This window comes from Massilia sp. UYP32 (assembly GCF_050434365.1).
GTDB lineage: Bacteria > Pseudomonadota > Gammaproteobacteria > Burkholderiales > Burkholderiaceae_D > Telluria > Telluria timonae.
Genome location: NZ_JBNDIK010000029.1, coordinates 1 through 56,825 on the forward strand (window position 1 = coordinate 1; position 56,825 = coordinate 56,825).

Sequence of the window (56,825 nt, forward strand, 5' to 3'; positions counted from 1 at the left end):
TTCTGCTGGGTACTGATTCACTGCGCGTCTTTGCTCCGCCCCCGGATGGATTAAAGTGATTCAAGTGACGCGACATCTATCCTGACAGAGGGGGCATACATCAGCCCAAGAGCGCCACCAGTTCGACTGGCGGTGGACACACTGCGGAGCGTGCGGAGTTGGAGGAACTTTTATTCAGTAAAACGGCCGACCTGGCCAGCCCGATACTTATGCAGCACTGCGCGATGGGTAAGACGATTCCGAAGGCCAAGCTCGAATTCATGCGTGCAGACGGCCAGGGCAACCCGATCAAATATTTCGAGATCGAATTGGAGAATGTTCTGATCGGAAGTATCAGTCCTGGCATCGCCGCTGGTACTTTGCTGAACGAACAGGTGAGCTTGAAATTCTCCAAAGTAAAGTGGCGCTACACCCAACAAAAAGTCGGCGGCGGGAGCGGAGGGAGCACCGTAGGCGGGTGGGATCTGGCTGCGAATCGTATAACGGTGTAACGCGTCGAAGCGTTACCAGCACCGGAACGTTGCGCGTTGAACGAACGCCGACGGCTTCCGTCATTTTTCATTATTGAATCAAACATTATTGTCATAAAGTTGCTCTAAATAATTCGTTTGTACTGCGTCGATGGCTTGTTAGAGTTCGTTTCCCAATAAAAACAAGCCAATCATGAAACATACCTACCTCCTGGCCGCCGCCATCGGCGCGCCGCTGCTGGCCCACGCCCAGGCGGCGGCGACCTCGGCCGATGCGCCGGCCGCTACCACCACCAACACCGCGCCCGCGTCGGTCCTCGTCACCGGTTCGCGCATCGCCCGCGCGCAACTGGACGGTCCGTCGGCGGTCACCGTCATCACCGGCGACGAGATCACGCGCCAGGGTTACAAGAATGTGTTCGATGCCCTGAACAACCAGGTGCAGAACAGCGGTTTCGTGCAGGGCGCCGACTTCGGCAATACCTTCACGCCGTCGGCGAACACCATCAGCCTGCGCGGCCTGGGGCCGAACCACACGCTGATCCTGCTCAATGGCCGGCGCCTGGCCGACTTCCCGATCGCCTATGAAGGCACGGTCAACTTCACCAACCTGGCCAATATCCCGTCGGCCATCGTCGAGCGCATCGAGATCCTGTCGGGCGGCGCCTCCGCCATCTACGGCTCGGACGCGATCGCCGGCGTGGTCAACATCATCCTCAAAAGGAAGGCCGAGGGCGTCGACCTCAACGTCAAGCTGGGCGGCACCAGCCGCGGCGGCGGCGCCGAGCGGCGCGTGCAGCTCACCGGCGGCAAGCAGTTCGACCGCCTGAGCACCGTGTTCGCGCTGGAATTCTCCGAGCGCAATCCGATCGGCGCCTACCAGCGCGATTTCATGGCCGAGCGCTCGGGAACGCCGACCAATGTGCTGTCGCGCCGTGACGCCACCGTGGGCCGCTACATCGATCCGGGCGCGACCTGCGCGCAATTGGGCGACCTGTTCGGCGGCAGCGTCGTCGACTACGCATCGCGCACCGGCAACTACTGCGCCAGCAACAAGGTCAGCCCCACCTACTGGTCGGTGCAGACCCGGAACCAGAGCAAGAATGCCTTCGGCAGCGCCACCTATGAGCTCGACCAGAACACGACGCTGTTCACCGACATCCTTCTGGGCCGCAACGACACCGTCAACAATACGCGCGGTCCCTCGTGGACGTCGAACTCGCTCAACAATGGTTATTTCCTGAACCGGAACACAGGGCATTACGAAGCCTGGACCCGTTACATTTCCCCGGAAGAGATGGGCGGCCTGTCGCGCTACGACCGCTTCTGGGAAGACGGCGCGGTCGCCGCTTCGCTCGGCGCGCGCGGCATCGTGCCGGGCACCAGCTGGAAGTGGGAAGCCGGCTACAGCGCCTCGTGGTATGAGAGCAAGGGCAAGACCCCGCGCGCGCTGTCGAACATCGACAGCTTCTTCCTCGGGCCGCGCCTGGGAACCGACGCGAGCGGCGTCGCCATCTACGCGCCGGACCCGACGCGGCTGGCGACCCGCGTGAACCCGGACGAATTCGGCACGATCACCGGCTACGCCGAAAGCGACGACGAGTCGTGGACCCACACGGTGTCGGCCAGCGCCAATGGAGAAGTAGCGCAACTGCCGGCCGGCCCGCTGCAACTGGCGGTGGTGGCCGAGGCCGGCCGCCAGGGCTTTACCAATGCGCCCGACCAGCGCATCAATGCGGGCTATTTCAACCTGGCGCCGAACACCGCCGTCACCGCCGGCACCCGCAACCGCTACGCGCTCGGCGCCGAAGCGAGTGTTCCCTTGCACAAGGTCCTGACCGCGACCCTGGCCGGCCGCTACGACCGTTATGAATTCGCCGAGCGCGACAGCGGCAAGTTCACCTATGCCGGCGGCCTGGAACTGCGGCCGACGCGCGAGGTGCTGGTGCGCGCCAACTACGCCACCAGCTTCCGGGCGCCGGACATGAATTACATCTACAAGGCGCGCGGCACCGGCTATTACTCGTCGACCACCGACCACTACCGCTGCGGCGCCACCGGCCAGCCGCTGGCGAGCTGCGAATTCGCCAACTACTCGCCGGGCGCCGACTACGTCCAGTATGGCAGCGCCGACCTCAAGCCGGAGCAGGGCAAGTCGTATGGCGCTGGCATCGTCTGGTCGCCGAGCACGAGTTTCGATGCCTCGGTCGATTACTGGAATATCGAGATCGACGACCTGGTGACCAATCTGTCGGCCGACCAGCTGCTGCGCGACGAAGCGGCCTGCCGCCTGGGCTCGCTGGACATCGGCTCGTCGCTGTGCGCGGACACGATCTCGCGCATCACGCGCTACGCGGCCAGTTCGCCGGTGCGTCCGGGCGAGATCCGCGAGATCCGTGTGAACCCGATCAATGCGGCCGAGGAGTCGAGCAGCGGCATCGACGTCAGCGCCCGTTATGCGCTGCGCACCACGGCCTGGGGCACGTTCACCTTGCGCGGCAATTATTCGAAAACGCTGACCCGCCGCTCGAAACAGTTCGCCGGCGACACGGTACGCGACGAACTCAATTCGCTCACCAGTTCGGACTGGCCGGACAAGCTGGCAGCCAGCCTGAACTGGAACGTGGGCGCCTGGTCGTCGACCCTGTTCGCCACCCGCTACGGCAAGATTCCGAACTCGGCCCAGACCGACTACCTGACGCCGACCACGCTGGTCAACGCGAGCGTCGTGTATCGCGTGAATGACCGCCTGACGTTGTCGGCGATCGTCAACAATGTGTTCGACCGCATCAAGCACGACACCACCGGCGGCTGGCCCAATTATGCGGTGGGCAGCTACAGCCCGGCGGGACGGACCGGGTGGGTCGAGCTGAACTATCACTTCGGCGGTTGAGCGACTGGTGGAATGCGCCGGATGCGTGGCACGAACGGCTCCGTGCCACGCATCCGGCCATCGCCAGCTCAGAAGGCGTATCTCGCTCCCAGCGTGAAGAAGCGGCCGATCGCGCCGTAGTAGTCGAGCGGATTGTACGACACCGCGCCATAGGTCAGCGGATCGAGCGGCGCCTGCTTGTCGAACAGGTTCTGGATCGAGCCGTAGATTTCCCAGCGCGCTTGCGGCTTCCAGCGGAATACCAGGTCGACCGTGGTGAACGAGGCCAGTTCGCAATCGCTCGGCGCGTCAATGCCGTTGGCGAACTGGCTGGCGCAGCCTTCCGGATCGTCCTTGAAGAAGGTGTTGTCGATCGGACCCCGGTAGTTGACGTTGGCCGACACGCGCCAGTTGGCGCGCTCCCAGGTCGCGCGCAGGTTGGCCTTGTGGTCCGGCGTGCCCATGCAGTTGCTGACGTCGCAATTGCCGTGGGTGCCGGCGTAGTCGCGCGTGGTGCCGTCCTGTTCGGTGCGCTCCCATTTGTCGAGGTAGGTGTACTTGACGTCGAAGGTCAGGGTGCCCCAGTTGTTCGGGAGTCCGAAGCCCTGGCGCGCATCGAGGTCGATGCCGCGCACCTCGGTTTCGGCCGAGTTCACGTATTCGGCCAGCACCGCCGTGATCGCGCCCGGGTCGCCCGGGATCGTCGGCACCGCCGTGCTCGGATCGCGCGCCACGTCGCCGGCGGCGATCGCGGCGTCGATCTGCTGCTGGTTGATCTCGTTCTTGCGCTTGATGTTCCAGAAGTCGAGCGAGAAACTGGTGCGTGGCAGCGGATCCCAGATCGCGCCGATATTCCAGCTCTTCGAGCGTTCCGGGCTCAGGTCCTGGTTGGGCGAGGTGATGACCGACACCGAGGCCGGGCTGCAGGCGGTCTGCACGCCCAGCGCGCAGCGGGCCGGATCGGTGGCGTTGGCGAAGGCGGCCAGGCCGCCGACGCCGTTCTCGGCCGGACTCGGCGCGCGGAAGCCCTTGGCCCAGGTGGCGCGCAGCGCCAGCTCGCGGCGCGGGTTCCACTTGACGCCGACCTTCGGGGTCCAGGCGTCGCCCACGTCGGTGAAGTGGTCGTAGCGCATGGCGCCGGTCAGTTCGAGTCCGGGCAGCACCGGCGCCAGCACTTCGCCATAAATGCCGGTCACGTTGCGCTGGCCGTCATAGGCCGAGTAGCCGAGGCCGATGATGTTGCCGCGCTCGGTGCCGGCGGTCGGCTCCAGCCGCGCCGACTCGTGGCGGAATTCGGCGCCCAGCGCCACGCCCACCGCGCCGCCGGCCAGCTTGCCGATCTCGCGCGTGGCCTTGAAGTCGACCTGGGCGATCTCGGTCTCGGCGTCGTTCGAGATGGTCGGCGACAGGGCGGCGTACAGGTCCGGTGAATTCAGGCCCGCGTTCTCGGCGATGCGCCAATAGGCGCCGGCCGGCAGCGCGCGGTAGCCGGGATTGGCCTGGGCCGCCGCCACGTTCGCGGCCGACGGGTCGAGCAGGGCGAAGGTGGCGTCGCGCTGCAGGTAGCCGCGGCGGTCGTTGTCGACCCGGCTGGTCGAATACAGCAGCGAGGTATCCCAGTCCCAGGCGCCGTGGGTGCCGCGCGCGCCGAACAGCGCGCGGATGAAGGTCGAGGAAATGTCGGACTCGCGCGGGCCGACGTCGAACGGCAGGTAGCGCAGCCGCGCCGCACGGCCGAAGTATGGGTTGTCGGGGTGCTCGGCGCCGAGCTGGACGCCGGCGTTGCTGACCGGGCCGCCGGGATAGCCGACGCTGGCCGCGATCGGATTCGGCGTTGAGCTGGACTGGGCCAGGCTGTTGTACAGATTGAGTTCGGCATAGGCCTCGGTATCGCCCTGCAGCTTGAGCGTGCCGCGGCTGTACAGCGACAGGTATTCGCTGTCGGGCTGGATCTGGTTGTACAGGAAGGCCGAATCGACCAGGCAGCCGCCGAGCGGATCGCCCTGCGGGTGATTGGTGAAATTGCTGCAGGCGGCGCCCGGGAAGGTGCGCGTGAAGCCGGGCCCGGCCAGGTTGCCGCGGTTGTAGTACTCCAGCGTGTCGGGGTTGCGCACATTGCCGTTGATGGCGTTGCCGGACTGGTTGTTGCCGGTGATGGCGCCGGTGCCGCCGAAGCCTTCCTGGGCCGAATAGCCATAGGGCCGCAGGTCGATCTTGCCGATGTAGTCGCGGTTGCCGCGGTCGCGGTACCAGATTTCTTGCGTGTGCTTGTACTCGACGTTGACCAGCACGTTGTAGCGGTCGGTCTCGAGGTCGCCGAAGCCCCAGGCCAGGGCCAGGTTGTGCTGCTGGCCGTCGCCGGCCTCGCCGCTGCCGTACAGCGCGCGCGCGCTGGTGCCCTGGAAGTTGCGGCGCAGGATGATGTTGACCACGCCGGCGATCGCGTCCGAACCATAGATGGCCGAGGCGCCGTCCTTGAGGATCTCGATGCGCTCGACCGCGTCGGTCGGGATCACGTTGAGGTCGGCGAACACCTTCTGGCCGTCGTCGGCCAGGCCGTAGGGCGCCATGCGGCGGCCGTTGAGCAGCACCAGGGTCGAGGCCGTGCCCAGGCCGCGCAGCGAGATGCCCGAGGCGCCGGCCGCGAAGCCGCTGCCAAAGCTCATCGGCACCGAGCCCTGGTTGTCGACCGCCAGGGTCTGCAGCAGCTCGGCCACCGTGGTCTTGCCCGAGCGCTCGATATCGTTGCGGTTGACGGTGAGCACGCTCGACGCGGTCTCGGCCTGGGCGCGGCGGATGTTCGAGCCGGTGATCTCGACGCGGGCCACGGGAGCGGCTTCTTGCGCGACGGCAGGGTGGGGAAGGGCCAGCAGCACGGGGCCGGCGAGCGCCAGGCCGGCGGCGCCGCCTCCCGCGAACAGGCGGCGCACGGAACGGGAAAGCAGGGTTTCAGTCATGGTCCGACACTCCAGTGGATGGAAGGATCCGGATGGCGCGGGTGGAGGGCTTGATCCTTATTGCAGATCAATTTCCCTGGCACCTCTTAGCACCTATTTGTGTCTACAATCAACACGCGCGCCCGCCGGGCTTGAATTGACTGTTGCATCGGCAGCCATGGCGGGACTGAGCTAACGCAAGATGCGCGCAAGATAAGGGGCGTAGGTGCCCGAGTTCAGATGGGCATGTCAGTTTGCTGCAACCGATTGTTGTCTGTACAAGCGTGGAACGGGCGACAAAAGGCTTGCCAACTTTCATGCCTTGTTGTTATAGTCAATTCGACCAAACCCGGACGACACCATGCGCCACGCTTTCTTTACCCGCTTTTTTTACTTTAGCCATTCCAGCCCCTGGCGGTGGAGTAGCGGCGGGTACGCGCAGTAAAACGTCCCGGCAACATCCAGACAAACCGCCAGCGATGGCGGTTTTTTTATTTCCAGTCCTGAACCAATACAGCAAAGAACAGCACGAAAGGGAGTCCCAGCATGCCCCGCACCGACGATTTACGCATCCGTGAAATGAAGGAACTGACGCCGCCCTCGCACCTGATCCGCGAGTTCCCGGTGACCCCGCAGGCCGAGCAGACAGCAAGCGGCGCGCGCATCGACCTGCACCGCATCCTGCACGGCCAGGACGACCGCCTGATGGTGGTGATCGGACCGTGCTCGATCCACGACCCGAAGGCGGCGCTCGAGTATGCGCGCAGGCTGGTCGAGCAGCGCCGCCGCTTCGCCGGCGAGCTGGAAGTCGTGATGCGCGTCTATTTCGAGAAGCCGCGCACCACGGTCGGCTGGAAGGGCCTGATCAACGACCCGTACATGGACAACAGCTTCCGCATCAACGACGGCCTGCGCATGGCGCGCGAGCTGCTGCGCGACATCAACGAGATGGGCCTGCCGGCCGGCACCGAGTTCCTCGACGTGATCAGCCCGCAGTACATTGCCGACCTGGTCAGCTGGGGCGCGATCGGCGCCCGCACCACCGAGTCGCAGGTGCACCGCGAGCTGGCGTCAGGGCTGTCGTGCCCGGTCGGCTTCAAGAACGGCACCGACGGCAATATCAAGATCGCGACCGAGGCGATCAAGGCCGCGTCGCAGCCACACCATTTCTTGTCGGTGACCAAGGGCGGCCACTCGGCCATCGTGTCGACCTCGGGCAACGAGGATTGCCACATCATCCTGCGCGGCGGCAAGACGCCGAACTACGATGCCGCCAGCGTCGAGGAGGCGTGCCGCCAGATCGCCGCGCTCGGCCTGGCCAGCCGCCTGATGATCGACGCTTCGCATGCGAACAGTTCCAAGAAGCCGGAGAACCAGGTGCCGGTGTGCGCCGACATCGCGGCCCAGATCGCGGGCGGCGACGACCGCATCGTCGGCGTGATGATCGAGTCGCACCTGGTGGCCGGACGCCAGGACCTGGTGCCGGGCAAGGAGCTGACCTATGGCCAGTCGGTGACCGATGGCTGCATCGACTGGGATACCAGCGTGGGAGTGCTGGAAGGATTGGCACAAGCGGTGCGCCAGCGCAGGTTGCGCCAGGACTGATCCGCTCCGGCCACCAAATGAAAAACGGCGCACCGAAGTGCGCCGTTTTTTTCGCCTGTCGGCGGCTTAGAACTTGGCGGTCACGTTCAGGAAGATGTGACGGCCCAGGGTGTCATACACCTGCGGATAGGTATTGCCGTTGCCGAACACGGCCGCGACGACGCCCGACACCGGTGGATCCTTGTCCAGCGCATTGTTCATGCCGGCGCGGAAGGTGAAGTTGTCGTTGATGCGGTAGTTGCCCACCAGGTCCAGGTAGCTGCGTGCGCCCATGCGTTCGTCGGCCGGCTCGAAGTCGCCCGCCAGGATCGGATTGTCGCTGGACTGGTCGAGCTTGGTGCCACGGACGTAGCGCCAGGTCGCGCCCAGTTCCAGGCCGCGCCATGGGGTTGCCCACACCGCGCGCAGCTTGTGGCGCCATTTCGGCATCGGGGTGCCGCACGAGGTGCCGTGGAAGCCGGCGCAGTCGTACTCGCCCGAACCCGGGAAGTCTTCCTGGATGAATTCCTTCAGGTAGGTGCCCATCAGCGACAGGTCGAGGCCGCCCCATGCGCCCATCTTCATGCGGTAGTTGGCGCCCAGGTCGACGCCCTTGGTCGACATCTGGCCCAGGTTCTGGTTGGTCGCGACGACCTGCGCGGCCGGCAGCGCCCACAGGGTGCCCAGGCGGTCACGCGTGATCAGCGAGCAGAAGGTCGGATCGCCCGTGTTCAGGCACTGGGTCAGCGTGGTCGAGGCCGGCAAGCCGCCGATCGTGCCCTCGACCTTCATGTCGAAGGCGTCGATGGTGATCGAGCTGTTGCGGGACGGGGTCAGCACCAGGCCCAGGGTATACGAGTCGGAGGTTTCCGGCTCCAGGTTCGGGTTGCCGCCGCTGATCTGGTTGTACTGCAGGGCAGGGCTGTCCTGGATGTTGCCGTACTGGGCCGCGGTGACGCCGGTCAGCTGGCACTGCGCCAGGGTGGCGCTCGGGTTGGCGCCGGCGCAAGGGTCGTTCGACATGCCGAACAGGCTCAGGCCGAACGGGCTGAACAGCTCGACGACGTTGGCCGCGCGCGCCGCGCGCTGGTAGCTGAAGCGGAACTTCGCTTCTTCCACCGGCGCCCACTCGATGCCGGCGCCGTAGGAATTGGTCTTGTGGCCGGTCGAATAGTCAGACTTGCGGTAGCTGGCGGTCACGGTCAGCTGGTCGGCGAGCGGCACGTTCTGCAGGATCGGGATGCGGGTCTCGGCGAAGTAGTCGCGCACGCTGAACTGGCCGGCCACGCTCTGGGTCGGGCCGCCCTGGCCGGCCAGGTCGCCGGTCGAGAAGGCCGCGTCGGCGTTCAGGTCCAGTTTTTCGGTGCGGTGCTCCCAGCCGAAGGCGACGCCGATGCCTTCATTGCTGCCCGGGATGGTCAGGCCGTATTCGCCCAGGTCGGACGACAGGTTGATGCCCTGCACGGTCTGCGAGGTGCTGCCGCGCTGGAAGCCCGGCGTCTGCAGGTAGCTCAGCGCGTCCTGGCTCACGCCGCCAAGGCGCCAGATGTTGTATGGGACGCAGTTCGGGTCGGTGCCGTTGGCGAAGCTGCGGCACACCGGGTTGCCGTTGGCGTCGGCGATGACGTCCAGCGCGCGTGCGCTGCGGGCGACCGAGAAGTCGTTGTAGTAGGTTTCCGAGTACAGCACCTTGCCGACCTGGGCGAAGGCGTCATAGCGCCAGTTGCCGATGTCGCCCTTGATGCCGATCACGCCGCGGTACGACGTGTGGCGCTGGTCGTCCTGGCGGCCGCCGCCTTCGACGTTGCGGCGGAAGATCAGGACGTCGGCGGTGTCGCCCGGGCCGGTCATGCCGAGCGCGCTGCGCCATGCATCGGTGAGCAGCGGGTTTTCCCAGCGGATCGCGTTGGCGCCCGAGGCATCCAGGCCGAACAGGCCGGATGGAGCGATCTGCGCCACCGTGCTGTCGTCGTGGAAGCTGGCTTCGGTGTACAGGCGCGCCTTCTCGTTGATGTCGTAGTGGCTGAAGGCGCTGAAGGTGTAGCGTTCGGTCGGACGGCGGTAGTAGTTCAGCGGGCCGAAGTTGTACTGGTCGGTGGCGGCCACGTAAGGACGCACGTTGCCGTTGGCGTCGGCGACGGTGCGGTCGCCGTTGGCGGTGATGAAGCGGCCCGGGTAGCTGGTGCCGGAGCCGCCGCAGTTGAACTGGTTGCCCGAGCTGAAGCCGTCCAGCGAGCAGGACGAGAAGTCGCGCTGCGACTGCAGCACCGGATCTTCCTTCTTGTAGCCGAAGTACAGCGTGGCATTGCCCTTGCCGTCGGCGAAGTTGCCGCCCAGCAGCAGGCTGATGTCCTTGATCTTGGCGTCGGCGCCGACGTCGTCCGGCAGCGGGTAGTTGCGGCGCTGGGCCGCCTGGGCCGCCAGGCCGCCGTTCTGGTCGTGGTTGTAGAACTGGTAGTTGGCGTCGATCTGCACACCCTGGAAGGTGTCGTTCATGATGAAGTTGACGACACCGGCCACGGCGTCCGAACCGTAGATGGCGCCGGCGCCGCCGGTCAGCACCTCGACGCGCTTGATCAGCGCGGCGGGAATCTGGTTCAGGTCGGCCGCGGTATTGCGCGGGCTGCCGGCCGGCAGGCGGCGGCCGTTGACCAGCACCAGGGTGCGGTCGGCGCCGAAGTTACGCAGGTTGACGGTGGCCGTGCCGGACGAGCCGTTCGAGATCGAGCCGCCCTGGTCGGCGAACACCTGGGGCAGGTTGTTCAGCAGGCTCTCGACCGATTTCACGCCCTCCAGCGCGATATCCTTGGCGCCGACCACGGTGACCGGGCTGACGCTTTCCAGGTTGGCGGTCGCGATGCGCGAACCGGTCACTTCCACGCGCTGGGCCGATTCGACGGCAGGCGGCGCTTCCTGCGCGTGGGCGCCGGTCACGGCGACGACAAGGCCGCCGGCGCACATCAGGCGTATCGATCGAGATAACACAGTTTCAACCATCATAGTCAGTCTTCCCCTAAGACCTGGCGGCGGGTCGCGTCGCCAGTAAAGTCAAGTGAATCGCCGTGGCGAATGGGCCCGGCATGTTTTTACTACTTAACAATAAAAACATTGACGAATAGATAGTGTCAATTGGTAACGTCTGTATGCAGCAAAATACAACTGTCTGATGACTTGTCTTTACAATCTGCAATTTTGATGCTAGTCACACAAAAGTCACAAAACTCGAAATACGATATATCATGCGAAAAATATAGTTAGATATAGCATTTGATTCGTTCAAACTATATTTTTGGGACATGATATTGCGAATCCGGCGATGTACATATATCAGGTCGTCGGCAAGCTTCTTATATGAATTCTTGATACCAGTGTCATTACATTGTAATAACCTGTGACTATCGGGGCATAAGATTGCGCGGCTGTCGGTGCGTGCGGATATGCGCTATCGTGTCGTTTTTTGCCATCGTGAATTTGGCTTGGTGGCAAACCTGGGGGCGGCACGTTCGCCCAATCCGCAAATTCGGGAGTGCGATGTTTGCTTATGTCCTGCGCCGGCTGTGGCAGATGCTGCCGACGATGGGCGGCGTGGTGCTGCTGGTGTTTTTCTTGTTCAACTGGGTCGGCGGCGACCCGGCCTACCTGCTGGCCGGCAAGATGGCCGACGCCGGCGCGATCGAGAACATCCGGCGCCAGCTCGGCACCGACCAGCCGTATGCTGTGCAGCTATGGATCTTCGTCAAGCAGATCCTGACCTTCGACTTCGGCAACGCCTGGAGCACGGGCGAGCCGGTGTCGCACATCATCGCGAGCCGCCTGGGGCCGTCGCTCACGGTCCTGATTCCGCTGACCGTGCTCGAGACCGTGCTGGGCATCGCGCTGGCGCTGGCGATCGCCTTCGTGCGCGGCTCGCTGACCGACCGCGCCGTGATGGTCGCCTGCACGGTCGGGATGTCGATCTCGATCCTGGTCTACATCATCGTGTTCCAGTACGTGTTCGCCTACCAGCTGGGCCTGTTTCCGGTCCAGGGTTGGGGCAATAGTCTGGGAGAGAATTTGCTCAGGTATGCGCTGCTGCCGATCATCATCGGCCTGGCGGTGTCGATCGCGCCGACCCTGCGCCTGTACCGCAGCTTCGTGCTCGACGAAGCGGGGCAGGACTATGTGCGCACCGCGCGCGCCAAGGGCCTGAAGGAGGGCCGCATTGTCTGGGTCCACGTGCTGCGCAATGCCGCGATCCCGATCATCACCCACGTCATGGCCAACCTGCCGGCGCTGCTGATCGGCGCCTTCCTGCTCGAGCGCTTCTTCGGCATTCCCGGCATCGGCCGCGAAGTGATCCTGGCGGTCGAGCGCAGCGATTTCCCGGTGATCAAGGCGATCACGGTCTATGTGGCCGCCGCGACCATGGTGTTCAACCTGCTGGCCGACCTGCTGTACCAGGCGGTCGATCCGCGCGTGCAGCTCAAATGACGATGACCACCACCGTGCACATGCGCTCTCCCGGACTGTGGGCGCTCGCCTGGCGGCGCCTGCGCGCCGACCGCGTCGGGATGGCGGCGCTGGCCGTCGTCGCCGCTTTCCTGCTGCTGGTGCTGTTGTCCGCCACGGGCATGCTGGCCAGCGACTGGGAACAAGAGGTGGCGGTCAACTACGCGCCGCCCAGCTTCGTCGGCGCCGACGCCACGGCGCGCGCCCTGGCCCGCGCCCAGTTGCCGCGCGCCACGCCGCCGAACGCCTTCGACCCGCTGGCGATCGATCTGGCCGAGCTCGAGGCGCAGGTGGCGCAGACCCATCCGCCGGTCGAAAAGCGCACGACCCTGCCGTTCGGCGCCGACAAATGGGGGCACGACATCGTCAAGAAGACCATCAAGGGCGGCGAGACCTCGATCGTGGTGGGCCTGGTGGCGGCCCTGCTGGCGGTGGCGCTCGGCACCCTGTTCGGCGCCGTCTCGGGCTTTTATGGCGGCTGGGTCGACGACCTGTTCAACTGGTTCTACAGCATCTTCACGGCGATTCCGGCGATCCTCATGATCCTGACCGTGGCCGCCGTGCTCCAGCAAAAAGGCGTGGCCACCATCGTGCTGATCCTCGGCCTGACCGGCTGGACCGGCCCCTACCGCCTGATGCGCGCCGAATACATCAAGCACGGCGCGCGCGAATACGTGATGGCGGCGGATGCCATCGGCGCGTCGAGCTGGTCCCGCATGTTCGGCCACATCCTGCCCAATGTCTCGCACGTGGCGCTGGTGCAGATGTCGATCCTGGTGGTGGGCTTCATCAAGGCCGAGGTGATCCTGTCGTTCCTGGGCTTCGGCGTGCCGGTCGGCACCGTGTCCTGGGGCAGCATGCTCAACGAGGCGCAGAATGAACTGATCCTCGGCAAGTGGTGGCAGTTGGCGGCGGCGGCGGGCGCGATGGTGCTGCTGGTGACGAGCTTCTCGCTGTTCGCGGATGCGCTGCGCGATGCGCTCGATCCCAAGATCAAATGACGGCCGATATGACCCAGGAACCATTGTTGGAAGTGCGCGACCTGCGCATCGCCTTTCGCACCGACAAGCGGCAGACCTTCGACGCCTTGAAGGGCATCTCGTTCGACGTCCCCGACAACAGCACGGTGGCGCTGGTGGGCGAGTCCGGCAGCGGCAAGTCGGTCAGCTCGCTGGCCGTTATGGGCCTGCTGCCGGCGCAGACCACCGTCATCGATCCCGCTTCCAGCATCCGCTTCGCCGGCCGCGAGCTGCTCGGCCTGCCTGCGCGCGAGCGGCGCGCGCTGTGCGGCAAGGACATCGCGATGATCTTCCAGGAGCCGATGTCCTCGCTCAATCCGGTGTTCACGGTCGGCTACCAGATCGGCGAAGTCCTGCGCCTGCACCTGGGCATGAGCAGGCGCGCGGCGCGGGCGCGCACCCTGGCGCTGCTGCACGAGGTCGGCATTCCCGAACCCGAGCGCAAGATCGACGCCTACCCGAGCCAGATGTCGGGCGGCCAGCAGCAGCGGGTGATGATTGCGATGGCGATCGCCTGCGAGCCGCGCCTCCTGATCGCCGACGAGCCGACCACCGCGCTGGACGTGACGATCCAGAAGCAGATCATGGAGCTGATCGCGCGCCTGCAGCGCGAGCGCCGCATGGCGGTGCTGTTCATCACCCACGACCTGGGGCTGGTGGGCGAGATCGCCGACCGCGTGATCGTGATGCGCCACGGCGAGGTGCGCGAGGAGGGCGCGGCCGGCCAGGTATTCGGCGCTCCGGTCGACGCGTATACCCGGGCCCTGCTGCATTGCCGGCCGCCGCTCGATGCGCGGCCGCTGCGCCTGCCGGTGATCGACGACTATCTGAGCGGCCGCATCCTGCCCGATCAAGTGCCCGATTGGGCGTCCGACCAGGCGCCGGCGCAGCGCGTGCGCGGCACGGCGCCGGACGACCAGCCGGTGCTGGTGGTCAACAACCTGGCGAAAAGCTTCTGGCTGCGCGAAGGCCTGTTCGGCAAGCGCGAATTCAAGGCGGTCAAGGACGTCTCGTTCACCCTGGGCCGCGGCAAGACCCTGGGCGTGGTGGGCGAGTCGGGGTCCGGAAAAACCACGGTTGGGTTGACCCTGCTGCGCCTGCACCGCGCGAGCGGCGGCTCGGCGCTGTTCGAGGGGCGTGACCTGCTGGCCATGTCCGACCGCGAATTCCAGGCGTATAAACGGCGGATCCAGATCATCTTCCAGAATCCCTATGCCTCGCTCAATCCGCGTTTCACGGTCGGCCAGATCTTGCTGGAACCGATGCGCATCCACGGCATCGGCGCCAATGAAATGGAGCGTGCGCAACTGGCGCGCGGCTTGCTGGGGCGGGTGGGCTTGCCGGACGCCGCCTATGGCCGCTATCCGCACGAGTTTTCTGGCGGCCAGCGCCAGCGCATCGCGATCGCGCGCTGCCTGACCATGCGGCCCGAGATCCTGGTGTGCGACGAATCGGTGTCGGCGCTCGACGTCTCGGTGCAGGCCCAGGTGCTCAACCTGCTGCAAGACCTGCAGGATGAATACGGCATGAGCTATATCTTCATCTCGCACGACCTGTCGGTGGTCAAGTACATCTCGGACCAGGTGATGGTGATGCACCATGGCAGCGTGGTCGAGATGGCGGACGCCGACGCGCTGTACCGCGACCCGCAGCATCCATACACGCGCTCGCTGCTGGCGGCGATTCCGCGTGGCGTCTTGTAAAAACAGCTCATCCGTCACTGGCGTTGCGCTTACGCCAAAAGGAATAGGGGGCGTTCCTGTGCCTCCAGCCCAATTGCGCTAATATACAGAAATGCCCCAGCTAGCCGAACTCCTCCAAGTCTATGGCGTGCTGATCGTGTTCGGCATCGTCCTCGTCGAACAGTTCGGCCTGCCCATACCCGCCTACCCGGTCCTGATCGTGGCCGGCGCGCTCTCGGTCACCGCCGACGTGAGCTGGCACCTGGTATGGATGGCCGCCATCCTGGCCTGCCTGATCTGCGACGCCTTCTGGTTCCGCGCCGGCCGCTTCTACGGCAAGCGCATCCTGCGGCTGCTGTGCAAGATTTCGCTGTCCCCCGATTCCTGCGTCAACCAGACCGAGGACCGCTTCCGCAAGTTCGGCGTCAAGTCGCTGCTGGTGTCCAAGTTCGTTCCCGGCTTTAACACCATCGCGGCGCCGCTGTCGGGCGCCATGGGCGTCAACCCGCGCCTGTTCCTGCTGTATGCGGTCACCGGCGCGGCGCTCTGGAGCGGCACCGGCATCCTGCTCGGCGTCTGGTTCCATAACAGCGTCGACGGCGTCCTCGACACGCTCTCGACCATGGGCAGCACGGCGCTGACGATCGTGGCCGGCCTGCTGGCCCTGTTCATCGCCTTCAAGTATGCCGAGCGGCGTCGCCACCGTTCGCGCAGCGCGATCGAGCGCATCGGGATCGACGAGGTGCTGGCCCTGATCGAGGCCGGCCACGATCCGGTGATCATCGATGCGCGCAGCCTGAGCGCGCAGCAGATGGAAGCCGCGATTCCCGGCGCCGTGATCTTCAAGGCCTGCCAGCCCGAACACCTGATGGCTTCGCTCGACCGCGACCGCCACATCGTCGTCTATTGCAGCTGCCCGGACGACGTCACCGCCGCCGAAGTGGCGCGCCAGTTCATGGCCAACGGCTTCCACCGTGCGCGTCCGCTCAAGGGCGGGCTCGACGCCTGGAACGCCCAGCGCGGCAACGATCCCGAGCTCGATCCGGCAACCTGCTGACCGGCGCGCCGTCCGGCGGGCGGCGCGATGCTCTCTGCTTCATCAAAAAAGTAGTTCTACTACGTCGATGCGAGTAGGCGGCGGGTTGTCATGATCCGCCTCGTTGCGGAGTATGTACCTAAACTACAGAAAACACTTGTCGTCAGGGCAAAAAATTTAGTAAGCTTGGGCGTCTTTTACATGCGTACCACCATGACTGCCTCCCCGTTCAGCCCATCGACCGACCGCCCCCATCGCGGCGGCGCCCGCCTGCTTGCCGATATCGGCGGCACCAATTGCCGCTTCGTGCTGGAGCTGGGGCCGGGCCGGCTCGAGGCGGTCGAGGTGCTGCCTTGCGCCGACCATGCCACCCTGGGGGATGCCATGCGCGCCTACCTGGGCAGCGCGGCGGTCAAGGCGATCAGCGCCGCGCCGATCCGCCACGCCGCGATCGCCATCGCCAACCCGGTGAACGGCGACTATGTGCGTATGACCAATCACCACTGGGAATTTTCCACTGAAGCCTTGCGGCAAGAGTGCGGCTTCGAAATCCTGCTGGTGGTTAATGATTTCTCGGCCCTGGCGCGTTCGCTGCCGCACCTGGGCGAGCAAAAACGCCAGGTGGGCGGTGGCGCGCCGCAGCCGGACGCGGCGCTGGGCCTGCTGGGCGCCGGCACCGGCCTCGGCGTCTCCGGCCTGGTGCCGTGCGGCGACAGCTGGACCGCGCTGCGCAGCGAAGGCGGCCACGTCAGCTTCGCTCCCGTCAACGAGCAGGAAGTCGCGATCCTGCAATATGCCTGGCGCGAATTCGAGCACGTCTCGTTCGAGCGCTTCCTGTCCGGCGCCGGCGTCGAGCTCATCTACCGTGCGCTGGCCGACCGCGCCGGCCGCCCCGGCGAGCGCCTCGGCGCGGCCGAGATCTCGCGCCGCGCACTCAGCGGCGAATGCGCGCTGTGCGACGAGGTGCTGGAAGCGTTCTGCGGCATGCTCGGCACCGTGGCCGGCAACCTGGCGGTCACCCTCGGCGCCCAGGGCGGCGTGTACATCGGCGGCGGCATCGTGCCGCGCCTCGGGGAGCGCTTCGACCGTTCCTCGTTCCGCCGCCGCTTCGAGCAGAAGGGACGCTTCGTTGGCTACCTGGCCGACGTGCCGACCTATGTGATCACGGCCGAGTACCCCGCATTCCTTGGCGTATCGGCGATTTTGTCGGAAAAACTGTCCGACTGACGCAAATAGGCGCACATCGCAGCGCCGCCCCCTTGTCCGCTGCGGGGTTTTATCGGTTACAATGGCCGCCAGTTGGAAGAAACGACGTCGTCCACTCGCGTGCCGCACAGGCCGCTCCCCGGCAGCGCCCCGATCGCGGGCGTGCCTAAGAGATAGAGTTCCGCCGAGTTCCACGTTTCGCAATGAAGATCAACACCAGCGGCCCGTCGCGCAGGCGGGTTGCCCCTGGCGGGTTCCTTGCCTGCCATGTAACAGCTCCGGCGCTCAGCGCGCCGGGCCCACGGATTCCGGTTTCAGGCAGCAGATCGCAGGGCGACAGGCGCATGGCGCGCAGGCATGCGCGCCACGCGCATTGATCCTGTCCCGACCCCGATTGGCCGAATTGTTTGATTGACGACATCGCGATATGAATACTGACGAGGCCAAGAGAGTCCTCGAAACCGCCTTGCTATGCGCCCGCGAGCCGATGTCGATCCATGGCATGAAGAAACTCTTCGCCGAGGTCGACGCGCAAGGACGGCAGGTCGGCGCCGGCGTCGGCGCCGATACGATCAAAATCTTGCTGGAAGAACTGCGCCAGGATTGGGATGGACGCGGCATCGAGATCGTCAGCCTGGCGTCGGGCTGGCGCTTCCAGAGCCGTCCCGAGATGAAGCCCTATCTCGACCGCCTGTCGCCCGAAAAGCCGCCCAGGTACTCGCGGGCGACCCTGGAAACGCTGGCGATCATCGCCTACCGCCAGCCGGTCACGCGCGGCGACATCGAAGAGATCCGCGGCGTCGCGGTCAATTCGCAGACCATCAAGATGCTGGAAGACCGCGGCTGGATCGACGTCGTCGGCCACCGCGAAGTGGTGGGGCGGCCGGCGCTGCTGGGCACCACGCGCCAGTTCCTGGACGACCTGGGCCTGGCGTCGCTCTCGCAGCTGCCGCCGCTGCAGCCGCTGGCCGAAGGCCCCGACAGCCGCAGCCTGGAAGCCCTCGAGGCGGCATTGAACGATAATTTTGACAGGGCGGACGCCAGCGCGGCCGCCGACGATTTAGCTACTTCACCCGTTGAAGTTCCGATCCGCGACACGCTTGATGACGGGATTGCCGAGGCGGGTCAGCACAATAAAGACACGAACGATGAACCCAACTGAACAAAACGAGACCAAGCCTGTGGATGCAGGCGAGCCAGCTGCAGCCAAGCCGAAGCGTACGCGCAAGGCGGCTGCCGTGGCCGACACTGCGCCGGGCGAGGCCGTAGCGGCCGACGCGCCGGCCAAGCCGAAGCGCACCCGCAAGGCGGCCGTCGCCGCCGAGCCGGTCGCCGCCGAACCTGCGCCAACCGCCGAAGCGCCGGCGCCGAAGGCCCGCAAGCCGCGCGCCACCAAGGCCGCGAAAGAAGAGTCCGCCGCCGCACCGGCAGACGCGGTCGCCGAAGCGCCGGCCGCGGTCGACGCCGCTCCGGCCCAGGAAGCGCGCAAGCCGCGCGGCCCGCGCCAGATGCGCGAAAAGCGCGCCGAACGCGAAGCCTTGCAGCAGGCCGCCGCGCCGGCTGTCGCCGAGCAGGCCGCTGCGGCGCCCGAGGCTGGCTTTGATGCCGTGCCGGAAGGCGGGCAGGAAGGTAAGCAAGAGGGTAAACAAGAAGCGCGCGGCCGTGGCCAGCACAAGCAGGGCAAGCGCGGCCAGCAAAGCGGCCGTCCGGGCCAGCAGAGCGCTCGTCCGACCGAAGGCGGACGTCCGGCCAAGCAGATCGGCCGCGGCGGCAAGCAGCAGCCGCAGGGCAAGGGCGGCAAGCAGCAGCCGGGCAACGAGGCCGACAATGTGTTCTCCTTCGTCACGTCGAGCGACTTCGACGCCAACGACGGCGCGCGCGGCAACGCTTCGTCCAAGCCGGCGCGGCGCGACCTGACCGCCGACGACGATGCGCCGAAGCTGCACAAGGTGCTGGCCGAGGCCGGCCTGGGTTCGCGCCGCGACATGGAAGAGCTGATCGTCGCCGGCCGCGTCTCGGTCAACGGCGAGCCGGCCCATATCGGCCAGCGCATCCTGCCGACCGACGCGGTCCGCATCAACGGCAAGCTGATCCAGCGCCGCGTGAGCAGCAAGCCGCCGCGCGTGCTGGTCTACCACAAGCCGGCCGGAGAGATCGTCAGCCATGACGATCCGGAAGGCCGTCCATCGGTGTTCGACCGCCTGCCGACCATGAAGGCCGGCAAATGGCTGGCCGTGGGCCGCCTCGACTTCAATACCGAGGGCCTGCTGCTGTTTACGACCTCGGGCGACCTGGCCAACCGCTTGATGCACCCGCGCTACAACATCGACCGCGAATACGCGGTGCGCACCCTGGGCGAGCTCGAGGAAGGCATGCGCCAGAAGCTGCTGTCCGGCGTCGAGCTCGACGACGGCAAGGCCGCGTTCTCGAAGATCCAGAACGGCGGCGGCGAAGGCATCAACCGCTGGTACCGCGTGGTGATCGGCGAAGGCCGCAACCGCGAGGTGCGCCGCATGTTCGAGGCGGTCGGCCTGACCGTCTCGCGCCTGATCCGCACCCGCTACGGCGCCATGACCCTGCCGACCGGCCTCAAGCGCGGTCGCTGGGAAGAACTGGAAGAAAACGACGTGCGCGCCCTGATGGCGGCCTTCGGCGTCGAGAAGAAGGGCGCTGCTCCCGAGAAGCATGTCAAGGGCGGCCACAAGGGCAAGGGCCCGCGTCCGGAAGGCATGCGCGCCGACGGCAACCGTGGCGCCGAGCGCAACAACGATCGCAGCGACGGCAATCGCATCGACCGTGCCGACGCCAATCGCAACGTCGATCCCTTCGGCCCGCCGGTGGCGCGGGTCGGCGCCACCCGTGGGCAGGGCATCCTGAACGGCCCAGTGCCGAGTGGCAAGCCAGTCGGCGGTCGCCAGGGCGGTTTCGGCGGCCAGGGCGGCGGCAAGGGCCGTGGCGCCAACGCGGGTGGCGGCAAGGGTGGCGCCGGCAGCGGCCGTCCGCGCCAGCCGGATCCGCTGCAGACCACCTTCGGCTTCGCCGGCACCGGCGGCGGCCGTCGCGGCGGCCAGGGGCCGCGTGGCTCGGAACACGGCTTGCCGCGCCGTGGACGCCGCGGCTGAGCACCGTTCATGACCGGCCTGCGCAACCGTGCGCAGGTCGCGCATGCGTCGCCGGATCGGCGTAAAATGTTTCGCAGCCCATAGCACACTGCCAACTGTTGTTTAAAATCTCATTTATGGTATGGCGATTGCGAGAGAAGCGGAAAAGCAGTATAATTTGCAGCCTAATCGAAGTCCTTCCCGAACGTTGTATCCGCGAGTCGTGATGCGCGTGAAATTGGTGCAAGTGCTTTCATCTGGTTGGGTTGTAAGTACAAAAAGATGGGCAGATGCCCATTTTTTTTTTGGTAAATCGTTTTAAAGCCCTGGAGAAGTGCCGTGCAGCAGTTTGACTTAATCGCCACGACAGTCAGTGGACTCGGCTATGACCTCGTCGATGTGGAGCGGGGCGAGCGCGGGATCCTGCGTGTATACATCGATTTCCCGGCTGCCGACGCGGACGAAAAGGGCCCGATCACGGTCGAGGACTGCGCCAAGGTGAGCCACCAGCTGTCGCACGTGCTGACCGTGGAAAACGTCGATTACGAACGATTGGAAATTTCGTCGCCGGGCCTCGATCGCCCGGTACGAACCCTCGCCGATTTCGCCCGCTTCGCTGGCCATGAGTGCACGGTCAAGCTGCGCGTCGCGGTGCCGGGCAGCGCGAACCGGAAAACCTATACCGGTATCCTGCGCGGCGTCGAGAACGACAAGGTCGGTTTGGAATTTGACAGTAAAGATGGCCCGGCGTTGATGGAATTTACGCTGGCCGAATTGGACAAGGCACGTTTGGTGCCACAGGTGGATTTTAGGAGTCGCAAAGCATGAGTCGCGAAATTTTATTGCTGGTGGATGCGCTTGCGCGCGAAAAGAACGTCGACAAGGAAGTCGTTTTCGGTGCGCTCGAGTTCGCGCTGGCACAGGCCACGAAGAAGCGCTATGAAGGCGAAGTCGACATTCGCGTGTCAATCGATCGCGACACCGGCGAGTTCGAGACTTTCCGCCGCTGGCACGTGGTGCCTGATGAAGCGGGCCTGCAGCTGCCTGACCAGGAAATCCTGCACTTCGAAGCCAAGGAACAAATTCCTGATATCGAAGTCGACGAATACATCGAAGAGCCGATCGAGTCGGTCGAGTTCGGCCGTCGTTTTGCCCAGGACACCAAGCAAGTCGTGCTGCAGCGCGTGCGCGATGCCGAGCGCGAGCAGATCCTGCAAGACTTCCTGGAGCGCGGCGATTCGCTGGTGACCGGCACCATCAAGCGCATGGAACGCGGCGATGCGATCGTCGAGTCGGGCAAGATCGAGGCGCGCCTGCCGCGCGACCAGATGATCCCGAAAGAAAACCTGCGCATCGGCGACCGCGTGCGCGCTTTCATCCTGCGTGTGGACCGCAATATGCGTGGCCCGCAGGTGATCCTGTCGCGCACCGCGCCAGAGTTCATCATGAAGCTGTTCGAACTGGAAGTGCCAGAGATCGAACAGGGCCTGCTGCAGATCAAATCGGCGGCCCGTGACGCCGGCGTGCGCGCCAAGATCGCCGTGTTCACGGCCGACAAGCGCATCGATCCGATCGGCACCTGCGTCGGCATGCGCGGTTCGCGCGTGCAGGCCGTGACCGGCGAGCTGGGCGGCGAGCGCGTGGACATCGTGCTGTGGTCGGACGATCCGGCCCAGTTCGTGATCGGCGCCCTGGCCCCGGCGAATGTTTCGTCGATCATGGTCGATGAAGAAAAGCACGCCATGGACGTGGTCGTGGACGAAGAAAACCTGGCCATCGCGATCGGCCGTTCGGGCCAGAACGTGCGCCTGGCGTCCGAGCTGACCGGCTGGAAGATCAACATCATGACCGCCGAGGAATCGGCGAACAAGGTGGCGCAAGAAACGGCCGCGATCCGCGCGCTGTTCATGGAAAAACTGGACGTCGACCAGGAAGTGGCCGATATCCTGGTTGAAGAAGGCTTCTCGAGCCTGGAAGAAATCGCATACGTGCCAATTTCCGAGATGCTGGAAATTGAATCGTTCGACGAAGACACCGTCAACGAACTGCGCACCCGCGCCCGTGACGCGCTGGTGACTGAGGCGATCGCTTCCGAGGAAGGTCTCGAAGGCATGGAAGAAGCTCTGGTCAATCTGGAAGGCATGGACCGCACCGTTGCCGGCAAGCTTGGCCTGGCTGGCATCAAGACGGTCGAAGCATTCGCGGCGCTGGCCTATGACGAATTCGGCGCCATCCTGGCGTTGTCGTCGGACCGCGCCCGCGACCTGATCAAGAGTGAATTTAATGATGTGACCGACGACGAGATGAAACTGGTCGACAGCAAGTACGACGACCGGGCGAAAGCACTGCAGGCGAAAGCCTGGAGCCTGGCTGAAACGGCCAAGGCTTGAGCATTTCTTTATCATCTGTCGCGACACGTAGAAAAGAGGACTGAATGGCGAGTAACAACGTAGCCCAATTTGCCACCGAGCTGAAGATGCCTGCAGACCTGCTGCTGACCCAGCTGCGTTCGGCCGGCGTCGAGAAAAGCTCGACGTCAGATCCCTTGTCGAAAGATGATAAGGACAAGCTGCTGAACCATCTGCGCCGTACCCACGGCGCCGCCGATACCGGCGAGAAGAAGAAGATCACGGTGACGCGCAAGGAAACCAGCGAAATCAAGCAAGCTGATTCGTCGGGCAAATCGCGCACCATCCAGGTCGAAGTCCGCAAGAAGCGCACCTTCGTGCAGCGCGACGACCTGGTCACGACCAAGGCCCCCGAGGAGCCGGTGATCGACGCCGCCGAACAGGCGCGCCGCGAGGAAGAATCGCGCCGCCAGGCCGAGCTGATCGCCCGTCAAGAGGCCGACCTGCGCGAGAAGCAGGAACGCCTGGCCAAGCTGGAAGCCGAAGAAAAGGCGCAAGCCAAGGCGGCTGAAGAGCAGGCCAAGCGCGAAGCCGAAGAACAGGCCAAGCGCGACGCCGCCGACAAGGCTGCCGCCGACAAGGCCGCCAAGGAAGCCGCGGCGGGCAAGCAAGCCGCCGGCGCCGACGAAGCGGCCAAGAAAGCCGCCGAGGAGGCCCAGGCTGCCAAGGAAACCGCCGCCAAGGAAGCCGCCGAACGCGCTGCCGCCACCGAGCGCGCACGCAAGGCCGTGGCCGACGAAGTGGCGCAGATCAAGCTCATGATGAGCCAGCCACGCCGCGTGATCAAGGCGCCGGAACCGGCGCCGAAGCCAGCCGCTCCTGCGGCTGCCGCCGGCACGCTGCACAAGCCTGCCGATAAAAAGCCGGGCGAAGTCAAGAAGGACGACGCCAAGAAGCCGGGCGACAAGAAGTCGATCAAGTCGGCCAATGTGTCGTCGACCTGGTCGGACGACGCCAAGAAGCGTGGCGGCCCGAGCGTGAAGACGCGCGGCGGCGCCGGCGCCGGTGCCGGCGGCCGTGACGGCTGGCGCAGCGGTGGCCGTGGCGGCCGTCGCGGTCATTCGGACGATCGTGAATCGAACTTCCAGGCGCCGCTTGAAGCGATCGTGAAGGACGTGTTTGTACCGGAAACCATCACCGTGGCCGAACTGGCGCACAAGATGTCGGTCAAGGCATCCGAGGTCATCAAGCAGCTGATGAAGCTGGGCCAGATGTGCACCATTAACCAGGTGCTGGATCAGGAAACCGCGATGATCCTGGTGGAAGAGATGGGCCACAAGGCCTTCGCCGCCGCCGAGGACGATCCCGAGGCACTGCTGGCCGACCAGGGCGAGCACTCCGAGTTCGAATCGACTTCGCGCGCACCGGTGGTCACCGTCATGGGTCACGTCGACCACGGCAAGACCTCGCTGCTGGACTACATCCGCCGCGCCAAGGTCGCGTCGGGCGAAGCCGGCGGCATTACCCAGCACATCGGTGCATACCACGTGGACACCCCGCGCGGCATGATCACCTTCCTGGACACCCCGGGCCACGAAGCGTTCACCGCGATGCGTGCCCGCGGCGCGAAAGCGACCGACATCGTCATCCTGGTGGTGGCGGCGGACGACGGCGTGATGCCGCAGACGAAAGAGGCGATCGCTCACGCGAAAGCCGCCGGCGTGCCGCTGGTCGTCGCGATCAACAAGATCGACAAGCAGGGCGCCAACCCGGATCGCGTGACCCAGGAACTGGTCGCCGAAGGCGTGGTGCCTGAAGAGTACGGTGGCGAGTCGCCATTCGTGCCAGTGTCGGCGAAAGTCGGCACCGGCATCGACGACCTGCTCGAGAACGTGCTGCTGCAGGCCGAAGTGCTGGAACTGAAGGCGCCGACCGAGTCGCTGGCCCGTGGCCTGGTGGTCGAAGCCCGTCTGGACAAGGGCCGCGGCCCGGTCGCGACGATCCTGGTGCAGTCGGGCACCCTGAAGCGCGGCGACGTCGTGCTGGCGGGTTCCTCGTTCGGCCGCGTCCGCGCCATGCTGGACGAGAACGGCAAGACGATCGCCTCGGCCGGCCCGTCGATTCCGGTGGAGATCCAGGGCCTGACCGAAGTGCCGAGCGCCGGCGAAGAAGTCATGGTCATGGCCGACGAGCGCAAGGCGCGTGAAATCGCCCTGTTCCGTCAAGGCAAGTTCCGTGACGTGAAGCTGGCCAAGCAGCAAGCCGCGAAGCTGGAAAACATGTTCGAGCAGATGGCCGAAGGCGAGGTGAAGAACCTGCCGCTGATCGTCAAGACCGACGTGCAGGGTTCGCAGGAAGCGCTGGTGGGCTCGCTGCAGAAGCTGTCGACCTCGGAAGTGCGCGTGCAGATCGTCCATGCGGCGGTCGGCGGCATCACCGAGTCGGACGTCAACCTGGCGACCGCATCGAAGGCAGTCATCATCGGCTTCAACGCCCGTGCCGACGCCCAGGCGCGCAAGCTGGCCGAGGCGAACGGCGTCGACATCCGTTACTACAGCATCATTTACGATGCGATCGACGAGATCAAGACCGCACTGTCGGGCATGCTGGCGCCGGAGAAGCGCGAGACCGTCACCGGCCAGGTCGAGATTCGCCAGGTCATCCTGGTGTCGAAGGTCGGCGCGATCGCGGGCTGCCTGGTCACCGATGGCGTGGTCAAGCGTACCTCGTCGGTCCGCCTGCTGCGCAACAACATCGTGATCTGGACCGGCGAGATCGATTCGCTGAAACGCTTCAAGGACGACGCGAAGGAAGTGCGCGCCGGTCTCGAGTGCGGTCTGTCGCTGAAGGGCAACAACGAAATCCAGGTCGGCGACGTCCTGGAAGTGTTCGAAGTCACCGAAGTGGCGCGTACGCTGTAAGCCACGCCGTTGGCGTACCATGGGGGCCAGGACGCTTCGCGGCAATGTCGCGGAGGGCCTGGCCCTTTTTTATCACGTCATCCCCGCGCAGGCGGGGACCCAAGTTCGCTCGCTGGACGACTGCCCCCAGCAGAGCCACTGAACTTAGAAACTTGGGTCCCCGCCTACGCGGGGACGACGGTGAATTGAAGCTCACAAAAGAACAAGCAGCACATCATGGCTAAACACAGCAAAAGCATTCCACAGCGCGGCCTGCGCGTGGCCGACCAGATCCAGAAGGACCTGTCGGAACTCATCGCCTTCGAACTGAAGGACCCGCGCGTCGGCATGGTCACCATCAGCGAAGTCCAGCTGACCCCCGACTACGCCCACGCCAAGATTTATTTCACCCTGCTGAAGGACAGCGCGGAAGAAGTGCGCCAGACGCTGGAAGGCCTGTCCAAGGCGTCCGGCTACCTGCGCAACATGCTGGGCAAGCGCCTGCACATCCACACCTTGCCGTCGCTGCACTTCGTGCACGACACCTCGACCGTGCGCGGCATGGCGATGTCGGCCCTGATCGACCAGGCCAACGCCACCCGCGCCAAGGACGATCCGGAGTCGAATCCCGACGCGCAGGAAGCCGACCCGGCGGAGAAAGAGTGAACGGTCGTCCCGCGAAAAAACCGCGCGACCTCGTCGACGGCGTGCTGTTGCTCGACAAGCCGGTCGGCCTGTCCTCGAACGACGCCTTGATCCGCGCCAAGCGCGTGCTGAACGCGAAGAAGGCCGGTCACACCGGCACGCTCGACCCGTTCGCCACCGGCTTGCTGCCGCTGTGCTTCGGCGAAGCGACCAAGTTCTCGCAAGACCTGCTCGAGGCAGACAAGACCTATGAAGCCACGGTCCACCTCGGCATCATGACGAATACCGGCGACACCGAGGGCGAGGCCATCGAGACCCTGCCGGTCGACGTCACCGTGGAGCAGATCGAGGCGGCGCTGGCGCGGTTCCGCGGTCCGATCCAGCAGGTGCCGCCGATGTATTCGGCGCTCAAGCGCGACGGCAAGGCGCTGTATGAATACGCGCGCGAGGGCATCACGCTCGAGCGCGAGGCGCGGCCGGTGACGATCCACGCGCTGTCGCTGATCGACTACCAGGCGCCGTTCCTGAAGATCCGCGTCACCTGCAGCAAGGGCACCTATGTGCGCGTGCTGGGCGAGGACATCGGGGCCGCGCTCGGCTGTGGGGCGCACCTGAACGCGCTGCGCCGGATCGAGGTCGGTGCGCTGGACGTCACGGGCATGATCACGCTGGATGAGCTGCTGGCGCACCCGGACCCGCGCTCGCTGCTGCGGCCGGTCGATGCGCTGTTGTCGACCTTCCCGTCGATCGAACTGGATGCCGAGCTGGCAAGGCGTTTCCTGCAAGGCCAGCGCCTGGCGCTGGGCAAGGAAGATGTCGCCGTGCCGGAACAACAGGGCAGGGTGCGCATCTACCACGACGGCCGCCTGCTCGGCACCGGCCAGCTGGGCGAGTACGCCATCCTGGCGCCGGAGCGCCTGATCTCGACCGCGCCGGCAGCCTGATCGCTTTTCCATCGGGCATGTCACGCGGCTGTCACGGACGGCGGCTAATCTTCCACCACGCTGCCACCGTGACAAGCTGTTGAAATTCCGTTGAAAATTCGTGCCTTTCGGCGCCGAGATTCAGACTGGCCGGCTTACCATGCTATACTAGTCGGTTTCCGAAATCAGCAGTATCGGACTTGCAGTTCCAGTACACGCAGTTCCAGTACACGCAGTTCCAGTACATTTCGTACACCACGTTACTTCTCAAAAATCATGTCAAACACCAAACGCGCGATTCGTAATATCGCAATCATTGCCCACGTTGACCACGGCAAGACCACGCTCGTCGACCAGCTGCTGCGCCAGTCCGGCACCTTCCGTGAAAACCAGGCCGTGGACACCCGCGTCATGGACTCGAATGATCTCGAGAAAGAGCGCGGCATTACCATTCTGTCGAAGAACTGCGCCGTCGAATACGAAGGCACGCACATCAACATCGTCGACACCCCGGGCCACGCCGACTTCGGCGGCGAAGTGGAACGCGTGCTGTCGATGGTCGACTCGGTGCTGCTGCTGGTCGATGCGCAGGAAGGCCCGATGCCCCAGACCCGCTTCGTGACCCGCAAGGCGCTGGCGCTGGGCCTGAAGCCGATCGTCGTCGTCAACAAGATCGACCGTCCGGGCGCGCGCGCCGACTGGGCGATCAACCAGACCTTCGAACTGTTCGACAAGCTGGGCGCGACCGACGAGCAGCTGGACTTCCCGATCGTCTACGCCTCGGGCCTGAACGGCTACGCCGGCATGGACGAAAGCGTGCGCGGCGGCGACATGAAGCCGCTGTTCGACGCCATCCTGAAATACGTGCCGGTGCGTGACGACAACCCGGACGGCCCGCTGCAGATGCAGATCACCTCGCTGGACTACTCGTCCTACGTCGGCAAGATCGGCATCGGCCGCGTCAATCGCGGCACCGTCAAGACCGGCCAGGATGTGCTCATCCTGAATGGTCCTGATTCGACCCCGATCAAGGGCCGCATCAACCAGGTGCTGAACTTCAAGGGCCTGGAGCGCGTGCTGGTCGACTCGGCTGTTGCTGGCGACATCTGCCTGATCAACGGTATCGAAGAAATCGGCATCGGCTCGACCGTCTGCGCCGTGGACACCCCGGAAGCCCTGCCGATGCTGACCGTCGACGAGCCGACCCTGACCATGAACTTCATGGTCAACAACTCGCCGCTGGCCGGCCGCGAAGGCAAGTTCGTCACCAGCCGCCAGCTGCGCGAGCGCCTCGAGCGCGAACTGAAGGCCAACGTCGCGCTGCGCGTGGCGCCGACCGACGACGACACCACCTTCGAAGTGTCGGGCCGCGGCGAGCTGCACCTGACCATCCTGCTGGAAAACATGCGTCGCGAAGGCTTCGAGCTGGCGGTGTCGCGTCCACGCGTCGTCTACAAGATGGTCGACGGCGTGCGCCAGGAGCCATACGAAAACCTGACCGTCGACGTCGAGGAAGCCAACCAGGGCGGCGTGATGGAAGAACTGGGCCGCCGCCGTGGCGACCTGCAGAACATGGAATCCGACGGTAAAGGCCGTGTGCGTCTGGAATACCTGATCCCGGCGCGTGGCCTGATCGGCTTCCAGGGCGAATTCATGACCCTGACCCGCGGCACCGGCCTGATGAGCCACGTGTTCCACGAGTACGCAGCGGTCGACAACAGCAAGGGTGACCTGGCCGGCCGTCGCAACGGCGTGCTGATCTCGCAGGACGACGGCGCCGCCGTCGCCTACGCGATCTGGAAACTGCAGGACCGCGGCCGCATGTTCGTCGAGCACAATACCCCGGTGTACGAAGGCATGATCATCGGCATCCACTCGCGCGACAACGACCTGGTCGTCAACCCGATCAAGGGCAAGCAGCTGACCAACGTGCGTTCGTCGGGCACCGACGAAGCGGTGCGCCTGGTGCCGCCGATCCAGATGTCGCTGGAATACGCCGTCGAGTTCATCGAGGACGACGAACTGGTCGAGATCACCCCGAAATCGATCCGCCTGCGCAAGCGCTTCCTGAAAGAGCACGAGCGCAAGAAGGCCAGCCGCGAGGCGTAAGCGAAATAGTCCAGGGTGCTCCGTCGCCCCAGGGCGAAAAAAATCCCGCTGCTTGCAGCGGGTTTTTTTTTGCCGGCGGCGGTAGGGTGGACGGCTACGCCGTCCACGTGGTGATGGTTGGCAGATAATTCATCCGGCACAAGATCGGCATCGATAACTATCACCGCGTGGGCCGTCCACGCGGCGATGGTTGGCTTCCGAACGACCACGCCTGAAAGCGGAGCCGTGGTTGACTTCAAAGCGGGTTCGCTTACCGAGGAGTCAACCAGGAAGGGTTGGCTTTATCTATTTTTCTCGAAGGTCACGAAGCGATGCTTTAATCTCTTCTGGAAGTGCGTCGAGATCGATACGCTGATTGGTTATCTCGACACGAAGCTTATATGCTCCACCGAACGCATTCTTCATCCGCGTTGCAAAATTATTCGCAAGCTTTTGGACAATATGCTGCGGAAGCTCTTCATCGAATAGACGATCTGCGAAAGACTGCCGGGCGTCCGCGTCGATGAGCTGACACTCATGCCCGTTGACTACCAGAAGAAGCCCATAGCCCCCAGCGCTGTACCTTGGAAAGTCTGGGGGCTCTGGCTTGCTCCTGATCTCGTATCCGTTGACGAGATAGAAGGTTCGTCCGGTCGCGTCGCCAGCCAGGCCGAAAACAAACCAAACCCCGCGCATGTGCTGATTTCCCGAGAGGGCCTCGCACTTTGAGACGACTTGCTGCGGCACAGGTTCAAAATGGATCTTGGTGGGTTCGTAGCGCAAGCCGATGAGCGGATCTTGAAGAAAGCGAGGCTGAGCCTGAGCCTGAGCGAAGAACGGTCCGCCCGCGATGAGGAACATGGCGAGCGCGACAAAATGCTTAAGGGCGATAGAAGACATGGGCGGGCCTCTTTCTTCGGTAGCCGGGGCCGGACCAAAAGTCGATCTGGCGAAAATCGGAGATCCAAATGCGTCCATCAAAAGCGGCGATGTGCCCTGAGGGGTTTCCGCCCTCGTAAGGCTGAAGCACAACAACGTCGCCTTTCATGGGAATAAACTTGTCTGAGTCTTCGACCGTCAGTTGATGAAAGCCGAGGCGCAGCAGCATAGGCCCCCAATCCTTGGCGTCAACGGGATGCGCTCCTTTCGTGTGTGCGCCGCCGGCAGCCAGAGCCTGGCGAACGAATCTAGCGCATTTGCGTTGGCTCCGCGCCTCCGATTTCTCGCGAAGATGCGCTGTAAACCTTTCTACATCGATGTACATGGCCTAGCACGCGATCCGATTCTGATTCAGATCCCAGCCGCCTAGCGTGGAGCCGCCGCTGCCGCCACCGATCTTTTGCTGGCTGTAGCGCCACTTTACCCTTGAGAATTTGAGGCACACATTCTCGGACAACAATGAGCCGGCCTCGATGCTCGGGGTGATCTGCCCGACAAGAACGTTTTCAAGCTCGATCTCGAAATACTTGATGGGCTTGCCGTCCCCGTCGGCGCGCATGAATTCAAACTTGGCTTTCGGGATGGTTTTGCCGGTAGCGCAGGTCTGCATCAAGATGGGCGAAGCCAAATCCGCGATCTTGTGAAACATGATGTCGTCAAGCTCGCAGCGCTCGGCAGTGTGTCCGCCCGCCGATGATACGCACGCCGAACGCGGTTGCATGATCCCCCAATGGACTGAGCTGCATTCGATCCAGTCCTTATGCCCGCTGTCCTGGGACTCGCCCTTAATCCCATCAATTTGCAGATAGACGTCGCTTGCCATGGAACCTCCGAGAATGTTGATTTCGAGGCCACATTCTTGCCCGGCTCTGCAGTAGTAGAGTTGGCGGGCCTCAAGGTATATCCCGTTGGGTCACTCGCCGTCGGCCGGTATTGGAGTGATATCAGTGGAAAGGCAACCATGGACGCTCCAGAAGTTCCTTGCAAGTTAAAACTGACGCCCGACAAGCTGCTGATCCCGGCGGCTGGCATGGCCACCCAGAGATTTCCAGGCAACGCTGGAAAGCCCCTCGGCCAAGAAGACCAAGAATGAACATATGAGGACAAGCGATGAATGGGCTACGACTCCTTGGTTTCGCAGGAATGCTGGCGGCCATGTTTGCTAGCGGTATGGCATTTCAAAAACTTGGAGCACCAATGATGCAGAACGCGACTCACTTGGAACTACAGGAGCCGCTCCTGCTGGAAGTGCTCACACCTGAAGCACAGCAGAGGGCCTACCACATGCTGCCTGCAGGAACCGCTCTTTACAAAGATTACGCGTTTCCCGAAGGGCATACCCGGTACATCGTCTATGTGAACATCAAGGCGCCGGTCGCAACCAGGACAGTCGTCTCCGACAAGCCGAACTTTACAGCGCCGCTCTGGGGCGAGCCAGTGAGACCCGAAGACCTTCCTATGCTGCTGGCGAACACGCCGGTGTCCAAGGCCGATCTTGTCCGAATACTGAAGGCCCGAAAGATGACGCGTGAAGAACTGGCGCAGATTGTCAGGGAGTGGCAAGACTAAGAACCACTCCCGATACCCCTATACGATATCAGGCCATGTAATCGAACGACGACATCGGTCGCCCGAGCCCGCCGCCGAACAGCAGTCCGCCACCGCTGCCGGCCAGCTGGTATTGCTGGGCCATGAGCGTGGCCTGGCGGGTCACGGTGTCGATCACCTTGTCGCGCTGCTCGAGCAGGCGGTCGCGCTCGCGCATCACGCTGGCCGCCTCCACCCCGAGGCTGCCGCTGGCGCCGATCTGCTTGTTGACCTGATCGACCAGGCGGTCGGCCAGGCCGCCCTGGTCGCTGAACACCTTGTTGGCGCGCGCCGGATCGGCGGCGATGGCCGCCTTGAGCTTGTCCTCGTCCAGCACCAGCGCGCCATCCTTCTGGGTGATGCCGAAGCCGGCCAGGTCGCGCACGCTGCTGCCGTTGACGATATTGCCGATCTGGGCCCGCATCCGCAGCAGCGTGGCGTCGGAGCGGTCGTCGCCCATTTCCAGCTTGCCCAGCTGGGTGTTCAGGTCATTGAAGGCCTTGACGAAATCCTTGACGTTGCCCGCGATCGCGGCCGGATCGCTGCGCACCTCGACCTCGCTCTTGCCGGTCTCTTTCAGGGTCAGGTCCAGGCCGGGGATGGCCTCGGTGACCGCGTTGGTGGCGGACGTGACGGTCTTGCCGTCGACCACCAGGCGCGCATCCTGGGCCGCGGCCACCTGCTGCATGCCGCCTTCCGTGCCCGGCTGGTAAGCGAGCAGGCCCCCCAATACCGGATCGCCGGCGACGCTGACGCGCATGCCGTTGGCTGCGCCCGTTGCGCCGGTCAGGCTCAGCGCATAGCCGTCGCCATCCTTGGCGACCCCGGCATCCAGGCCGGCTTCGCGCATGGCCTTGGCAATGCCTTCGAGGCTGCTGTTGCCCGGATCGATGCGCACCGTGGTCTTTTTGGCATTCGCGCCGGTTCCGGTCTCGACCGTGATCACGCTGGCGCCGCCGGTTCCCAATGCCGCGTCCTTGTCCGCCACCGCCCTGGTCTCCAGCGTCTGGCCCTGGGCCAGTTGCTGCACGTCGATCGTATACTTGCCGGGGTTGGCGGAAGCGGCGCTCAGCTTCGCCGACAGGGCACTGCCGCTGGCGCTCGCCAGCATGTCGAGCTTGCCGCCGGTGAGGCCGGCCGCGACCGAGCGGAAGCCGTCCAGCGCCAGCGCCATCTTGCCGATGGACGACAGGCGCGCGTCGTCGCGCTTGACCTGGGCATCGATGATCTTCAGCCCGGGATTCTGGGCCAGCAGCGATTGCGTCAGGTTGGTGCGGATGTCGCCGTATTGGCTGGCGGCGGGCTGGGACGCGAGTCCGGTGGTGGAAGTTGTCAGCATGGCTCGATAATCCTGGTCGGGAATGTCGTGCAACCGAAGGTTGCTACCATTGCTTTATCGCATGAAAATGCAGCCGTGACCAGTCATCGATTGTATCGGTGGCCGGAACGGTCAAGTCCCGGCCATCCTGGTGCAGCTCAGCTCAGCGCAGGCCGAGCAGGGCGTGCACCCGTTCGCGGCTGACGCCGACCAGGGCCGAGGTGATGGCCAGCAGCGACTCGTAGTCGTGGCTGGCGGCGGTGGAAGCGAAGTCGCCCGCGATCATGGCCAGTTCGGCGCTCGGGATCTCGGGCTGGGCGCTGCGCGCCATGGCGGTGCTCAGCGCCAGCGAGGCGGCGTCCTGCGAGCGGCGCACCCGGGCCAGCGCCTGCACCACTTCGCGCAGGCTCTGGCGCAGGGCGTCGGGGTTGCCCAGTTCCCATTCTTTCGGCTCGAGCGAGGATGGCAGGGCGACCGTGTCGACCCGGCCGCGGCCGGTCACCGCGATCGCATCCTTGACGCCGGAGAACGTCGATTCGCTGGTGCGGAACACCAGTTCGCGGTCCTGGTCGAGACCGGCGCGCACCTTGACCGGGGCCAGGGTGCGGTCCAGGCGCCGGGCGATCTCTTCCGGCGTCATGCCCGGTTCGATCGTGGTGGCCAGTTGCGGGCCGCCGGCGCTGCCGACCGAAAAGCCCAGGGTCTGCGTGCCGCCGGCCTTGAGCGAGGCGATGTCGAGGCCCTGGATGCGGAAGCGCTGCTGGGCGCCCTGCACCGCGTCGAAGTCGAGCTGGGCGTCGAGGCCGTCGCCGGCCTGCTGGCGGCGCGCCTCGAGGGCGGCGCTGAGCTGGCGCACGCGCGCTTCGAGTTCGCGCGAGGCGGCGCCGCGGCCCGACAGGCGCGCGCTGAGGTCGGCCTTGAGCGCTTCGAGCTGGCTGGCCATGCGTTCGAGGTAGTCGAGCGCCTGCTGGGCGCGCGCCACTTCGCCCTGGTTCTGCTGCATGCCGACGCCGCGCCGCAACGGGCTCGCCGTCGGCGCGCTGCGGCTGACGGCGCGGTCGGCGGAGCTCGCCGGCGGCACGGCATGGGCGCGTCCGGTGGCCGACGTGCTCTGGGCGCCGGTGTTGCCGCTGACGGCGCCGCCGTTAGGGTTGGCGCCGCTGGCGGTCGTCGTGCTGGTTGGTCTGAGCAGTGCTTCCATGGCCGTCAGATCGCATTGAACAGGCTCAGGTTGCCGATCTTGGCATAGGCCTTGTAGGTCGCCTGCAGGGCGGTCGAGTAACCGTTGAGTTCAGTGGCGGCGACGCCGACGTCGAGCGCGCCGATGTCGGTGATCGCCATCTTGTTCGACAGGCTGATGTTGGCGTGGTTGTCGTCCAGGGTCTTGATGATGTTCTGGCGTCCGCCCAGGTCGGCGACCTTGCTCGAGATCAGCGCCTGCGCATCGTCGAAACCGTTCAGGTTGGCTTCGAGCACGGCGCGCACGGCCGGGTCGTTGGGCGTGGCGCCCGGTTGCGACATCACCTCGATGGTGGCGTCGATCTGGTTCAGCAGCTTCTCGAGGCCGGCCAGGTTCTCGTTGGCGGGCTGGGTCAGGCCGTTGCCGACCACGACCAGCTGGGCATTGGTATTGGCGGCGAAGCTGTAGCGCGCGCCGGCGTCCGCGTCCGCGTCGAGCGCCAGCGGCGCGGTCTTGGTCGCGGTGCCGGCGAACAGGTAGTTGCCTTCCTCGTCGATCGTGTTGGCGGTGTAGAACAGGCTGTCGCGCAGCGATTGCAGCGGCGCGATCATGGCCTTCAGGTCGTCCGGCGTGTTGGCGCCGTCCAGGGCCCAGACCAGCTGGTCGCGGCCCGGGATCATCTCGGTAACCATATTGCTCAGGTAGCCTTCCGACTTGGTCAGGCGCAGCTGGAGCGAGGAGATATTGCTGCGGTACTGGCCGACCGTGGACTCCTCGCGCGCCAGGCGCGACAGGCGCACGCTGTCGACCGGGTCGTCCGACGGCAGCAGGATGCGCTTCTGGGTGTCCAGCTGGCGCATGATGTAGCTGAGCCGCTCCTGGTTGTTCTGGAGCGACTGGTTCATCGTCGATTGGTATTGGGCAGTGGCGATACGCATGCTGCTCTCCTTATTGCATCATGGCGAGGGTGGCGTCGAACAGCGAATTGGCGATCGAGATCACCTGCATGTTCGCCTGGTACATGCGCTGGAACTCCACCAGCTTGACCGCTTCCTCGTCTTCGTTGACGCCGCTGGTCGACTGCCAGTCGTTGATCGACTGGACGCGCACGGTCTCGGCGGTTTTCAGCGCGGCCTTGTTGATCTTGCTGTCCACGGCCAGCTTGCCCAGCATCTGGGTGTCGGCGTCGCTCAAGAGGACTTTACCGATGCCCGGCAGGGTGATCGATTCGCTCTTGAGGGCGGCCAGCTTCTGCAGGTTGCCGGTGTCGCCCGGCTCGCCGTCGCTCGAGAAGGCCAGGTCCTGGGCCTTGAAGCCTTCGACCGTCTTGAGCATGTTCGCGCCGCCGCCTGGGGTGTAGACGAACAGCGGCGTGCCGTTCGGCTCGTCGGCAGGCGAGGTATAACCACGCGCCAACTGCTCGTTAACGAGGGTGGCGATCTGCTCGGCCAGCGAGTCGACGTCTTCCTGCAGCGGCAGCAGGGTGTTGATCTCGAACTGGGTCAGGCCGCCCAGCTGGCCGCCCATCTTGCTGGCGTCGAGCGCGAAAGTCGAGCTGGCGAAGGTGATCGAGAACCCCTGCGGCGAATCTGCGGTCGGGGCCGCTTTAAGGGTGCCGCTCATGCTGCCGATCACCAGTGCCTGGCCGCTCTTGAGCGAGACGTCGCGGCTGCCGTCACCATTGTCCGATACCTCCAGCGCCATCTTGCTCGACAGGTCGTCGATGGCCTGGTCGCGCGCATCGATCAGGCTCGACGCCGACACGCCGCTGGCCTGGGTCTCGATGATCTGCTTGTTCAGGCGGGCGATGGTGGCGATGTCGACGTTGGCCGAGTCGACCAGGGCGCTGCGCTGCTGGCGCACCGAGGTCAGCTGGGTGTTGAAGACGTTGTTCAGGCCATTGAAGCGCTCGCCCATCAGGCCTGCCGCGGTCAGCACCTGCTGGCGCAGCGGGGTCGAACCGGGGTCGCCGGCCACCGCGTTGATCGCCTTGAAGAAGTCGTCGATGCCGGCCGACAGGCTGGCCGAGGCGTCGCTCATCACGCTCTCGAGCTGGGTCAGGTAGGGCTGCGACTGCGAGTACATGCCCTGCTCGGAATTGGCGCGCCACATGGCCTGGGTCTTGTAGTTGTCCGAGAAGCGCAGCAGCGAGGTCACCTGCACGCCATTGCCGGCCGAGCGGCCGCTGGCATCCGGACCGACCGCCATCAACAGCGCCGACTGGCGGGTATAGCCCTTGGTCTGCAGGTTGGCGATGTTGTGGCTGCTGGCCGACAGTGCGAGCTGGGCGGCGAGGGCGCCCGACAGGGCATTATTGATGATCGTCATGATGCGAATTCGTCCTCGATACAGGCTTAACCTGCGTTAACCTAACAGGGCGACCGATTATTGCCGTTTATTAAGTATTAGATGTAAATCGGGTCGACCGCTCAGCGCTTGCCGGTGGTGGCGCCCGGCACCAGCTGGCGCAGGATAGCGTCGGCGATGCCGAAGGCGCGCTGGCCGGCCATATTCCCGGCCAGCAGGTCGTCGGCCATGTCCTGCATGTCCTGGTTGACGCGGTTGTTGAACACGCTGTCCTCGGCCGCCATCGCGCGGGTCGAAGAACGCATCGTGCGCAGCATGTGGCTCACGAAAAAGCGCTCGAATTCGACCGCGGCCTGGGTGGCTTTCGCCACGTAGGCCGGGTCGGGCTGGTCGGCGGCGGGCGCGACCGGCGCGTCGGTGTTCGGGGTCAGGCTGCCGTTGCGAAGATCGTCGATGCGCATCAGATCACCACCAGTTCGCCTTCGATCGCGCCGGCCTGGTCGAGGGCCTGCAGGATCGCCATGATGTCGTCGGGCGAGGCGCCCAGGCTGTTCACGGTGTCGATGATGGTCTGCAGGCGCGCGCCCGGCGGCCAGCGGAACATCTGGCCCGAGCCCTGGTCGACCGACAGCTTCGATTCCGGCGTCACCGCGGTCTGTCCGCGCGCGAACGGGCCCGGCTGGCTGACGCGCGAGCTTTCCGAGATGATCACCTTGAGCGAACCGTGGGTCACGGCGGCCGCCTTCACGCGCAGGCCGTCGGCGATGACGACGGTGCCGGTGCGCGAGTTGAACACGACTTTCGGCACTTCGATGCCGGCTTCGACGCTCAGCGCGTTCAGGGCGGCCACAAAAGCGACGCGCTCGGTCGGATTCTCGGGGGCGATGACTTCGACGCTGGTGCCGTCCAGGGTGGTGGCGATCGGGCCGTAGCGCTTGTTGATCGCGTTGACCACGTTGGTGGCGGTCTCGAAGTGCGGCTGGCGCAGGCGCAGCATCACTTGCGGGCGGGTCGCGAAGTCGGTCGCGATCTCGCGCTCGATCATGGCGCCGTTCGGCACCCGGCCGGCGGTGGGGGTGTTGACGGTGACCGAGGAACCGCTGCGGCCGGTGGCGTTCAGGCCGCCGACCACCACATTGCCCTGGGCCAGGGCATAGATCTCGTTGTCGGCCGCGCGCAGTTGCGTGAGCAGCAGGGTGCCGCCGCGCAGGCTCTTGGCGTCGCCCAGCGAGGAGACGGTGACGTCGATGCTCTGGCCGCGGCGGTAGCCGGGCGGGAAGGTGGCCGAGACCATGACGGCGGCCACGTTCTTGTTCTTGGCGTCCTCGCCTTCCGGCAGGCGCACGCCGAACTGCTTGAGCATATTGATGACCGACTGGCTGGCGAACTTGACCTGGGTCGAGTCGCCCGAGCCGTTCAGGCCGACCACCAGGCCGTAGCCGACCAGCGGGTTTTCGCGCACGCCTTCGACGCTGACCAGGTTGCGCAGGGCTTGCGCGGCCTGGACCGGCAGGACGGCGCCGGCCAGGACGGCGGCGAGCAGGAAAGGAACAAAGCGGCGCAGGTTCATGTCATCCTCAGAACGGCAGCCAGGGGCTGTTGAAGAAGCGCGTCAGCCAGCCCGGCTGGTTGGCCTCGGCCAGCGCGCCGCGCGCCGAATAGGCGATGCGGGCATTGGCCACGCGCAGCGAGGACACGCGGTTGTCGGCGTCGACGTCGGCGGCGCGCACGAAGCCCTTCAGGCGCACGAATTCCTCGCCCTGGTTCAGCATCAGGTTCTTTTCGCCGGCCACGCGCAACAGGCCGTTGGGCAGCACTTCCTGCACGATCACGGTCAGCGAGCCGGACAGCGCATTCTGCTGGGTGCTGGTAGCGTCGCCCTGGAAATCGCGGTCGGCGGTGATGTCGACCGCCGCCTTGTCGTAGACCTTGCCCAGCGCGGCGAGCGGAGAAATGCCAATGGAAGACCCCTTCGAGATGCTGGTGCCGGCGCGCTTGCTGGCCTGGGTCGTCTCTTGCAGGATCACGGTGACGGCGTCGCCTACGCGGTAGGCGCGGCTGTCCGAGGTCAGCGAGACGGTGTCGGCGGTGAACACGCCGCCCGAGACGCCGCCGCGCGCCATGCGCTGCAGCGGCATGTGGTCGTCATCGTCGTCGCGCATGGCGACCTGCGCCGGCGTGGCGCAGCCGGCCAGCACCATGACGCAGAGCAGGGCAGCCAGGGCTTTCATCAGCGCGCCGCCTGCGACAGGTATTGCAGCATATTGTCGGCCGCCGACAGCACCTTGGTGTTCATCTCGTAGGTGCGCTGGGCGGCGATCATGTCGACCATCTCTTCGACCACCTGCACGTTCGAGCCTTCCAGCGCGCCCTGCTTCAGGGTGCCGAAGGCGGCGTCGCCCGGACGGCCTTCGTTCGGCGCGCCGCTGGCGGCGGTTTCCTGGAACAGGTTGTCGCCCAGGGCCAGCAGGCCGGTCGGGTTGATGAAGGCGGTCAGGTTGATCTGGCCGATTTCCTGCGGCGCCGGCTGGTTCGGGAAGGTCACCGAGACCACGCCGTTCTCGCCGATGGTCACGCCGCTGGCATTTTGCGGGATCGTGATCTGCGGGACGATGGCCAGGCCTTGGGCATTGGTCAGGGTGCCGTTCGGATCGACCTTCAGCTGGCCGGCGCGGGTGTAGGCCGGTTCGCCGTTCGGGCGCAGCACCTGCAGGAAACCGTTTCCCGAGATGGCGACGTCGAGCGGCTGGCTGGTGGTCTGCAGGCTGCCGTTGGTGAAGGCTTTCTGGGTGCCGACCACGCGCACGCCGTTGCCGAGCTGGACGCCGCCGTTGACGGTGTTGTCGGCGTTCTGGGCGCCCGGCTGGGCGTCGACCTGGTAGAACAGGTCTTCGAACACGACGCGGTCGCGCTTGAAGCCGACGGTGTTGACGTTGGCCAGGTTGTTGGCGATGGCCTGCAGCTTGGCATCCTGTGCCTGCACGCCGGTCTTGCTGATCCACATTGCTGGATTCATGGTTGCTCCCTAATTAAGTGTCGCCTTATTTCGCGATTCAGGCGCCGATGAGCCGGTTGCCCGACTCGTTCATGCTGTCGCTGGCCTTGAACATCTTCATCTGCAGTTCGAAGCTGCGGTTCAGGCTCATCACGGCCACCATCTCCTCGACCGCCGAGACGTTGCTGCCTTCGAGGGCGCGGCCGCGCACGGTGACGTTCGGGTCGGCCGCGAGCTGCTCGCCGTCGCGCGTGACGATCAGGCCGGCTTCGTTCTTGGCCAGCTGGGCGCCGTCGGCGCTGACCAGCCGCAGGCGGTCGATGATCTGGGTGAGGGTGCCGCCTTCGGGCATCACCGAGATGGTGCCGTCGCCCGCGATATCGACCGCGGTGTGCGGCGGCAGCACGATCGGCCCGCCCTCGCCCAGCAGCGGGCGGCCACCCACCGACAGCGCGCCGTTGGCGTCGATGTCGATCGCGCCGGCGCGGGTATAGGCTTCGCCGTTGTCGAATTCCACCGCCAGGTAGCCGTTGCCGTTGACGGCGACGTCCAGCGCGCGGCCGGTGTCGCGCACAGTGCCGTTGCGGGTCGAGACGGCATCGGCCATGCCGCGCGCCAGGTGCACGTCGTCGTAGCCGTAGCCGGCCAGCGCCTGGCTCGAGGCCAGTTCGATATTGGCGCGAAAGCCCGGGGTGTCGGCATTGGCCAGGTTGTTGGCGCGCACCTGCTGCGCCTGCAGGGTGCGCTGGGCGGCGCTGACGGCGGTGAAGATGAACTTGTCCATGGCCTATGCTTACAGCGCCTGCATCAGCGACTGCATCATCTGGTTCTCGGCGGTGATCACCTTCGAGTTGGCCTGGTAGTTGCGCTGCGAGGTCATCAGGCCGACGAGTTCCGAGGTGATGTCCACGTTCGAACCTTCCAGCGAGCCCTTGGACAGCTTGCCGCCCAGTCCTTCGCCCGGTACGGTGTACAGCGGCGCGCCCGAGTTGGCGTTGGCGACCCAGGTGGTGTCGCTGGTCGGGACCAGGCTGCCCTCGTCCGGGAAAGTGGCGAGCGCCACGGTGCCCACGACCTGCTGCTGATCGTTGCTGTACTTGGCGACGATCGAACCGTCCTCGGCCAGTTCTACGCCGATGAAGGTGCCGGAAGCGTAGCCGTTTCCGCGGTTCGTCGTCGTGGTTGCCTCACCGCCGAATTTCGTCGTGCCGGTATAGTCGAAAGAAACGGTGACAGGATTTGCGCCAGGGACGTTGAAGGTCAAGGCTCCGCTCATCACCGAATCGGCTTCCAGCTGGGCGTCCTCGTCGAAATTCAAAGTATGCGTGACAGTCGGGGCGGCGCCATTGACGCTGTAACGCACGCTCACCGTATTGTCGTCGGTCTTGATGAAATATTGCGATACCGTGTGCTGGCTTCCCAGCGAGTCGTACACCACGGACTGTTTGACCATGTTGTAGCTGTTTGCATTGGCCATATCGAACGGCGTCACGGTCGGAACTTTCCAGTCTGCAGACATATTGCCCGTATAGCTGACCTTGTCACTAGGCTCAGCCGGAATTTGACCGGTCGGAACAGCGATATCGCCAATCGCGCCACGCACGCCGTTGACGGTCGGGCCATAGCCCTGCACGCGCTTGCCGGTGGCGTCGACCAGGTAGCCGTCGGCATTGGTGTTGAAGATGCCGACGCGCGAGTACGAGACCACGCCCTGGGCGTCGCGGCTGGTGAAGAAGCCGCGGCCGAGGATGGCGGCGTCGAGGCCGCGGCCGGTGGTCTGCAGGCTGCCGTTCTTGCCGATGTCCTGGGTCAGCGAGCCGACCTGCACGCCGTTGGCCATGTCGCCCGCGTACACCGACGAGAAGTTGGCGCGGCTGCTCTTGAAGCCGTAGGTGCCGGCGTTGGCGATATTGTTCGACAGGGTGTTCAGCTGCTCGTTGATGGCCTGGATGCCCGACAGGGCGATATTGAAGCTCATGGGGAATCCTTTGCTTAGTTGGTCAGCGCCAGGTCGGCGGACGTGTTTTTACCGTTGAAACCCGTGATCCAGCCCGGCTCGACTTCGCCGACGCCGGCCACCTGCATCAGGATGCCGCCGGTCGAATCGAGGCGCACGCTGTTCAGGCGGCCGTCGATCTCGATCGCCGGCTTGGTGCCGTCCGACGACTCGGCCGCGATGCTGTACTTGCCGGCCGGCAGGCCGAGCTGCGCCGGGTCGAGCGTGAATGCCTGGCCGCCGGCGCCGTGCGGCGGCAGTTCGATCCTGGTCTGCTTGCCGGCGACGTCGGTCAGGATCACATGGGTGAGGGTGCTGGCGCCTTCCAGGCGCACGCTGCCGGTGATCGCGGCGTCGCCCAGTTCCACGCGGCTGGTCTCGACCGAGACCTGGCTGCCGACCTGGCCGCCCATCGCCAGCACCTGCAGGCTCTGCAGCATGGTGGCGCTGGCGGCCGTGGTCTGGGTCATGTTTTCCAGCGCCTCGGTCTGCGACAGCTGCGACAGCTGGTTGACGAAGGTGGCCGGATCGGACGGGGCCAGCGGATCCTGGTTGCGGATCTGCGCCACCAGCAGCTTGGTGAACATGTCCTTGTTCTCGCTCATCGGCACGCCGGCCGGGCTGGTGCTGGTGCTGCTGTAATTGCTGCTGAAACCGAAGTTGTTGGTGGTGGTGACCATGATCAGCTTTCTCCCATGCGGATCAGGGACTGCTGCATCGACTTGATGCGGCCCATGACCTCGACGTTCGTTTCGAAGGCGCGCGAGGCGGCCATCATGTCGGCCATCTCGGCCACTTCATTGACGTTGGCGTAAAAGACCATGCCGTCGGCGTCGGCCAGCGGATTGTCCGGCTCATGCACGCGGCGCAGCGGTTCGCTCGACTGCACCACGTCCAGCACCTGCACCTTGGCCACGCCCTCGCCGTCGAGCACGGCGGAAAACACGGGCTTGCGGGCGCGGTAGGCCTCGGCCTCGGTGGTGGCCACGGCATTTGCGTTGGCCAGGTTGCTGGCGATCGTGTTCATGCGCACGGTCTGGGCCGCCATGGCCGAGCCGGCGATCAGGGAAATGTCTTTGAAACCCATTCAGCGCTCCTTATTGGCCGGTGATGGCTTTGTTCAGGCCGCGCAGCTTCATATTGATGAAGGTCAGGCTGGTCTGGAAATCGGAAGCGTTCTGCGAGAACGCCGCCTGCTCGACGCCGATCTCGACGGTATTGCCGTCGGCGCTCGGGTGGTAGGGCACGCGAAACAGCGGGCCGTCCTCGGAGAGCGTCGGCAGGCCGTCGTCGGCATCCATCCGGTCCTGCATCACGCTGGCGAAGTCGATGTCGCGCGCCGTATAGCCGGGCGTGCTTTCGTTGGCGATGTTGGCGGCCAGCACGCGGGTGCGTTCGGCGCGCAGCTGGAGCGCGTCGGCGCTGACGCCGAGGGCTTCCTTGAAATTAATCGACATGGCGATTCTCCAGTGAACTGCAGTGAACTTGGTTAGAATGGGCCTTTCCGCCTGACCCGTATTGTCCAATGATTGCTTTCCGTACGGCAACAATAAGTATTGTAACCTGTCTGTTGTGCACCACAGCGTGGTCGGCGCAAACTCTTTCCGTACAAATAGAACAAGCCGCGCGCGAGCAACTCGAGAAGGTCGCCGCGGCCAGCGCGCTGGGCGATCCGGAGTTCGACCTGAACGTGGTCAGCAGTCGTCCGGCGCCCGCCTGCAAGGGGCCGGTAAGCGTCGAAGCGCTCGACACGCGCCAGCCGGCGCGCATGCGCTTCGTGGCGCGCTGCCCGGACGGACAGGGCTGGCGCCACGACTTCGTGGTGCGCGCGCGCATGTCGGCGCTGGTGGCGGTGACCGCGGCGCCGGTGGGCGCCAACCAGACGCTGGGCGAATCCGACGTCACGCTCGAGCGGCGCGACGTGACCAACCTGCGCGATCCGATCGGCCTGCCCGAGGAAGCGGTCGGCCAGTCGAGCCGGCGCAGCCTGCGCGCGGGCGAGGTCCTGCGCGCCAGCCAGCTGGTAGCCCCGATCGTGGTGAAACGCGGCGACGCCGTGGTCATGACGGCGCGCGAGGACGGCATCGAGGTCAGCATGGCGGGCGAGGCGCTCGACGCCGGCGCGCGCGGCGCCGTGGTGCGGGTCAAGAACAGCGCCAGCGGCCAGGTGGTGCGCATGCGCGTGCTCGGCGCCGGCGCGGTGCAGCCGATCGACATGCCGCTGGGCGAATAGTCCGTCATTCCTGGTTCCCTTGCAGGCTGGCCGCGATGCGGGCCAGCTTGGCGGCGTAGCCGGGATCGGTCGCATAGCCGCCGCGCGCCAGTCCCTGGGCGAAGGCCTGGGCGTCGTTGCCGGTGTTCAGGGCGGCGCGGTAGCGCGGATTATCGGTGAGCACGCGCGCATAGTCCTGGAAGGCGCTGGCCGCGTCCGGATAGGCGCGGAAGCGCTCGCGCGTCTTGAGCGCGGCGCCGTTCACGTATTCGGTGGTGGTGGACTCGCCGGCGGCGCCTTCCCAACCGGCGCCGGCCTTGATCCCGAACAGGTTGTGGCTGCTCGCGCCGTCGGCGGTGCGCAGCGGACGCTGGCCCCAGCCCGATTCGAGCGCGGCGTGGGCCTGCACCAGTTCCGGCGCCACGCCGAGTCGTTGCGCCGCCTGGCGCGCCCAGGGGGCGATGCTGTCCAGGAACGCCTGCTGCTCCGGCGTGCTGGCCGCAGCGCCGCCGCTGGCGGTGGCAGGGTCGACGCGCTCGTCCTCGCCCATGATCAAGCCTTGCGCGCGCAGCCGCAGCAGGGCGCCTTCGGCGCTCAGGCTACTGGCGGCGGCGCCGTCGACGTCGCCGTGCTGGATGTAGGCGTTCACTTCGCCCTGCAGCTCGCTGAACAGGCGGCCGAAGCCGGCGCCGCCGCCGTCGCCGATGGCCGCGGTCGGACGGGTCGCGGCGGTGGCCGACGTGGCCGCCGTGGCGGCGGTCGGCGCGATGGAGAAATCAGCGTGGCGCATAGATGCCATCCTCGCCGTGCAGCACGCGCTGCATCACGGAGTATTGCTCGGCCAGCAGCTGGCCATTGCGGATGGTCGCTTCCTTGCAGGCGCGCACGATGGTTTCCAGCTCGGCCCAGGCGGCGTCAAAAGTGGCGCGCGCGGCCGGTGTCAGGCTGGCGATGTACTGTTCCATCGTGGCTTGCGCGCCGAGCAGGGCGCGCACCAGCTGCAGGCGTTGCTGGCGGCGGCCTTCCATGGCCTCGAGCAGCGGCGCCAGGTCCTCGGCCAGCGCCGTCAGTTCAACGCTGCGGTGGCGCACGGCGGCCTCGAACTGCCGTTCCAGCAGGGCGTGGATCGCGGCCGCTTCGTGCAGGTCGCGCTGGACGCCGTCGAGCAGCAGCGCATTGGCCTGGGTGCGGGTGAGGGTGGCCATCAGCGTCCTCCGTGGAATTTCTGGATCAGGCCGGCCAGGCGGCCCGGATCGAACGGCAGCTCGCCGCGCGCCAGCGCATCGCGCAGCTCGGCCACGCGGGCGGCGTCGAAGTCGGGCATGGCGCGCAGGGCTTCGGACGCCGGTTTCAGCACCTCGGATTGCAGGGCGGCGCCGGCGCCCGCCGGCATCTCGGCCTGGACCGGCGCGGCCACGGTCTGGGCGCCGACAGTGACGCTGGCGACGGCGGCGTTGGATGAGCCGGTGATTTTCATGCGGTTACCTCGGGATTTCGGTTGGATCGTCATGGCGTTTTCGGCAGTTGGCCGCGCAATTCTTCCAGCGCCGTCGCGTCGGGCAGCGTGACGGTGGCGCCGTTGCCCAGCGCCGTTCCATTGCTGCCGGGGGCGCCGAACATGTTCGCCACCGCGCGCGACTGGGCGCTGGTCAGGATCAGGAGTTCAATGCGGCGGTTCATGCCGTCGAGCGGATCTTCCGGATGCAGCGGACCGCGGTCGGCCATGCCGACCACCTGCAGGATGGTGGAGGTCTGCATGCCGCCGGTGAGCAGCTGGGCGCGCGCGGCCAGCGCGCGGTCGGTCGACAGGGCCCAGTTCGAGTAGCCGCCCTTGTCGGCGCCGGCGTAGCGGCTCGAGTCGGTATGGCCGATGATCAGCATCTGGTTGCGCATCTGGGCGAACAGCGGGCCCATCTTCTGCAGCAGGCGCGCGAAGCGGCCGGTGGGCAGCGCGCTGCCGCGCATGAACATGCCCTGCTTGTCGGTGTCGTGCAGCATCACGCGCAAGCCGTAGGGCGTGACCACGGTGGCCAGGTTCGAGGCCAGGCCGGCGTTCACCGACAGCTCGGTCAGGGCCTTGGCCAGGGCGGTCAGGTCGGCCGGGGTTTCGTAGGCGGTGCGCGGCGCGCTCGGGCTGCCCGGCTGGCTGGTGCCGGCATTGCCGGTGCGCGGGACCTCGAAGCGCTCGATCAGGCTACCGCTTGGCTCGGTGGCGATGGCCGGTTTCTGACCCTGGCCCTCGAGCATGCCGGCGCTGGTGGCGTCGCGCACGATGGCCTGCAGGTTCTGCTGCTCGCGCGTGGCGATCAGCCACAGCACCAGGAACAGCGCCATCAGGGCCAGGCAGAAGTCGGCGAACGCCACTTTCCAGGCGCCGCCGTGCTCGTCGTGCTGGTGCTTGCCCCCGCCGCGCTTGACGATGGTCGATTCGTGCTTGTCGTTCGTTTTCGACACGTGTTACCCCGTCATGCGGTCGCTGCCGCGGCGCCGCTTGTTCTGCGATTCGTCTTCGCCGCCCATGGCGTTGATCCACTGTTCGAGCTGGGCGAAGCTGGGTTTGGTATTGAGCTGGATCAGGCGCCGTCCGGCGTCGATCGCCAGCAGGGCCGGTTTGCCGGCCACGTGGGTGCACAGCACCACCTTGACGGTTTCCATGGTCGAGGCGTCCGAATTGACGGTCTGCTTCATCAGGTTGGACAAGGGCTCGAGCAAGCCATAGCAGGCGAAGATGCCGATGAAGGTGCCCACCATGGCGGCCCCGATCTTCTCGGCGATCTCGCCCGAATCGGCGCCGCCCGAGACCGAAAACATGGCCATCACGATGCCCAGCACCGCAGCCAGGATGCCGAAGCCCGGCATCGCCTCGGCGATCTTCTGCAGCGATTTCGACGGCTGGGTCAGTTCCTCGTGGATGGCGTCGAGTTCCTGTTCCAGCACGCCCTCCAGCTCGTGGGCGTTGATCTTGCCCATGGCCATCAGGCGGAAGTTGTCGACGATGAAGGCCAGCAGCTTCGGCTCTTCCAGGATCAGCGGGTAACGCTGGAACAGCGGGCTCTCGGCGGGCGCCTCGACGTGGGCGTCGAGCGCCTTCAGGCCGCCGGCGGCGGTCTGCAGCAACTCGTACATCAGCAGCAGCAGCTGGCGCTGGAATTCGGAGTCGTGCTTCTTGCGCGCCGCGACCTTCTTCAACTGGTGGCCCATCTCGGCCAGCACGTGCTTGGGATTGCCCAGCACCAGGGCGCCGAACGCGGCGCCGCCGATGATCAGGAGCTCGACCGGGTGGAAGATCGCGGAGAAGGTGCCGCCCATCAGGGTGAATCCCCCGAAGACGCATCCGACTACGATGGCGATACCGAGTAGTTGCTGCATGACGTTTTGCCTTTCTGGCGTTTTCTTGGTGGTTTGTTCAGTCGCGCTGGAGCGCGGCCTTCATCTTGGCCAGCGCACTCTTGTTGAGCTGGCAGACGCGGGCGTCGGACAGGTCGAGCACGGCGGCGATTTCCTTGTAGCTCAGTTCGAACTCGTAGATCATCTGGATCACGCGCTGCTCCTTTTCGTTGAGGGTGGTCAGCACCTGTTCCAGGCTGCGCCGCACCATGAACTGTTCTTCCGGGCCGGGCGTATGGTGGGCGTCGGCGACCGCTTCCTGCAAGACTTCGTCAAAGCTCAGCATTTCCTCGGCGCTGTCGTCGAGCAGATACTGTTGATATTCATCAGCGGACAGGCCCAGGGCCTGCGCCGCCTCTTTCTCGCTCGGCTCGCGGCCCAGGCTGCGGGTCAGCGCGCGCAAGGCGTCGCGCTGGCGGTGGCTGTCCTGGCGCACGGCGCGCGGACGCCAGTCCTGGCGCCGCAGCTCGTCGAGGATGGCGCCGCGCACGCGCAGCGCCGCATAGCTCGAAAAGCCGGCATCGGGCTGGCCGTAGCGGCGCAGCGCTTCGAGCAGTCCCATCAGGCCGATCTGTTCCATGTCCTCGCGCCCGAACGCGCCCGACACCTGGCTGCCGAGCTGGCGCGCGATGCGCTTGACCAGCGGCGCGTAGGCCAGCAGGTGGCGCCCCTCGTCCTGGGCGCTCATGCCGGCGGCTTGCGCCTCGCCATAGTCGGCGCAGGCGCCGGCGGCAACGTCGAGGTAATCGGTCATATAGGCCACGTGGTCACCCGCGATGGTGTCACTCGATGATCAGCTTGCCGACCATGACTTCGGAAAACGGCTTGATGTGGTTTTCCTTTTCATAGTTGGCGTTGAATACCTTGTTCAGCTCGGCCGCGTACTGGTCGACCGTCATGCTCGACGCTTCGGCCATGGTGCGCGCCGACAGCGCCGAGACGGCGATCGAGCGCAGCAGCGGCAGCTGTTCCTTGGCTTCCTTCTCCTCGGCCGGCGTGGTGGCCAGCACCAGGTCGACCGACAGGTAGTGCGCGGCCTGCTCGTTCGGCGCGCGGCGCAGCATGACGATCACCTTGTCCAGCGTGACGTACTTGGTCGGCTTCTTTTCGGGGGCCGGCTTGGCCACGGCGCCCGCGGCGGGCGCCGGGTTCATGTACCACATGGCGCCGCCCGCGGCGGCGGCGGCCGCCACGGCGACCCCGGCAAAGGCGATGATCAGTTTTGCTTTCATGGTCTTTAGTCGCGGTTATTCATCGAAAACAGGGAACCGGCGTCGCCGGCGTCGTTCAGGGCCAGGCCGGGCGTGCGCTGGCGCTGTTCTTCCTCGCTCTGCTGGCGGCCGCGGCCCCCGGCATCGGCGCCGGGCTGGCCGGACGGCTGGTTGCCGGCCTGGGCGGTGGATTGGGCGCGCGGGGTCTCGCTCACGTTGACCGAGACGTTGCTGTACTGGCGGCCGGCCAGGTCGTTGCGCAGGCTGTCGCTGACCGTGTTCAGCTGGCGCAGCACTTCGCTGTTGGAGGCGGCGATGGACACTTCCAGGTTGCCGCCGCTGTGGCGTACCGAGATCTCGATCCGGCCCAGCATCGGCGGCTCGAGGCGGATCGTGGCCTGCTCCATGCCGCGGCCGAGCTGCAGCTGGAGGCGGTCGCCCAGCGCTTCCTGCAGGGTCTGGCGCCAGGCGGTCGGCGGACCGGCGAGCGTGACGCTGTCGGCGCCGCGCGTCGCGGCCGGCTGGCTGGCGGCGCCGGCGACGCCGGTGGTGGTGGCGCCCGTGGGCGCGGGCTCGGCGCCGTCGGCCGGGGCGGCGTCCAGCGCCGGGGCGGCGTGCGCCGGGGCGGCGCCCGCCGTGGCCGGGGGCGCGGCGGCCGGCAGCGCCTGGGCCACGGCGGCGTCGGTGCGCGGCGCGGCCGGCGCCGCGGCTGGCAGCGGCAGGGCCGCGGCGTCCGCTGCGCCGCGGGCCGCGGCCTGAGGCTCGGCGTCGAGCGCCAGCAGGGCATCGGTGGCGGGTGCGGCGGAGGTCACGGCGGCGGCGTTGGCGCCCACGTTGGCGCCATCGTTGGCGGCGCCGGGCTTGGCGCCCGGCATCGCCATCATCATGGCCGGCAGCGCGGCCGGCGCCGCTTGCGGCGTGATCACGGACAGTGCGGCCAGTGCGGCATCGATCGCCACCGCATCCTGTGCGGCCGTGTCGTCCGGCTGGTCGGCGCCGGGGTCTTGCGGTGCGGCTTCGGGCACGGCGCCGTCGACCGGCAGCGCCGCGTCGGTCCCGGGCGCCACGTCGCCCAGGGTGATCCACTGCTGGAATGGCAGCACCTGGGCGGCCGGCTGCGGCGCCGCCGCGTCCGCCGGCATGCCCGGCTGGGCGCCATCAGGCGCGGCGGCCGCGTCGAGCGGGGCGCCGTTCGCGGCGACCTTGCCGGCGCTGGCGCCGACGGCATTCATGGCATTCATCGCGCTGTTCATGGAAAAGTTCATCATGGGGTGCTACCTGATTCGAGTTCGCCCGCGAGGGCATAGGCCATCCAGCCTTCCTTGTTGTCGCGCATCTCGCCCAGCTGGGCTTGCAGGTGCGACGCCGCATCGGCGCTGGCGCGGGCGGCGCCATCGTGGGCCGCGCGCAGCCGGGCCAGGGCGGCGCGTTCGCGCGCGCTCCAGTCTCCGCGTCCGGCCAGCGCCTGCAACTGCGGCCCGAGCGCGCGCGCCGCGCGTTCCAGCAGGTCCCAATCGGCGCCTGCGCTCGCGTCGCGCAGCTGCGTTGCCAGGCGCTCGATGGCGGCGCTCCTATCCATTGCGTTCCTGCACGCCTTTCCAGCCCTGGCGGATGGTGGTCAGGACCTGGATCACCTCGTCGACCATGGTGGGGTCGAGCTTGATGCCGGCGCCGTTCAGGCGGTGGGCGCAGAAGTCGTAGATGCGGGCCAGGTTGGCCACGGTCTCGCCACCGCTCTCGAAATCGAGCGAACTCGACAGGCCATTGATGATCTCGACGCATTTGTCGATGCTCTTGGCCTTGGCCTCGTAGCGGCGCGCCACGATGTGGGCGCGCGCGCGCGCCAGCTCGTCGAGCAGGCCGTCGGTGAGCAACAGGACCAGCTCGACCGGCGAGGCGCGCGACGTCTGGGCGTCCAGGTTGACGGCGTGGTAGCTGCCGTAGGCTTCCTGATAGGACATGATGGTGGGGCTCTCTTAGTCTTGGTCGTTGCCGAACAGGGCGTCGAACAGCGACACGTTATGGTTCATCACGCCCTGCATCGACTGCAGTTGCGTGAACTGGCGCAGGTAGCGGTCGTAGGCGGCCTTGTGCTGCAGGTCGAGCGTGGCCTGGCGATCCGCCAGCCGCGTCTGCAAGGTGCCGTTCTGGTCGCGGCGCTGCTTGATCTGGCCGTCGATGCCGTTGCTCCAGGATTTCAGGTATTTGTCGAGTTCGCCGGCGACGCCGGTCGGATTCGAGGCGGAGGCGGCGCCAATCACCGTATCGAGGCCGGTCGGGTTGCGTGCCAGCTGGGCCAGCAGGCGGTCCGAATTCACCTCGAGCGTGCCGCTGCGGGTGGCGATGATGCCGTAGGTGGCGAGCGATTCGCCGGTGCCCGGACGCAGCAGGGCGGCCAGGCGGTCCGCCAGCGCGCGCACGCCGCCGTCGCGGGCGAAGGCGCCGTCGTCGGCCGAGGTGGACGGGTCGTTGCCGGCGGTGAGCTTGGTCAGCGTGGTCTTGAGCTTGTTGAAGGCGTCGACGAAGGCCTGCACGTTGGCGAGGGTCGACGTGTTGTCGGGGCCCACCGTCAGCGAGACCGGGGCGGCGCCCGATGCCTGGGCCTTGGTGAAGGTCATCTTGACGCCGTCGATCGCGGTGAAGGTATTGCTGGCCTGGGTGATCGCGGTGCCGCCTTCGCCGCCGACGTGGATTTCGGCGTCGACCCCGTCGACCAGCGTGCGCAGGTTGCCGGCGCCGAGCTTGGCGGCGAGCGGGTTGCCGTCGAGGTCGCCTTGCAGGCCGCTGGCGTCGATCGTGATCTTCGAGGCGGCGCCGGTGTCCTTGGCGGTGAGCACCAGTTCCGAGGTGCCGTTGCCGGTGTTGACCACCGAGGCCACGACCTTGCCGTCGTTGCCTTCGGCGGCGTTGATGGCGGCCGCCAGTTCGCGCGGGGTCAGGTCGCGCGCGGTGGCGCCCAGGTCCACCTCGAACGACGTGCCGTCGACGCCGCCCATCTGGATGTCCAGCTTGCCGCTGACGCCGGTCGCGTTGCCCAGGCCCGCGTACGACACCTGGCTGGCCGCGGCCAGTTGCTTGACGAAGAAGGAATAGGTGCCGGCCGCCGCGGTGCTGGTGGCGGTGGCGCTGCCGATGGCGGCGTCGCCGAACACCGCCGACTGCGCGTACATGGTCTTGTTCAGGCCGGTGAGCGAAGACAGGCTGGTCTGGAATGCCGACAGCGCCGAGCTCAGGTCGGACAAGCCTTTTTCGGTGGCGCTGGCGGCCGTCGTCTGGGCGTTCAGGATCGCCTGGCGCGAAGCGATGTACTTGTCGGCCAGGTCGTTCGCGGTCGGGATCGGATCGTAGGTTGGTGCGGTGATTGCAGTTGCCATGCGTGCTCCTTGGTCTATTCGTGTGCGTCGTTCATGCCGCGGCCAGGCCGCCCGGTTTTCCGGCCATCCACGATTGGGTGGCGATATCGTCTTCGCGCTTTCTTGTAGCGCGTTCCTGTTCGACTGCCAGCGCATCCTGCTCGCGCACCAGCACCTTGCCCAGCAGCTCGCGCCGTACCCAGGCATCCTTCAGGCGGCCCTGCGCGACCGCCATGTTCGCTTCGTGCAGCGCCAGGTCGGTGCGGTGGCTGTCGGCCAGCGCCAGCACGCCCTGCTTGTAGGCGCCGCAGTTCAGGGCCAGCACCGGGTTGAGCGCCAGCGTGGCGCCGGACGCGCCGCTGCCTTCGGCCAGCAGCGCCAGGCGCTCCAGGTTGACCTGGTAGCGCACCCGGGTCGCTTCCTGGCTGGCCAGGTCGGCCTGCAGGCGGTCGACCTGGGTGGAGCGCAGCTGCACCAGGGTGTCCAGGCTCCGGATCGTCTGTTCGCGCTTCATGCCATCATCTCCTTCAGGGCGGCGACGCAGCCGGCCATCGGCGCCGCCTCGCGCGTGCCCTGGCACAGGAAGGCTTCGAACTGCGGCTGCAGCTGCACCGCGCGGTCGGTTTCCGGATCGGCGCCCGGGACGTAGGCGCCGAGCGGGATCAGGTCGCGCACGCGCGCATGGCGCGCCATCGCGGCTTTCAATTTGCGCGCGGCCAGCGCGTGCTCCTGCGGCACCACCTGGGCCATGCAGCGCGAGATCGACTGGGCGACGTCGATCGCCGGATAGTGGCCGCGCTCGGCCAGTTCGCGGGTCAGCACGATGTGGCCGTCGAGGATCGCGCGCGCCGAGTCGACCACCGGATCCTGTTGGTCGTCGCCCTCGGCCAGCACCGTGTAGATGGCGCTCATGCTGCCTTGCGGATGTTCGCCATTGCCGGCCGATTCGACCAGTTGCGGCAGGTTCGAGAACACCGACGGCGGATAGCCGCGGGTGGCCGGCGGCTCGCCCAGCGACAGCGCGACTTCGCGCAGCGCCATCGCGTAGCGGGTCAGCGAATCGCACAGCAGCAGCACGTTCAGGCCGCGGTCGCGGAAATGGGCGGCGATCGAATGGCACATCTCGGTCGCCATCACGCGCATCAGCGGGCTTTCATCGGCCGGGGCCACCACCAATACGGCGCGTTTCAGGCCTTCCGGGCCGAGCGAGCGCTCGACGAACTCGCGCACCTCGCGGTTACGTTCGCCGATCAGGCCGACCACGATCACGTCGGCCACGGTCTGGCGCGTGATCAGGCCCAGCAGCACCGACTTGCCGACCCCGGAGCCGGCCATCAGGCCGACGCGCTGGCCCTTGCCGATGGTGAGCATGGCATTGATGGCGCGCACGCCGACGTCGAGCGGTTCCTCGACCGGCGCCTTCCTGAGGGGATTGACGCGCGGCGGGGTGGTCGACAGCGGCTGGTCGCCGCCAAGGCGGCCCAGGCCGTCGATCGGCTCGCCCAGGCCGTTGACCATGCGGCCCAGCCACGAAGGTCCGATCATCAGGTCGCTCTTGTCCGGCGTGGGCAGCACGCGCGCGCCGGTGGCCAGGCCGGCCGCCTTCTTGAACGGCATCAGGTACGACACCTTGTCGCGAAAGCCCACCACCTGGGCGTCGAGCCACTCGCCGTCGACGGTCTCGATGCGGCAGCGCTGGCCGGTGTGCAGGCGGCAGCCGACGGACTCCAGCAGGAGTCCCTGGGCGCCCACCAGGCGCCCGGTCGGCGTCGCCACCGGCACCGCGCCGATGTCGACCGCACGCAGGCTGTCGGCCAGGGCCATCATGCCGTCGGCTCCTCCGTCATGAGCTGGTCGTGGACCTGCTCCATCACCGCCGCCAGGCGACCCTGGCAGCCGGCGTCGACTTCATTGTCGCCGGCACGCACGCGGCACTCGCCCGGCTCGAGGGCAGGGTCGGGCAGCAGGGTCCAGGTGCGCGCGCGCTTGGGATCGAGTTCCTGCACCCGGCGCAGTTCCTCGGGATTCAGGAAGACCTCGACCTCGTCGCGCGACGGCGGCATCACGGCCAGCGCTTCTTCCACCAGGGCCAGCAGTTGCACCGGCTGCAGCGCGAGTTCGGCGCGGATCACCTGGCGCGCGATCTTGCCGACCAGTTCGACGACTTCGTTGCGCTGGGCCGCGCGCAGGTCGGCCTTGAGCTGGGACAGGCCCTCGAGCATGGCCTCGACCGGACGCGCCAGTTCGTCGAAGCGCGCCAGAGCGGCGGCGCGGCCTTCTTCCATCCCGCGCTCGCGGCCCTCGGCCTCGCCGCGCGGATAGCCTTCGGCGCGGCCCTGGTCGAGACCGGCCTCATAGCCTTCGCGCTGGCCCTGGCGATAGCCGTCGGCCAGGGCGCTCTGCCATTCCTCCTGCGAGCCCGCGCCGTTCGGGCCGGCCGGGCGCGCCGCGCTGAACTGGTGCAGCGGCGGGAAGTGATAGGACCTGAACTGCTTCATTCCGCGGTCGCCTCGGCAAACAGCTGGATGTCGATCTCGCCGGCGTCGGCCAGTTCCTTGACGGTGGCCATGATCTCGCGGCGGGTCTGCTCGATGCGCGACATCGGGATCGGGCCAGAACGGCGCATCAGGTCTTCGAAGCTCTGGGCCTGGCGGCGCGGCATCGCGGCCAGGATGGCTTCGCGCAGCGGCGCCTCGGCGCCCTTGAGCGCGATCGCCCACTGTTCCAGCGGCACGTCGTCGAGCAGGCGGGTGATGACCTGTTCGGTCTGGCGCGACAGGATGAAGAAGTCGTACATCGACATCTCGATCTGCGACACCACTTCGGGATCGTGGGCGCGCAGCAGTTCGACCATGCCGGCGCGGTTGTCCTGCAGGCGGTTGAGGATGTCGGCGACCTGGCGCACGCCTTCCACGCTGGCGCTTTGCGTATCCAGCGCGGCCAGGCAGCGGCCGACCAGCTCTTCGAGTTCGTGCAGCACGTCGCGGTCGATCTCGTCCAGGCGCGCCATGTTCAGCAAGACCAACTCGCGGCCCTCGACCGGCAGCGCCTCGAGGATCTGGGAAGCCAGCGCCGGCGGCAGGAAGGCCAGGAACACGGCCTGCATCTGCACGTGCTCGCTCGAGACGAATTCGGCCAGCCAGCGCGGCGAGGCGTACTGCAGGCGCGCCATCATCGGGCGGATCGCATCGCCATAGATCGTATTGAGCACGCTGTTGGCGATGTCGCTGCCCAGCGCCAGGTCGAGCGAGCGCTTGAGGTAGCTGCGCGAGGCGCCGTGCAGGCCACTTTGCTGGCGGTAGTCGTCGAAGAAGGACTGGAGCGCCGACTTGACGGCATCGACCTTGATGCCGCTCATGCGCGACATGACCTGGGTCAGTTCCATCAATTCGTCGCGTTCGAGGCAGCGCAGCACAGCGGCCGCCTGCTCCTCGCCGATCGACAGCAACACGATCGCGGCCTGTTCGACCGGCGTCAGGACGACGGCGTCGTCCTCAAAATTATTCTGGTCGGCCATGTTTTTTCTGTACCCATTGTTTGACGACTTCGGCAACGCGCTCGGGCTCCTTGCCGGCCAGGATCTTCAGGTGGTCGACCATGACGTCCACCGCGGAACCGCTCGGTGGCAGGTCGTAGTTCTCGAGCAGCGGGACCACGGCGCCGGGGCTGGTCGCGGTGGCGGCGTCCGGCGCGCCGAGGGCGGCCACGCCGGCAGGCAATGCGCCGGCCGCGGCCGCGCCGGGCGCGGCGGCTGCGGCGCCCGGTGCGCCCGGCAGGGCAGGGGTGGCCGGCGCCAGCGGCGGCTGTTGCGGCGCCAGGCGCGTGGTGACGGCGCGCAGCAGCGGGCGGGCCAGCAGGAAGTAAGCGAGGATCGCGCCCAGCGCCCACAGGGCGTAGCTGGTCATGTCGACCACGTTGTCGCGCTCCTGCCACCATTCCTGGGCCACGGGCGCGGCCGGGAAGTTCAGGCTCGAGACGGCCAGCACGTCGCCGCGCGCGGCGTCGATGCCCAGGCCGCCGGCCAGGATGGTCTTGATGTTGGCCAGCTCGGCCGGCGTCCAGGCCTGACCGTTGGCGGCGCTGGCATTGTTCAGCACCACCGCCACCGACAGCTTCTTGAGGCGGCCGCGTTCGCGCTTGATCTGGGTGATCGCACGGTCATAGGCGTACTGGCGGGTGGTGGCGTTCTTGCGCGCGCTGCCGTCCTCGCCGTTCCCGCCCGGCGCCTCGGTATCGAGCGCATCCGGATTGGCCGGCGCCGGCGGGCGGTTCGACAGGGTGCCGGGCACGCCCAGCGCCATGCGGTTCTTTTCCATCTCCTCGCGCATCGCCTCGCTGGTGACCTTCGGCGCTTCGCCGTATTTTTCCTGGGTCTCTTCGATGCGGTCGTTGTCGACCGCGGCGGTCACGCTGAGCTTGTAGTTGTTGACGCCCAGGATCGGCGCCAGCAGGTCGTTGACGTTGGCGCGCACCTCGTCGGTGTAGCGCTTCGAGGCCGCGTCGCCCTGCGTCGCGCCTTCGAATCCATCCTCCAGGTCGACCCGCGACGACAGGAAGTTGCCGGCCTGGTCGACCAGCGACACGCGCTGCGGCTTGAGGCCGGGCACGCTGCCCGAGACCAGGTTGACGATCGCCGCCACCTGCTCGTTCGACAGCGCGCGGCCGGGTTTCACCGAGACCACCACCGAGGCCGAGTTGCCGTCGGTAGTGGCGGTCACGAAGGAGCTGGTCTTGGCGATCGCCAGGTGAACCCGCGCCGACGCGATCGCGTCCATGGTCAGGATGCTCTGCGCCAGCTCGCCTTCCAGGCCGCGCCTGAAGCGCACGTCCTGCACGAACTGCGACACGCCCAGCGGATCGTTGCGGTCCATCAGTTCCAGGCCGGCCGGCAGCTGGGCGGTCACGCCCTTGGCGGCCAGCAGCATGCGCACCTTGCCCAGCGCGGCGGCCGGGACCATCACCTGGCCGCTCTCGGGGTGCACACGATAGGGAATCTGTTCGGCTTCGAGCACCGACATCATGTCGGCGGCGGCGACTTTTTC

The 56,825-nt window shown here is 66.2% G+C and carries 51 protein-coding genes and 1 pseudogene (1 of these 52 running past the window's edge); 18 read left to right on the forward strand and 34 right to left on the reverse strand.

The window, feature by feature from the left end; genetic code table 11:
• Window positions 1–92: 92 nt before the first annotated feature.
• Both ABIB42_RS21155 and ABIB42_RS21160 read left to right on the forward strand, forming a co-directional pair.
• A pseudogene (locus ABIB42_RS21155) lies at window positions 93–491 on the forward strand (Hcp family type VI secretion system effector); the annotation flags it as partial.
• Window positions 492–663: 172 nt separating this feature from the next.
• Entirely contained in the window at window positions 664–3,363 is a 2,700-nt protein-coding gene (locus tag ABIB42_RS21160; protein WP_429248953.1) for a TonB-dependent receptor, read from the forward strand.
• 68 nt (window positions 3,364–3,431) lie between these two features.
• Here the strand turns inward: ABIB42_RS21160 and ABIB42_RS21165 are convergent, their stop codons facing one another.
• Entirely contained in the window at window positions 3,432–6,299 is a 2,868-nt protein-coding gene (locus ABIB42_RS21165) for a TonB-dependent receptor (protein WP_429248954.1), read from the reverse strand.
• Between the two features lie 525 nt (window positions 6,300–6,824).
• On the opposite strand from ABIB42_RS21165, the gene aroG reads away from it, so the two are divergent.
• Entirely contained in the window at window positions 6,825–7,883 is a 1,059-nt protein-coding gene (aroG, locus tag ABIB42_RS21170; protein WP_005668537.1) for a 3-deoxy-7-phosphoheptulonate synthase AroG, read from the forward strand.
• A 66-nt stretch (window positions 7,884–7,949) separates the two neighbouring features.
• Here the strand turns inward: aroG and ABIB42_RS21175 are convergent, their stop codons facing one another.
• Window positions 7,950–10,862: a TonB-dependent receptor domain-containing protein gene (locus tag ABIB42_RS21175; protein WP_229409854.1), complete on the reverse strand. Its 2,913-nt coding sequence runs from the start codon at window positions 10,860–10,862 to the stop codon at window positions 7,950–7,952.
• Between the two features lie 531 nt (window positions 10,863–11,393).
• Between ABIB42_RS21175 and ABIB42_RS21180 the strand changes: the two genes are divergently transcribed.
• The 13 genes from ABIB42_RS21180 (at window position 11,394) to typA (ending at window position 29,319) form a co-directional block, all read left to right on the forward strand.
• A complete protein-coding gene (locus ABIB42_RS21180) occupies window positions 11,394–12,332 on the forward strand; it encodes an ABC transporter permease (protein WP_005668540.1) in 939 nt (312 codons plus the stop codon).
• Window positions 12,329–13,351: an ABC transporter permease gene (locus tag ABIB42_RS21185; protein WP_429248955.1), complete on the forward strand. Its 1,023-nt coding sequence runs from the start codon at window positions 12,329–12,331 to the stop codon at window positions 13,349–13,351. The genes ABIB42_RS21180 and ABIB42_RS21185 overlap by 4 nt, the downstream gene beginning before the upstream one ends.
• Before the next feature lie 8 nt (window positions 13,352–13,359).
• A complete protein-coding gene (locus ABIB42_RS21190; RefSeq protein WP_184235102.1) occupies window positions 13,360–15,072 on the forward strand; it encodes an ABC transporter ATP-binding protein in 1,713 nt (570 codons plus the stop codon).
• A 91-nt stretch (window positions 15,073–15,163) separates the two neighbouring features.
• Entirely contained in the window at window positions 15,164–16,108 is a 945-nt protein-coding gene (locus ABIB42_RS21195; RefSeq protein ID WP_273162508.1) for a VTT domain-containing protein, read from the forward strand.
• A 192-nt stretch (window positions 16,109–16,300) separates the two neighbouring features.
• Window positions 16,301–17,314 carry a glucokinase gene (locus ABIB42_RS21200; RefSeq protein ID WP_273162507.1) on the forward strand — a complete coding sequence of 338 codons (1,014 nt, stop codon included), beginning with the start codon at window positions 16,301–16,303 and terminating at the stop codon, window positions 17,312–17,314.
• A gap of 406 nt (window positions 17,315–17,720) precedes the next feature.
• Window positions 17,721–18,455, forward strand: coding sequence for an SMC-Scp complex subunit ScpB (gene scpB / locus ABIB42_RS21205; RefSeq protein ID WP_005668548.1), 735 nt, complete (start codon window positions 17,721–17,723; stop codon window positions 18,453–18,455).
• Window positions 18,442–20,415: a 23S rRNA pseudouridine(2605) synthase RluB gene (rluB, locus tag ABIB42_RS21210; RefSeq protein ID WP_312162849.1), complete on the forward strand. Its 1,974-nt coding sequence runs from the start codon at window positions 18,442–18,444 to the stop codon at window positions 20,413–20,415. The genes scpB and rluB overlap by 14 nt, the downstream gene beginning before the upstream one ends.
• Before the next feature lie 318 nt (window positions 20,416–20,733).
• Window positions 20,734–21,222: a ribosome maturation factor RimP gene (gene rimP / locus ABIB42_RS21215; protein ID WP_005668553.1), complete on the forward strand. Its 489-nt coding sequence runs from the start codon at window positions 20,734–20,736 to the stop codon at window positions 21,220–21,222.
• Window positions 21,219–22,784, forward strand: a complete 1,566-nt coding sequence (gene nusA, locus ABIB42_RS21220; protein ID WP_005668556.1) for a transcription termination factor NusA — start codon at window positions 21,219–21,221, stop codon at window positions 22,782–22,784. The genes rimP and nusA overlap by 4 nt, the downstream gene beginning before the upstream one ends.
• A 44-nt stretch (window positions 22,785–22,828) precedes the next feature.
• A complete protein-coding gene (gene infB / locus ABIB42_RS21225) occupies window positions 22,829–25,663 on the forward strand; it encodes a translation initiation factor IF-2 (RefSeq protein ID WP_184235090.1) in 2,835 nt (944 codons plus the stop codon).
• Window positions 25,664–25,879: 216 nt separating this feature from the next.
• Window positions 25,880–26,308: a 30S ribosome-binding factor RbfA gene (gene rbfA, locus ABIB42_RS21230; protein WP_005668560.1), complete on the forward strand. Its 429-nt coding sequence runs from the start codon at window positions 25,880–25,882 to the stop codon at window positions 26,306–26,308.
• On the forward strand, window positions 26,305–27,231 hold the full coding sequence (gene truB, locus ABIB42_RS21235) for a tRNA pseudouridine(55) synthase TruB (protein WP_005668562.1): 927 nt from the start codon (window positions 26,305–26,307) through the stop codon (window positions 27,229–27,231). The genes rbfA and truB overlap by 4 nt, the downstream gene beginning before the upstream one ends.
• 255 nt (window positions 27,232–27,486) lie before the next feature.
• Window positions 27,487–29,319 carry a translational GTPase TypA gene (typA, locus tag ABIB42_RS21240; RefSeq protein ID WP_005668564.1) on the forward strand — a complete coding sequence of 611 codons (1,833 nt, stop codon included), beginning with the start codon at window positions 27,487–27,489 and terminating at the stop codon, window positions 29,317–29,319.
• Window positions 29,320–29,604: 285 nt separating this feature from the next.
• On the opposite strand, the gene ABIB42_RS21245 is transcribed toward typA, so the two are convergent.
• The 3 genes from ABIB42_RS21245 to ABIB42_RS21255 form a co-directional block, all read right to left on the reverse strand.
• A complete protein-coding gene (locus ABIB42_RS21245) occupies window positions 29,605–30,198 on the reverse strand; it encodes a hypothetical protein (protein WP_040777014.1) in 594 nt (197 codons plus the stop codon).
• Window positions 30,179–30,406 (reverse strand): CHAP domain-containing protein, encoded by a 228-nt coding sequence (locus ABIB42_RS21250; RefSeq protein ID WP_005668566.1) that lies wholly within the window; start codon window positions 30,404–30,406, stop codon window positions 30,179–30,181. Before ABIB42_RS21250 ends, ABIB42_RS21245 begins: the two co-directional genes overlap by 20 nt.
• A gap of 159 nt (window positions 30,407–30,565) precedes the next feature.
• Window positions 30,566–31,060 (reverse strand): Hcp family type VI secretion system effector, encoded by a 495-nt coding sequence (locus ABIB42_RS21255; RefSeq protein WP_005668568.1) that lies wholly within the window; start codon window positions 31,058–31,060, stop codon window positions 30,566–30,568.
• Between the two features lie 287 nt (window positions 31,061–31,347).
• On the opposite strand from ABIB42_RS21255, the gene ABIB42_RS21260 reads away from it, so the two are divergent.
• On the forward strand, window positions 31,348–31,806 hold the full coding sequence (locus ABIB42_RS21260; protein ID WP_157225638.1) for a hypothetical protein: 459 nt from the start codon (window positions 31,348–31,350) through the stop codon (window positions 31,804–31,806).
• Window positions 31,807–31,834: 28 nt separating this feature from the next.
• Here ABIB42_RS21260 and fliD (ABIB42_RS21265) read toward each other — a convergent pair whose 3' ends face one another.
• The 13 genes from fliD (ABIB42_RS21265) to flgB form a co-directional block, all read right to left on the reverse strand.
• Entirely contained in the window at window positions 31,835–33,163 is a 1,329-nt protein-coding gene (fliD, locus tag ABIB42_RS21265) for a flagellar filament capping protein FliD (protein ID WP_005668572.1), read from the reverse strand.
• A gap of 142 nt (window positions 33,164–33,305) precedes the next feature.
• A complete protein-coding gene (locus tag ABIB42_RS21270; RefSeq protein ID WP_429248956.1) occupies window positions 33,306–34,343 on the reverse strand; it encodes a hypothetical protein in 1,038 nt (345 codons plus the stop codon).
• A 5-nt stretch (window positions 34,344–34,348) separates the two neighbouring features.
• Window positions 34,349–35,260: a flagellar hook-associated protein FlgL gene (gene flgL / locus ABIB42_RS21275; protein WP_005668577.1), complete on the reverse strand. Its 912-nt coding sequence runs from the start codon at window positions 35,258–35,260 to the stop codon at window positions 34,349–34,351.
• Window positions 35,261–35,270: 10 nt separating this feature from the next.
• On the reverse strand, window positions 35,271–36,650 hold the full coding sequence (gene flgK / locus ABIB42_RS21280; RefSeq protein ID WP_005668579.1) for a flagellar hook-associated protein FlgK: 1,380 nt from the start codon (window positions 36,648–36,650) through the stop codon (window positions 35,271–35,273).
• Between the two features lie 101 nt (window positions 36,651–36,751).
• Window positions 36,752–37,090, reverse strand: coding sequence for a rod-binding protein (locus ABIB42_RS21285; RefSeq protein ID WP_005668581.1), 339 nt, complete (start codon window positions 37,088–37,090; stop codon window positions 36,752–36,754).
• Window positions 37,090–38,199 (reverse strand): flagellar basal body P-ring protein FlgI, encoded by a 1,110-nt coding sequence (locus tag ABIB42_RS21290; protein ID WP_071360158.1) that lies wholly within the window; start codon window positions 38,197–38,199, stop codon window positions 37,090–37,092. The genes ABIB42_RS21285 and ABIB42_RS21290 overlap by 1 nt, the downstream gene beginning before the upstream one ends.
• 7 nt (window positions 38,200–38,206) lie before the next feature.
• A complete protein-coding gene (flgH, locus tag ABIB42_RS21295; protein WP_273027829.1) occupies window positions 38,207–38,860 on the reverse strand; it encodes a flagellar basal body L-ring protein FlgH in 654 nt (217 codons plus the stop codon).
• A complete protein-coding gene (gene flgG / locus ABIB42_RS21300; RefSeq protein WP_005668586.1) occupies window positions 38,860–39,645 on the reverse strand; it encodes a flagellar basal-body rod protein FlgG in 786 nt (261 codons plus the stop codon). Before flgG ends, flgH begins: the two co-directional genes overlap by 1 nt.
• A gap of 37 nt (window positions 39,646–39,682) precedes the next feature.
• A complete protein-coding gene (locus ABIB42_RS21305; RefSeq protein ID WP_005668588.1) occupies window positions 39,683–40,408 on the reverse strand; it encodes a flagellar basal body rod protein FlgF in 726 nt (241 codons plus the stop codon).
• Between the two features lie 9 nt (window positions 40,409–40,417).
• Complete coding sequence (locus ABIB42_RS21310) at window positions 40,418–41,602, reverse strand: flagellar hook protein FlgE (RefSeq protein WP_005668590.1); 1,185 nt, start codon at window positions 41,600–41,602, stop codon at window positions 40,418–40,420.
• Between the two features lie 14 nt (window positions 41,603–41,616).
• On the reverse strand, window positions 41,617–42,300 hold the full coding sequence (locus ABIB42_RS21315) for a flagellar hook capping FlgD N-terminal domain-containing protein (RefSeq protein ID WP_005668592.1): 684 nt from the start codon (window positions 42,298–42,300) through the stop codon (window positions 41,617–41,619).
• Window positions 42,301–42,302: 2 nt separating this feature from the next.
• A complete protein-coding gene (gene flgC / locus ABIB42_RS21320; protein WP_005668593.1) occupies window positions 42,303–42,707 on the reverse strand; it encodes a flagellar basal body rod protein FlgC in 405 nt (134 codons plus the stop codon).
• 10 nt (window positions 42,708–42,717) lie between these two features.
• Entirely contained in the window at window positions 42,718–43,077 is a 360-nt protein-coding gene (gene flgB / locus ABIB42_RS21325; protein ID WP_005668595.1) for a flagellar basal body rod protein FlgB, read from the reverse strand.
• A 113-nt stretch (window positions 43,078–43,190) separates the two neighbouring features.
• Here flgB and flgA point away from each other — a divergent pair, with 113 nt between their 5' ends.
• The gene (gene flgA / locus ABIB42_RS21330; protein ID WP_229409855.1) at window positions 43,191–43,853 is read left to right on the forward strand and encodes a flagellar basal body P-ring formation chaperone FlgA; all 663 of its coding nucleotides are present in this window, start codon (window positions 43,191–43,193) and stop codon (window positions 43,851–43,853) included.
• A 4-nt stretch (window positions 43,854–43,857) separates the two neighbouring features.
• On the opposite strand, the gene flgJ is transcribed toward flgA, so the two are convergent.
• The 16 genes in view from flgJ to fliF are tightly spaced (at most 37 nt apart) and all read right to left on the reverse strand, a layout consistent with a single transcriptional unit that may run on beyond the window.
• Complete coding sequence (gene flgJ, locus ABIB42_RS21335) at window positions 43,858–44,622, reverse strand: flagellar assembly peptidoglycan hydrolase FlgJ (protein ID WP_429248957.1); 765 nt, start codon at window positions 44,620–44,622, stop codon at window positions 43,858–43,860.
• Complete coding sequence (gene flgN / locus ABIB42_RS21340) at window positions 44,609–45,037, reverse strand: flagellar export chaperone FlgN (protein WP_005668600.1); 429 nt, start codon at window positions 45,035–45,037, stop codon at window positions 44,609–44,611. The genes flgJ and flgN overlap by 14 nt, the downstream gene beginning before the upstream one ends.
• The gene (flgM, locus tag ABIB42_RS21345) at window positions 45,037–45,309 is read right to left on the reverse strand and encodes a flagellar biosynthesis anti-sigma factor FlgM (RefSeq protein WP_071360150.1); all 273 of its coding nucleotides are present in this window, start codon (window positions 45,307–45,309) and stop codon (window positions 45,037–45,039) included. The genes flgN and flgM overlap by 1 nt, the downstream gene beginning before the upstream one ends.
• 29 nt (window positions 45,310–45,338) lie before the next feature.
• A complete protein-coding gene (locus ABIB42_RS21350; protein WP_429248958.1) occupies window positions 45,339–46,286 on the reverse strand; it encodes a flagellar motor protein MotB in 948 nt (315 codons plus the stop codon).
• Between the two features lie 3 nt (window positions 46,287–46,289).
• Window positions 46,290–47,201, reverse strand: coding sequence for a flagellar motor stator protein MotA (motA, locus tag ABIB42_RS21355; RefSeq protein ID WP_429248959.1), 912 nt, complete (start codon window positions 47,199–47,201; stop codon window positions 46,290–46,292).
• A 37-nt stretch (window positions 47,202–47,238) separates the two neighbouring features.
• Window positions 47,239–47,973 carry a FliA/WhiG family RNA polymerase sigma factor gene (locus ABIB42_RS21360; protein ID WP_429248960.1) on the reverse strand — a complete coding sequence of 245 codons (735 nt, stop codon included), beginning with the start codon at window positions 47,971–47,973 and terminating at the stop codon, window positions 47,239–47,241.
• A gap of 28 nt (window positions 47,974–48,001) precedes the next feature.
• Entirely contained in the window at window positions 48,002–48,451 is a 450-nt protein-coding gene (locus tag ABIB42_RS21365) for a flagellar basal body-associated FliL family protein (protein WP_005668605.1), read from the reverse strand.
• 5 nt (window positions 48,452–48,456) lie between these two features.
• Window positions 48,457–49,698, reverse strand: a complete 1,242-nt coding sequence (locus ABIB42_RS21370) for a flagellar hook-length control protein FliK (RefSeq protein WP_429248961.1) — start codon at window positions 49,696–49,698, stop codon at window positions 48,457–48,459.
• A complete protein-coding gene (locus ABIB42_RS21375; protein ID WP_005668608.1) occupies window positions 49,695–50,009 on the reverse strand; it encodes a hypothetical protein in 315 nt (104 codons plus the stop codon). The genes ABIB42_RS21370 and ABIB42_RS21375 overlap by 4 nt, the downstream gene beginning before the upstream one ends.
• Window positions 50,002–50,391, reverse strand: coding sequence for a flagellar export chaperone FliS (fliS, locus tag ABIB42_RS21380; protein ID WP_005668609.1), 390 nt, complete (start codon window positions 50,389–50,391; stop codon window positions 50,002–50,004). Before fliS ends, ABIB42_RS21375 begins: the two co-directional genes overlap by 8 nt.
• Before the next feature lie 15 nt (window positions 50,392–50,406).
• Entirely contained in the window at window positions 50,407–51,804 is a 1,398-nt protein-coding gene (gene fliD / locus ABIB42_RS21385; protein ID WP_005668610.1) for a flagellar filament capping protein FliD, read from the reverse strand.
• A 31-nt stretch (window positions 51,805–51,835) separates the two neighbouring features.
• Window positions 51,836–52,297, reverse strand: a complete 462-nt coding sequence (locus tag ABIB42_RS21390; protein ID WP_429248962.1) for a flagellar export protein FliJ — start codon at window positions 52,295–52,297, stop codon at window positions 51,836–51,838.
• On the reverse strand, window positions 52,294–53,610 hold the full coding sequence (fliI, locus tag ABIB42_RS21395; protein WP_219862879.1) for a flagellar protein export ATPase FliI: 1,317 nt from the start codon (window positions 53,608–53,610) through the stop codon (window positions 52,294–52,296). Before fliI ends, ABIB42_RS21390 begins: the two co-directional genes overlap by 4 nt.
• The gene (gene fliH / locus ABIB42_RS21400; RefSeq protein WP_005668613.1) at window positions 53,607–54,281 is read right to left on the reverse strand and encodes a flagellar assembly protein FliH; all 675 of its coding nucleotides are present in this window, start codon (window positions 54,279–54,281) and stop codon (window positions 53,607–53,609) included. Before fliH ends, fliI begins: the two co-directional genes overlap by 4 nt.
• Complete coding sequence (locus tag ABIB42_RS21405) at window positions 54,278–55,300, reverse strand: FliG C-terminal domain-containing protein (RefSeq protein WP_005668614.1); 1,023 nt, start codon at window positions 55,298–55,300, stop codon at window positions 54,278–54,280. The genes fliH and ABIB42_RS21405 overlap by 4 nt, the downstream gene beginning before the upstream one ends.
• Window positions 55,284–56,825, reverse strand: partial view of a flagellar basal-body MS-ring/collar protein FliF gene (gene fliF / locus ABIB42_RS21410; protein WP_219862881.1) — the 3' portion only. Its footprint extends 174 nt past the window's final position; only the last 1,542 of its 1,716 coding nucleotides appear in the window; its start codon lies beyond the right edge, outside the window — the gene reads right to left on this strand; the stop codon is at window positions 55,284–55,286. Before fliF ends, ABIB42_RS21405 begins: the two co-directional genes overlap by 17 nt.

Bases quoted from the DNA above. Each gene is read 5' to 3' on its own strand.
- flgG (WP_005668586.1), bottom strand. From the start codon at position 39,645: ATGAATCCAGCAATGTGGATCAGCAAGACCGGCGTGCAGGCACAGGAT.
- flgH (WP_273027829.1), bottom strand. From the start codon at position 38,860: ATGAAAGCCCTGGCTGCCCTGCTCTGCGTCATGGTGCTGGCCGGCTGC.
- flgK (WP_005668579.1), bottom strand. From the start codon at position 36,650: ATGACGATCATCAATAATGCCCTGTCGGGCGCCCTCGCCGCCCAGCTC.
- ABIB42_RS21375 (WP_005668608.1), bottom strand. From the start codon at position 50,009: ATGGATAGGAGCGCCGCCATCGAGCGCCTGGCAACGCAGCTGCGCGAC.
- ABIB42_RS21305 (WP_005668588.1), bottom strand. From the start codon at position 40,408: ATGGACAAGTTCATCTTCACCGCCGTCAGCGCCGCCCAGCGCACCCTG.
- fliD (WP_005668572.1), bottom strand. From the start codon at position 33,163: ATGCTGACAACTTCCACCACCGGACTCGCGTCCCAGCCCGCCGCCAGC.
- flgN (WP_005668600.1), bottom strand. From the start codon at position 45,037: ATGGCCACCCTCACCCGCACCCAGGCCAATGCGCTGCTGCTCGACGGC.
- ABIB42_RS21315 (WP_005668592.1), bottom strand. From the start codon at position 42,300: ATGGTCACCACCACCAACAACTTCGGTTTCAGCAGCAATTACAGCAGC.
- ABIB42_RS21285 (WP_005668581.1), bottom strand. From the start codon at position 37,090: ATGCGCATCGACGATCTTCGCAACGGCAGCCTGACCCCGAACACCGAC.
- flgL (WP_005668577.1), bottom strand. From the start codon at position 35,260: ATGCGTATCGCCACTGCCCAATACCAATCGACGATGAACCAGTCGCTC.
- infB (WP_184235090.1), top strand. From the start codon at position 22,829: ATGGCGAGTAACAACGTAGCCCAATTTGCCACCGAGCTGAAGATGCCT.
- ABIB42_RS21245 (WP_040777014.1), bottom strand. From the start codon at position 30,198: ATGTCTTCTATCGCCCTTAAGCATTTTGTCGCGCTCGCCATGTTCCTC.
- ABIB42_RS21260 (WP_157225638.1), top strand. From the start codon at position 31,348: ATGAATGGGCTACGACTCCTTGGTTTCGCAGGAATGCTGGCGGCCATG.
- aroG (WP_005668537.1), top strand. From the start codon at position 6,825: ATGCCCCGCACCGACGATTTACGCATCCGTGAAATGAAGGAACTGACG.
- ABIB42_RS21165 (WP_429248954.1), bottom strand. From the start codon at position 6,299: ATGACTGAAACCCTGCTTTCCCGTTCCGTGCGCCGCCTGTTCGCGGGA.
- ABIB42_RS21310 (WP_005668590.1), bottom strand. From the start codon at position 41,602: ATGAGCTTCAATATCGCCCTGTCGGGCATCCAGGCCATCAACGAGCAG.
- ABIB42_RS21185 (WP_429248955.1), top strand. From the start codon at position 12,329: ATGACGATGACCACCACCGTGCACATGCGCTCTCCCGGACTGTGGGCG.
- fliH (WP_005668613.1), bottom strand. From the start codon at position 54,281: ATGAAGCAGTTCAGGTCCTATCACTTCCCGCCGCTGCACCAGTTCAGC.
- ABIB42_RS21360 (WP_429248960.1), bottom strand. From the start codon at position 47,973: ATGACCGATTACCTCGACGTTGCCGCCGGCGCCTGCGCCGACTATGGC.
- ABIB42_RS21365 (WP_005668605.1), bottom strand. From the start codon at position 48,451: ATGAAAGCAAAACTGATCATCGCCTTTGCCGGGGTCGCCGTGGCGGCC.
- rluB (WP_312162849.1), top strand. From the start codon at position 18,442: ATGAACCCAACTGAACAAAACGAGACCAAGCCTGTGGATGCAGGCGAG.
- scpB (WP_005668548.1), top strand. From the start codon at position 17,721: ATGAATACTGACGAGGCCAAGAGAGTCCTCGAAACCGCCTTGCTATGC.
- fliS (WP_005668609.1), bottom strand. From the start codon at position 50,391: ATGTCCTATCAGGAAGCCTACGGCAGCTACCACGCCGTCAACCTGGAC.
- ABIB42_RS21195 (WP_273162508.1), top strand. From the start codon at position 15,164: ATGCCCCAGCTAGCCGAACTCCTCCAAGTCTATGGCGTGCTGATCGTG.
- ABIB42_RS21175 (WP_229409854.1), bottom strand. From the start codon at position 10,862: ATGATGGTTGAAACTGTGTTATCTCGATCGATACGCCTGATGTGCGCC.
- ABIB42_RS21405 (WP_005668614.1), bottom strand. From the start codon at position 55,300: ATGGCCGACCAGAATAATTTTGAGGACGACGCCGTCGTCCTGACGCCG.
- ABIB42_RS21255 (WP_005668568.1), bottom strand. From the start codon at position 31,060: ATGGCAAGCGACGTCTATCTGCAAATTGATGGGATTAAGGGCGAGTCC.
- ABIB42_RS21180 (WP_005668540.1), top strand. From the start codon at position 11,394: ATGTTTGCTTATGTCCTGCGCCGGCTGTGGCAGATGCTGCCGACGATG.
- ABIB42_RS21160 (WP_429248953.1), top strand. From the start codon at position 664: ATGAAACATACCTACCTCCTGGCCGCCGCCATCGGCGCGCCGCTGCTG.
- ABIB42_RS21190 (WP_184235102.1), top strand. From the start codon at position 13,360: ATGACCCAGGAACCATTGTTGGAAGTGCGCGACCTGCGCATCGCCTTT.
- ABIB42_RS21290 (WP_071360158.1), bottom strand. From the start codon at position 38,199: ATGAACCTGCGCCGCTTTGTTCCTTTCCTGCTCGCCGCCGTCCTGGCC.
- fliD (WP_005668610.1), bottom strand. From the start codon at position 51,804: ATGGCAACTGCAATCACCGCACCAACCTACGATCCGATCCCGACCGCG.
- ABIB42_RS21250 (WP_005668566.1), bottom strand. From the start codon at position 30,406: ATGCTGCTGCGCCTCGGCTTTCATCAACTGACGGTCGAAGACTCAGAC.
- fliI (WP_219862879.1), bottom strand. From the start codon at position 53,610: ATGATGGCCCTGGCCGACAGCCTGCGTGCGGTCGACATCGGCGCGGTG.
- flgJ (WP_429248957.1), bottom strand. From the start codon at position 44,622: ATGCGCCACGCTGATTTCTCCATCGCGCCGACCGCCGCCACGGCGGCC.
- ABIB42_RS21370 (WP_429248961.1), bottom strand. From the start codon at position 49,698: ATGATGAACTTTTCCATGAACAGCGCGATGAATGCCATGAATGCCGTC.
- nusA (WP_005668556.1), top strand. From the start codon at position 21,219: ATGAGTCGCGAAATTTTATTGCTGGTGGATGCGCTTGCGCGCGAAAAG.
- ABIB42_RS21200 (WP_273162507.1), top strand. From the start codon at position 16,301: ATGACTGCCTCCCCGTTCAGCCCATCGACCGACCGCCCCCATCGCGGC.
- flgB (WP_005668595.1), bottom strand. From the start codon at position 43,077: ATGTCGATTAATTTCAAGGAAGCCCTCGGCGTCAGCGCCGACGCGCTC.
- motA (WP_429248959.1), bottom strand. From the start codon at position 47,201: ATGCAGCAACTACTCGGTATCGCCATCGTAGTCGGATGCGTCTTCGGG.
- rbfA (WP_005668560.1), top strand. From the start codon at position 25,880: ATGGCTAAACACAGCAAAAGCATTCCACAGCGCGGCCTGCGCGTGGCC.
- flgC (WP_005668593.1), bottom strand. From the start codon at position 42,707: ATGGGTTTCAAAGACATTTCCCTGATCGCCGGCTCGGCCATGGCGGCC.
- ABIB42_RS21390 (WP_429248962.1), bottom strand. From the start codon at position 52,297: ATGAAGCGCGAACAGACGATCCGGAGCCTGGACACCCTGGTGCAGCTG.
- flgM (WP_071360150.1), bottom strand. From the start codon at position 45,309: ATGAAAATCACCGGCTCATCCAACGCCGCCGTCGCCAGCGTCACTGTC.
- typA (WP_005668564.1), top strand. From the start codon at position 27,487: ATGTCAAACACCAAACGCGCGATTCGTAATATCGCAATCATTGCCCAC.
- ABIB42_RS21270 (WP_429248956.1), bottom strand. From the start codon at position 34,343: ATGGAAGCACTGCTCAGACCAACCAGCACGACGACCGCCAGCGGCGCC.